Annotated in this window: 46 protein-coding genes, 1 tRNA gene and 1 pseudogene (1 of these 48 running past the window's edge); 36 read left to right on the forward strand and 12 right to left on the reverse strand. The window is 73.6% G+C overall.

The genetic code is table 11. The features are described from left to right. Positions 1-559 (forward strand): annotated as a pseudogene (locus ACIRRH_RS31440) (hypothetical protein); the annotation flags it as partial. Between the two features lie 84 nt (positions 560-643). Beyond that, entirely contained in the window at positions 644-1549 is a 906-nt protein-coding gene (locus ACIRRH_RS31445; RefSeq protein WP_403074354.1) for a tetratricopeptide repeat protein, read from the forward strand. 102 nt (positions 1550-1651) lie between these two features. Here the strand turns inward: ACIRRH_RS31445 and ACIRRH_RS31450 are convergent, their stop codons facing one another. Next, positions 1652-3022 (reverse strand): DUF1015 family protein, encoded by a 1371-nt coding sequence (locus tag ACIRRH_RS31450; RefSeq protein ID WP_403074131.1) that lies wholly within the window; start codon positions 3020-3022, stop codon positions 1652-1654. Positions 3023-3115: 93 nt separating this feature from the next. Here ACIRRH_RS31450 and ACIRRH_RS31455 point away from each other — a divergent pair, with 93 nt between their 5' ends. Next, positions 3116-3805 carry a tetratricopeptide repeat protein gene (locus ACIRRH_RS31455; RefSeq protein ID WP_403074133.1) on the forward strand — a complete coding sequence of 230 codons (690 nt, stop codon included), beginning with the start codon at positions 3116-3118 and terminating at the stop codon, positions 3803-3805. A gap of 165 nt (positions 3806-3970) precedes the next feature. Beyond that, complete coding sequence (locus ACIRRH_RS31460; RefSeq protein WP_403074135.1) at positions 3971-5008, forward strand: HAD-IIA family hydrolase; 1038 nt, start codon at positions 3971-3973, stop codon at positions 5006-5008. Positions 5009-5065: 57 nt separating this feature from the next. Here the strand turns inward: ACIRRH_RS31460 and ACIRRH_RS31465 are convergent, their stop codons facing one another. Next, a complete protein-coding gene (locus ACIRRH_RS31465; RefSeq protein ID WP_403074136.1) occupies positions 5066-5413 on the reverse strand; it encodes an SCP2 sterol-binding domain-containing protein in 348 nt (115 codons plus the stop codon). 177 nt (positions 5414-5590) lie between these two features. Here ACIRRH_RS31465 and ACIRRH_RS31470 point away from each other — a divergent pair, with 177 nt between their 5' ends. The 4 genes from ACIRRH_RS31470 (at position 5591) to ACIRRH_RS31485 (ending at position 8607) form a co-directional block, all read left to right on the forward strand. Continuing rightward, positions 5591-6484, forward strand: coding sequence for a hypothetical protein (locus tag ACIRRH_RS31470; RefSeq protein WP_403074138.1), 894 nt, complete (start codon positions 5591-5593; stop codon positions 6482-6484). 79 nt (positions 6485-6563) lie between these two features. Further along, on the forward strand, positions 6564-6764 hold the full coding sequence (locus tag ACIRRH_RS31475; protein WP_403074140.1) for a hypothetical protein: 201 nt from the start codon (positions 6564-6566) through the stop codon (positions 6762-6764). 37 nt (positions 6765-6801) lie between these two features. After that, the gene (locus ACIRRH_RS31480) at positions 6802-7608 is read left to right on the forward strand and encodes a TlyA family RNA methyltransferase (RefSeq protein WP_403074356.1); all 807 of its coding nucleotides are present in this window, start codon (positions 6802-6804) and stop codon (positions 7606-7608) included. A 93-nt stretch (positions 7609-7701) separates the two neighbouring features. Further along, positions 7702-8607, forward strand: coding sequence for an NAD kinase (locus tag ACIRRH_RS31485; protein WP_224280936.1), 906 nt, complete (start codon positions 7702-7704; stop codon positions 8605-8607). Positions 8608-8729: 122 nt separating this feature from the next. Here ACIRRH_RS31485 and ACIRRH_RS31490 read toward each other — a convergent pair whose 3' ends face one another. Then, entirely contained in the window at positions 8730-10229 is a 1500-nt protein-coding gene (locus ACIRRH_RS31490; protein ID WP_403074142.1) for a PLP-dependent aminotransferase family protein, read from the reverse strand. 218 nt (positions 10230-10447) lie between these two features. Here ACIRRH_RS31490 and ACIRRH_RS31495 point away from each other — a divergent pair, with 218 nt between their 5' ends. The 3 genes from ACIRRH_RS31495 (at position 10448) to ACIRRH_RS31505 (ending at position 14273) form a co-directional block, all read left to right on the forward strand. After that, positions 10448-11104, forward strand: a complete 657-nt coding sequence (locus tag ACIRRH_RS31495) for a YitT family protein (RefSeq protein ID WP_403074358.1) — start codon at positions 10448-10450, stop codon at positions 11102-11104. Between the two features lie 88 nt (positions 11105-11192). After that, positions 11193-12929, forward strand: a complete 1737-nt coding sequence (gene recN / locus ACIRRH_RS31500; protein WP_403074360.1) for a DNA repair protein RecN — start codon at positions 11193-11195, stop codon at positions 12927-12929. Positions 12930-13106: 177 nt separating this feature from the next. After that, positions 13107-14273 carry a glycosyltransferase family 4 protein gene (locus tag ACIRRH_RS31505; RefSeq protein WP_403074144.1) on the forward strand — a complete coding sequence of 389 codons (1167 nt, stop codon included), beginning with the start codon at positions 13107-13109 and terminating at the stop codon, positions 14271-14273. Positions 14274-14281: 8 nt separating this feature from the next. On the opposite strand, the gene ACIRRH_RS31510 is transcribed toward ACIRRH_RS31505, so the two are convergent. Further along, complete coding sequence (locus ACIRRH_RS31510; protein ID WP_403074146.1) at positions 14282-16288, reverse strand: glycoside hydrolase family 15 protein; 2007 nt, start codon at positions 16286-16288, stop codon at positions 14282-14284. 716 nt (positions 16289-17004) lie between these two features. On the opposite strand from ACIRRH_RS31510, the gene ACIRRH_RS31515 reads away from it, so the two are divergent. The 10 genes from ACIRRH_RS31515 to ACIRRH_RS31560 all read left to right on the forward strand — a co-directional run bounded on the left by ACIRRH_RS31515 (position 17005) and on the right by ACIRRH_RS31560 (position 30123). Further along, positions 17005-18684 (forward strand): CTP synthase, encoded by a 1680-nt coding sequence (locus tag ACIRRH_RS31515; RefSeq protein WP_403074148.1) that lies wholly within the window; start codon positions 17005-17007, stop codon positions 18682-18684. Positions 18685-18790: 106 nt separating this feature from the next. Then, on the forward strand, positions 18791-19438 hold the full coding sequence (locus ACIRRH_RS31520; protein ID WP_403074150.1) for an NUDIX domain-containing protein: 648 nt from the start codon (positions 18791-18793) through the stop codon (positions 19436-19438). 243 nt (positions 19439-19681) lie between these two features. Beyond that, positions 19682-21883, forward strand: coding sequence for an AAA family ATPase (locus ACIRRH_RS31525; RefSeq protein ID WP_403074152.1), 2202 nt, complete (start codon positions 19682-19684; stop codon positions 21881-21883). A gap of 261 nt (positions 21884-22144) precedes the next feature. Beyond that, the gene (gene ald, locus ACIRRH_RS31530) at positions 22145-23260 is read left to right on the forward strand and encodes an alanine dehydrogenase (protein WP_224284826.1); all 1116 of its coding nucleotides are present in this window, start codon (positions 22145-22147) and stop codon (positions 23258-23260) included. Positions 23261-23685: 425 nt separating this feature from the next. Next, positions 23686-24753 carry a ParA family protein gene (locus tag ACIRRH_RS31535; RefSeq protein WP_369808367.1) on the forward strand — a complete coding sequence of 356 codons (1068 nt, stop codon included), beginning with the start codon at positions 23686-23688 and terminating at the stop codon, positions 24751-24753. A 41-nt stretch (positions 24754-24794) separates the two neighbouring features. Then, on the forward strand, positions 24795-25364 hold the full coding sequence (locus ACIRRH_RS31540; RefSeq protein WP_403074154.1) for a hypothetical protein: 570 nt from the start codon (positions 24795-24797) through the stop codon (positions 25362-25364). A 424-nt stretch (positions 25365-25788) separates the two neighbouring features. Then, positions 25789-26655, forward strand: a complete 867-nt coding sequence (locus ACIRRH_RS31545) for a segregation and condensation protein A (protein WP_403074156.1) — start codon at positions 25789-25791, stop codon at positions 26653-26655. Between the two features lie 284 nt (positions 26656-26939). Continuing rightward, entirely contained in the window at positions 26940-27533 is a 594-nt protein-coding gene (locus ACIRRH_RS31550; protein WP_403074362.1) for an SMC-Scp complex subunit ScpB, read from the forward strand. 62 nt (positions 27534-27595) lie between these two features. After that, on the forward strand, positions 27596-28816 hold the full coding sequence (locus ACIRRH_RS31555) for a pseudouridine synthase (protein WP_403074158.1): 1221 nt from the start codon (positions 27596-27598) through the stop codon (positions 28814-28816). Positions 28817-29115: 299 nt separating this feature from the next. Continuing rightward, on the forward strand, positions 29116-30123 hold the full coding sequence (locus ACIRRH_RS31560; RefSeq protein WP_403074160.1) for a helix-turn-helix domain-containing protein: 1008 nt from the start codon (positions 29116-29118) through the stop codon (positions 30121-30123). Between the two features lie 198 nt (positions 30124-30321). Here ACIRRH_RS31560 and ACIRRH_RS31565 read toward each other — a convergent pair whose 3' ends face one another. The 3 genes from ACIRRH_RS31565 to ACIRRH_RS31575 all read right to left on the reverse strand — a co-directional run bounded on the left by ACIRRH_RS31565 (position 30322) and on the right by ACIRRH_RS31575 (position 34538). Then, positions 30322-30684, reverse strand: a complete 363-nt coding sequence (locus ACIRRH_RS31565) for a DUF952 domain-containing protein (RefSeq protein WP_224284232.1) — start codon at positions 30682-30684, stop codon at positions 30322-30324. 86 nt (positions 30685-30770) lie between these two features. Further along, positions 30771-32318: a mucoidy inhibitor MuiA family protein gene (locus ACIRRH_RS31570; protein WP_403074162.1), complete on the reverse strand. Its 1548-nt coding sequence runs from the start codon at positions 32316-32318 to the stop codon at positions 30771-30773. Positions 32319-32321: 3 nt separating this feature from the next. Further along, positions 32322-34538 carry a DUF4139 domain-containing protein gene (locus ACIRRH_RS31575; protein WP_403074164.1) on the reverse strand — a complete coding sequence of 739 codons (2217 nt, stop codon included), beginning with the start codon at positions 34536-34538 and terminating at the stop codon, positions 32322-32324. A 430-nt stretch (positions 34539-34968) separates the two neighbouring features. Between ACIRRH_RS31575 and ACIRRH_RS31580 the strand changes: the two genes are divergently transcribed. From ACIRRH_RS31580 to der, 4 genes are all read left to right on the forward strand, one after another. Continuing rightward, a complete protein-coding gene (locus tag ACIRRH_RS31580) occupies positions 34969-36054 on the forward strand; it encodes a prephenate dehydrogenase (protein WP_403074165.1) in 1086 nt (361 codons plus the stop codon). A gap of 100 nt (positions 36055-36154) precedes the next feature. Further along, on the forward strand, positions 36155-37252 hold the full coding sequence (locus ACIRRH_RS31585; RefSeq protein ID WP_403074167.1) for a DUF4419 domain-containing protein: 1098 nt from the start codon (positions 36155-36157) through the stop codon (positions 37250-37252). 231 nt (positions 37253-37483) lie between these two features. Next, the gene (cmk, locus tag ACIRRH_RS31590; RefSeq protein ID WP_403074169.1) at positions 37484-38197 is read left to right on the forward strand and encodes a (d)CMP kinase; all 714 of its coding nucleotides are present in this window, start codon (positions 37484-37486) and stop codon (positions 38195-38197) included. A 171-nt stretch (positions 38198-38368) separates the two neighbouring features. Further along, positions 38369-39823, forward strand: coding sequence for a ribosome biogenesis GTPase Der (der, locus tag ACIRRH_RS31595; protein WP_403074170.1), 1455 nt, complete (start codon positions 38369-38371; stop codon positions 39821-39823). A gap of 177 nt (positions 39824-40000) precedes the next feature. Here der and ACIRRH_RS31600 read toward each other — a convergent pair whose 3' ends face one another. Both ACIRRH_RS31600 and ACIRRH_RS31605 read right to left on the reverse strand, forming a co-directional pair. Beyond that, positions 40001-40849: a hypothetical protein gene (locus ACIRRH_RS31600; protein WP_403074172.1), complete on the reverse strand. Its 849-nt coding sequence runs from the start codon at positions 40847-40849 to the stop codon at positions 40001-40003. 220 nt (positions 40850-41069) lie between these two features. Next, positions 41070-41924, reverse strand: coding sequence for a hypothetical protein (locus ACIRRH_RS31605; RefSeq protein WP_403074174.1), 855 nt, complete (start codon positions 41922-41924; stop codon positions 41070-41072). A gap of 591 nt (positions 41925-42515) precedes the next feature. Between ACIRRH_RS31605 and ACIRRH_RS31610 the strand changes: the two genes are divergently transcribed. From ACIRRH_RS31610 to ACIRRH_RS31640, 7 genes are all read left to right on the forward strand, one after another. Beyond that, complete coding sequence (locus tag ACIRRH_RS31610; protein WP_403074176.1) at positions 42516-43283, forward strand: transglycosylase family protein; 768 nt, start codon at positions 42516-42518, stop codon at positions 43281-43283. Between the two features lie 407 nt (positions 43284-43690). After that, the gene (locus ACIRRH_RS31615) at positions 43691-44380 is read left to right on the forward strand and encodes an alpha-ketoglutarate-dependent dioxygenase AlkB family protein (RefSeq protein ID WP_403074364.1); all 690 of its coding nucleotides are present in this window, start codon (positions 43691-43693) and stop codon (positions 44378-44380) included. A 190-nt stretch (positions 44381-44570) separates the two neighbouring features. After that, positions 44571-45440, forward strand: coding sequence for an acyl-CoA thioesterase (locus ACIRRH_RS31620; RefSeq protein ID WP_403074178.1), 870 nt, complete (start codon positions 44571-44573; stop codon positions 45438-45440). A 194-nt stretch (positions 45441-45634) separates the two neighbouring features. Beyond that, positions 45635-46471 carry a DUF1684 domain-containing protein gene (locus ACIRRH_RS31625; RefSeq protein ID WP_403074180.1) on the forward strand — a complete coding sequence of 279 codons (837 nt, stop codon included), beginning with the start codon at positions 45635-45637 and terminating at the stop codon, positions 46469-46471. A 140-nt stretch (positions 46472-46611) separates the two neighbouring features. Then, positions 46612-47946 carry an MFS transporter gene (locus ACIRRH_RS31630; protein WP_403074182.1) on the forward strand — a complete coding sequence of 445 codons (1335 nt, stop codon included), beginning with the start codon at positions 46612-46614 and terminating at the stop codon, positions 47944-47946. A 134-nt stretch (positions 47947-48080) separates the two neighbouring features. Further along, positions 48081-48154 (forward strand) — tRNA-Pro (locus tag ACIRRH_RS31635). 875 nt (positions 48155-49029) lie between these two features. Continuing rightward, positions 49030-49560, forward strand: coding sequence for a hypothetical protein (locus tag ACIRRH_RS31640; RefSeq protein WP_403074184.1), 531 nt, complete (start codon positions 49030-49032; stop codon positions 49558-49560). Between the two features lie 111 nt (positions 49561-49671). On the opposite strand, the gene ACIRRH_RS31645 is transcribed toward ACIRRH_RS31640, so the two are convergent. Together ACIRRH_RS31645 and ACIRRH_RS31650 are read right to left on the reverse strand one after the other, a co-directional pair. Further along, positions 49672-50028: a hypothetical protein gene (locus ACIRRH_RS31645; RefSeq protein WP_403074186.1), complete on the reverse strand. Its 357-nt coding sequence runs from the start codon at positions 50026-50028 to the stop codon at positions 49672-49674. A 71-nt stretch (positions 50029-50099) separates the two neighbouring features. Further along, on the reverse strand, positions 50100-50654 hold the full coding sequence (locus ACIRRH_RS31650; RefSeq protein WP_403074188.1) for a hypothetical protein: 555 nt from the start codon (positions 50652-50654) through the stop codon (positions 50100-50102). Between the two features lie 986 nt (positions 50655-51640). On the opposite strand from ACIRRH_RS31650, the gene ACIRRH_RS31655 reads away from it, so the two are divergent. After that, on the forward strand, positions 51641-53344 hold the full coding sequence (locus tag ACIRRH_RS31655) for a hypothetical protein (protein WP_403074190.1): 1704 nt from the start codon (positions 51641-51643) through the stop codon (positions 53342-53344). Between the two features lie 186 nt (positions 53345-53530). Here ACIRRH_RS31655 and ACIRRH_RS31660 read toward each other — a convergent pair whose 3' ends face one another. Continuing rightward, positions 53531-54895, reverse strand: a complete 1365-nt coding sequence (locus ACIRRH_RS31660) for an HNH endonuclease (protein WP_403074192.1) — start codon at positions 54893-54895, stop codon at positions 53531-53533. A 232-nt stretch (positions 54896-55127) separates the two neighbouring features. On the opposite strand from ACIRRH_RS31660, the gene casA reads away from it, so the two are divergent. The 3 genes in view from casA to ACIRRH_RS31675 are tightly spaced (at most 6 nt apart) and all read left to right on the forward strand, a layout consistent with a single transcriptional unit that may run on beyond the window. Continuing rightward, positions 55128-56675 carry a type I-E CRISPR-associated protein Cse1/CasA gene (casA, locus tag ACIRRH_RS31665; protein ID WP_403074194.1) on the forward strand — a complete coding sequence of 516 codons (1548 nt, stop codon included), beginning with the start codon at positions 55128-55130 and terminating at the stop codon, positions 56673-56675. Then, the gene (gene casB, locus ACIRRH_RS31670) at positions 56672-57274 is read left to right on the forward strand and encodes a type I-E CRISPR-associated protein Cse2/CasB (protein WP_403074196.1); all 603 of its coding nucleotides are present in this window, start codon (positions 56672-56674) and stop codon (positions 57272-57274) included. Before casA ends, casB begins: the two co-directional genes overlap by 4 nt. 6 nt (positions 57275-57280) lie before the next feature. Further along, positions 57281-57671, forward strand: the 5' portion of a protein-coding gene (locus tag ACIRRH_RS31675; RefSeq protein ID WP_403074198.1) for a type I-E CRISPR-associated protein Cas7/Cse4/CasC. It continues 869 nt past the right edge of the window; only the first 391 of its 1260 coding nucleotides appear in the window; it begins with the start codon at positions 57281-57283; the stop codon falls past the right edge of the window.

Consider the following 57671-nt stretch of genomic DNA (forward strand, 5'->3'; position numbering starts at 1 on the left):
CGACCGTGGCGGTTTCCGTCGTGACGACCGCCCCTCGGGTGGTTTCCGTCGTGACGACCGCCCGGCCGGCGGTGGTTTCCGTCGCGACGACCGCCCGAGTGGCTTCCGTCGTGATGACCGTGATGACCGTCCGCGTCGTGACGACCGTCCGTCGGGCGGGTACGGCCGTGACCGTGACGACCGCGGTGGCGACCGTGGCGGTTTCCGTCGTGACGACCGCCCCTCGGGTGGTTTCCGTCGTGACGACCGCCCGGCCGGCGGTGGTTTCCGTCGCGACGACCGCCCGAGTGGCTTCCGTCGTGATGACCGTGATGACCGTCCGCGTCGTGACGACCGTCCGTCGGGCGGGTACGGCCGTGACCGCGACGAGCGCGGTGGCGCCCGCGGCGGCTTCCGTCGCGACGACCGCCAGGGCGGCGGCTTCAACCGCGACCGCGGTGACCGTGGCGGCTTCCGCCGCGACGACCGTGGCGGCGACCGCGGTGGCTTCCGCCGTGACGACCGCCAGGGCGGCGGCTACCGCCGTGACCGTGACGAGCGCGGCGGTGACCGTCGGGACTACGACGACCGCCGTGGCAACTACGAGCCCGTCAAGCGTCTGCCGATCCCGGAGGACGTCACCGGCTTCGAGCTGGACGCGGATGTGCGTCAGGAGCTCAAGAGCCTGCCCAAGACCCTCGCGGACGACGTCGCCCGCAACCTGGTGATGGTGGCCCGCCTGCTCGACAGCGAGCCGGAGGAGGCGTACCAGTTCTCGCGCGTCGCGCTCCGACTGGCTTCCCGCGTGGCGGCCGTCCGTGAGGCGGCCGGTTTCGCTTCGTACATGACGCAGCGTTACTCCGAGGCGCTGACCGAGTTCCGCGCCGCCCGTCGGATGACCGGCCGGGCGGACCTGTGGCCGGTCATGGCCGACTGCGAGCGCGGTCTGGGCCGTCCGGAGCGGGCGCTGGCGATGGCCGGTGAGCCCGAGGTGAAGCAGCTGGACAAGGCCGGCCAGGTCGAGATGCGCCTGGTCGCGGCCGGTGCCCGCAGCGACATGGAGCAGTTCGACGCCGCCGTGGTGACGCTGCAGAGCCCGGAGCTGGCCTCCAGCGCCGTGCACCCGTGGACCGCGCGCCTGCGCTACGCCTACGCCGAGGCCCTGATCGCGGCCGGCCGGGCCGACGAGGCCCGTGACTGGTTCGCCAAGGCCGCCGAGGCCGACACCGACGGCAGCACCAACGCCTCGGAGCGGCTGGCCGAGATCGACGGCGTCGAGTTCACCGACGCGCTCGACCCGGAGCTGGCCGAGGACGAGACCGAGTCGACCGACGCCCCGGCGAAGAAGCGCAGTGGCGGCGACAACGCCGACGACCGCGTGATCTTCGAGGACGAGGAGGACGTCGAGGAGTACTACGACGAGGACGACCTCGAGATCGACGAGGACTTCGACGGCGTCGTCCCCGCGCGGGCTCAGGACGCCCAGGACACCAAGGCCGAGAACACCAAGGTCGAGGAGTCCAACGCCGAGGAGGCCGAGGCTGCCAAGGCCGACGCAGACAAGGGCTGATCAGCACCCTGAGGCAACGCCGTGAGGCCCTGCCGTTCCCCGGGAACTCCGGGAACGGCAGGGCCTCACGGCGTCCGGGCCTGTGTCCGGCCGGCGGAGGTGTCAGCCCAGCGCGAGGTTGCGCAGCACCAGCCCGGTGGCCGGCTTCGGCCCGAAGGAGGTGGACTTGCGCGGCATGGTGACGCCCTGTTCGGCCAGCCGTCGCACCACGGACTCCCGGACCGGGTGCAGCAGGACGGCGGTGCCGCCGGTGCGGGCGGCCTCCCGTTCGGCGGCCACGGCGGTGTGCAGGTAGCCGATGTCGTCCGGACCGTCGGGGACGTGCCAGGTGCGGTCCAGCAGGGTGGCGTGCAGGACGGTGGCGTCCAGGTGGCGCCACTCCTCGGGCCGGCCGTGCGGCACGGTGGCGTCGAGCAGGGACTCCTCGGGCTCGCCGAGAAGCCAGTAGATGCCGTCGCCGCCGGTCACGACGAAGCCGTTGCCGCCGTGCCGTTTCTGCTCGGCGAGGGCCTGGAGCGCGGCGGACAGCGGTCCGGGGACCTCCTTGACCTTCCACTGGTCGCCGAGCCGCTCGAGTGCCTCGGCCACCGGCAGCCGGTACAGCACGCGGTGGATGGCGCGGACCCGCAGCGGGTAGCGGGCGGTGTCCACCAGGAGCACCATGCCGCGGTCCCAGGGGCTGCGCGGCAGGTGGCGGTGCTCGCGCTGGAGGCGCAGGTACATCTCCCAGCGATGGTGGCCGTCGGCGATCAGGGCCCGGCAGGTGGCGAGGTCGCGGCTGATCTCGGCGATCTCGGCCGGGTCGGTGACCGCCCACAGGCGGTGGTGGGTGCCGTCGCTGGTGGCCGTGGAGAGCAGCGGCTCGCCCTCGACCGTCCGCTCGATCACGCCGGAGGCGCCGCCGTTGCCCCGATAGGTGAGCAGCAGCGGTTCCAGGTTGGCCCGGGTGGTGCGCATCAGGCCGACCCGGTCGGCGACCGGCCGCGGCATCACGTCCTCGTGCGGGAGCACCACACCGCCCTCGCGGCCGCTCACCGCGAGGGCGCCGATCAGGCCGCGCTGGAGCAGCTCGGGGGAGTCGGCGGTGGCCGGCACCCGTTGCTCGTAGACGTAGATCGCGGGTTCGGGATCGGCGGCCAGGACGCCCTCGCGCTGCCAGGCGGCCAGCAGCCGGGCGGCGTGCCGGTAGCGGGTGTCGCGGTCGGGGCGGTCGCCGGCGTCCTCGGGTTCGGGCCTGGGCAGGATCAGCCGGACCACGTTGTGCGGGTCGGCGGTCTCCAGGTCGAGCCGGCGGCCCGGGTCGACGACGTCGTACGGCGGGGACATCACCGCGGCCAGGGCGCCGACCCGGTCGGGGACGTAGCGCAGGCCGCGGAAGGGGGACAGGGACAGGCCGGCGGTGGCAACGTGCCCGGGATCGCCGGGGCCGCCCTCGGGAGTCTCGACTCCGTCTTCTGCACTGGGTGTGCTCATTCTGGGCATCGTAACCGGGTACACGTTGTTGAGAGATCGGAATGCCCGCGCCGAGTTGGTGGGGCGGGTGTGTGACCGAGGGCGAGGTACGGCATGGACGACGGGCAGGAACGGGTGGACGGTGGCGGCCCGGCCGAGTCGGGCGGGCCGAGCGGTGCCACCCACGGGGGCGCTCCGGCCGACGGCGCGGCCGGCTGTGCACCGGCCGACGGCACGGCGGTCGGCGAGGTGCCGGTCGGCGGAGTGCCGCGGCAGAGCCGTTCCGGGGAGCCCACCGGGGACGTGTACGACTGGTTCCGCCGGGGCGCCCGGTTGCTGGCACAGGGGCATCCCGCGGCCGCCGAGCAGCTGCTCGCCCGGGCGGCGGCGGCCGAGCCGCACTCGCGCAGCATCCGGGAGGCGCTGGCACGGGCCCAGTTCGACGCGGGCTCGTACGCGGCGGCGCTGGAGAACTTCCGGGCCGTGGCGCTCGCGGACCCGGCGGACGACTACGCTCAGTTCGGGTGGGGCGTCGCGGCGGCCCGGCTGGGCGACTTCGAGGCCTCCGCCGAGCACTTGGCGCTGGCCGTGGCGATGCGGCCGGAGGCGGACCACTACCGGCAGGCGCTGCGACAGACCCGGGCGACCCTGGCGGCCCGTGCCGGGGCGTACGGACCGCTGCTGCCGGGAGCACCCGGGTACCTGGCGCCCCCGGCGGTCGCCGAGGACCCGGCCGGAGGGTCCGGAGGAGCGGCGGATGACACCGGTGCCGGGACCGGAGCCGGTGCCGACGACGGCGCCTGACCGGTGGGCGCGACGACCGGCCGGACGCCGTGACGGTCGGCGTGACGCACGACGCGGTGCGGCACGGACGGCGTGACGCACGAGGAAGTGCGGCACGGACGAGGCGACGGACGACGCAGTGAACGACGATGCAGTGAACGACGCAGTGAATGAGGTAGCGCAGCCATGACCGAGACGGCCACCCCCGTGCGACGGACCGCCCCCGGCGGCAGCGAGCGGCCGCTGACCGACGCGTACGACACCGCGCTGCTGGACCTGGACGGTGTGGTCTACGCGGGCGCACACGCGATCGAGCACGCGGTGGACGCGCTGGACGCCGCCCGGACGGCCGGGATGCGGCTCGCGTACGTGACCAACAACGCCTCCCGCCCGCCGCGCGTGGTGGCCGAGCACCTGACCGAGCTGGGAGTCCCGGCCGAGCCGACCGACGTGATCAACTCGGCCCAGGCCGCCGCCCGGCTGGTTGCCGAGAAGGTGCCGGCCGGGTCGAAGGTGCTGGTCGTGGGCGGTCTCGGGCTGGAGGAGGCGCTGGCCGAGCTGGGGCTGGTCGCGGTCCGCTCGCTGGCCGACGGGCCGCTTGCGGTGGTCCAGGGCTTCGACCCCTCGGTGGGCTGGGCGGATCTGGCGGAGGCCTCGTACGCGGTGCAGAGCGGCCTGCCGTGGGTGGCGTCCAACCTGGACCTGACGGTGCCGAGGGCCCGCGGCATCGCGCCCGGCAACGGCACCCTGGTGGCGGCGGTGCGGGCGGCGACCGGGGTGGAGCCGGAGGTGGCGGGCAAGCCGCTGCCGCCGATGCACCGCGAGACCGTGCTGCGTACCGGCGCGGAGCGGCCGCTGGTGGTCGGGGACCGGCTGGACACCGACATCGAGGGCGCGTTCAACGGCGGGGTGGACAGCCTGCTGGTGTTCACCGGGGTGACCACTCCGGAGCTGCTGCTGGCGGCCCCGGTCGAGCACCGGCCGACCTACCTTGCGGCCGACCTGCGCGGACTGCTCGTCCCGCACCCGGCGGTGACGGCCGTGGACGGCGGCTTCGCGTGCGGCGGCTGGGTCGCGGGGGTCGAGGCCGGGGTGCTGCGGCTGTCCGGGGCAGGGGACCGCTGGGACGGCCTGCGGGCGCTGTGTGCGGCGGCGTGGACGGTGCTGGACGCGGGTGGTGCGCCGGTGGACGGCCGGAAGGCGCTGGCCGACCTGGGGTTCTGAGGGCGGTCGGCGGTACCGGGGCCTGACTGCCTCCGGCGCTGCCTTCGGCGGCCGGGTTCAGAACAGGGTGCGCAGCCGCAGCAGGTCGCGGAAGCCCGCCTCCAGCTTGATCCGGCCGCTCGCCCACGCGGAGGCGAAGTTGAGCCGGCCGCCGACCAGCGCGACCAGGTCGTCGCTGCTCATGGTGAGCCGGATCTCCGCCTTCGCGGCCGGGGGGCCGGGGGCGGCCACCACGTCCTGGATCCGGCCGTCGCGCAGCTGCCCGGTGAAGGTCAGGTCGAGGTCGGTGATCCGGCAGCTGAGCGAGCGGTCGAGGGCCGCGGCCTTGCGGACGTCGCCGGTGGACTTCGTCATGTTCCGGCTGAGCTGCTCCAGTGCCTCCCGGCACTCCTCGGAATTCGCCACGGGGCGGCTCCCTCCCCCGGTCGCTACGGTGCTGACTGCGGGCCACGGTACCTCAGGAGGGTTTTGGCGGTAGCGTCGTCAGTGGGGTGCCCGGAACGGCCCGGGTGCCGAGGGCGACAGAGCGACACGTGTAGGCGATTGGGAGGCACCCGGATGCTGCCGAGGACGGTTCGGGGAGTGGTGGAGACCGCCGCCGGGGTGGTCGAGGAGGTCGGCAAGCTGGTCGTCGGGACGGCGACCTCGATCCTGGAGAAGGCGGGGGTCGACGTCGCCGAGGTCGAGCGTCGGATGGGTGGCCAGTTCCCGCCGTCGGTGGAGACCTTGCAGACCCTGGCCGGGGAAGCGGTCACCGCCGGGCGCGCCGGGGTGGACCTGGCGGTGGGCGTGGCGCGCAACGAGGCGGAGAAGGTCTTCGAGAAGGTCGGCGACCAGGTGACCAAGGTCGGTGTGGTGCTGGCGTACCTGGAGACCAAGCTGCGCGAGGTCGAGGAGGAGGCCCCGGCGGCCGAGTCCGGGCCGCGGTCGTACGAGGCCGAGCAGCCGGTGCCGGCGCCGCGGGCGGGCGACCTGTTCGGACACGGCTGGGAGTTCGAGGAGGAGCGGTCGGCCGCCCGGACGGCGGATGAGCCGATAGTCGCCGAGCGGGTGGAGGTGGACGAGCCGGTCGAGGTCGATCCGCCGATTGCGCCCGAGCCGGTGCCCGTGGTCTCCCCGACCCCGCAGGAGGAGCCCGCCGTCGGCGGCAAGGCGGGACCGGCCGGGGAGTCCGCGGTGAAGAAGAGCGCCGCAGGCGAGGGTGCTGCGAGCACGAGCCCCGCGAGCAAGAACGCCGCCAAGAAGAGCACGGCGAAGAAGACCGCGGCCGACAGGGCCACGCCGAAGAAGACGGCGGGCAAGAAGGCCGCCGCGAAGAAGACGACGACCGTCAAGAAGACCGCCACCGCCAAGCAGGCCGAAGCGCAGTCCGAGGCCGGCGCCCGGCCCGGAACTCCCGCCAAGCGTGCGGCGACCAGGAAGACCACCGTCCGCAAGGCCACCAGCACGAAGAAGCCCGATGCCCGAGACGAGTGAACCGCCCGGGTCCGCCCGCCCGTCCGGGTCCGCCCGCCTGCCCGAGACCGTTCGCCCACCCGATTCCGTTCGGCACGCCATGCCGCCGGCACCGCTCGACGCGGTCGTCCCCGCCGAGCCGCTCGGCGTCGAAATGGCTCCCACCGGCCACCCCGGGATCGACGCCGGGCTGGCTCTGCTGGAGGCCTTGGACGGGGTCCCGGCCGAGGCACACGTCGCGGTGTACGAAGATGTTCACCAGCGGCTCGTCGACACACTGGCCGCGCTCGACCAGGAATGACCCCGCAGGATCCGTAGGAGCTGAAACACCAGTGGCAGTGGCACGACGCCGACTCGACGCGGAACTGGTCCGCCGCAAGCTGGCCCGATCGCGTGAACACGCGTCCGAACTGATCGCGGCCGGACGGGTGACCGTCGGCGGCACCACCGCGACCAAGCCGGCCACCCAGGTGGAGACCTCGGCGGCGGTCGTGGTGGCCAAGGACGAGAACGACCCCGACTACGTCTCGCGCGGCGGCCACAAGCTCGCCGGCGCGTTCGCGGCCTTCGTGCCGCAGGGCCTGGTGGTCGAGGGCCGCCGGGCGCTGGACGCGGGCGCCTCCACCGGCGGGTTCACCGACGTGCTGCTGCGCGCCGGGGCCGCGCACGTGCTGGCGGTGGACGTCGGCTACGGGCAGCTCGCCTGGTCGCTGCAGAGCGACGACCGGGTCACCGTGATGGACCGCACCAATGTGCGCGAGCTGACCCCGGACCTGATCGGCGGCACCCCGGTGGACCTGGTGGTGGGCGACCTGTCGTTCATCTCGCTGGGCTTGGTGCTCCCGGCCCTCGCCTCCTGCGCGGCCGAGGACGCGGACCTGGTCCTGATGGTCAAGCCGCAGTTCGAGATCGGCAAGGAGCGTCTGGGCAGCGGCGGGGTGGTGCGCAGCCCGCAGCTGCGCGCCGAGATGGTGCGCCAGGTCGCCGGTCAGGCGTGGGAGCTCGGGCTGGGCGTGCGTGCGGTCACCGCGAGCCCCCTGCCGGGGCCGTCCGGAAACGTCGAGTACTTCCTCTGGCTGCGCCGGGACGCTCCGCAGCTGGACCCCGAGGCCGCGGACCGGGCCGTGGCGGAGGGGCCCCGGTAGGGTGCCTTGCGAGCGTCCGGCCCGTCATGTTGTATGGCGCGGCCGCACCGGGGCCAAGGGCGACCCGGCAGGCGTTAGGGAGAGGGCAGCGGCATGAGCGATGAAGAACGTACGGTCTTCCTGATCGCGCACACCGGCCGGGAGGCGGCGCTGCGCAGCGTCGAGGCTCTGGTGCACGGGCTGCTGAAGGCGGGGCTCCGGATCAGACTGCTGGAGGCCGAAGCGGTGGACCTGGATCTGCCGGAAGGCGTCGAGAAGGTGGCCGAGGGCCCCGGGGCGGCGGACGGCTGCGAGCTGATCCTGGTGGCCGGCGGGGACGGGACGCTGCTGCGCGGGGCGGAGCTGGCACGCTCGCACGGGCTGCCGATGCTCGGGATCAACCTGGGCCGGGTGGGTTTCCTCGCCGAGGCCGAGCGGGACGACCTGGCGGTGGTGGTCGAGCGGGTGGTGGACGCCGACTACGAGGTCGAGGAGCGGATGACGATCGATGTCATCGTCCGCACCAACGGCGATGTGGTGCACGAGGACTGGGCGCTGAACGAGGCCTCGATCGAGAAGGCGTCGCGGGAGCGGATGCTGGAGGTGGTGACCGAGGTGGACGGCCGTCCGGTCTCCAACTTCGGCTGTGACGGCGTGGTGTGCGCGACGCCGACCGGTTCCACCGCGTACGCGTTCTCCGGGGGCGGTCCGGTGGTGTGGCCGGAGGTGGAGGCGCTGCTGATGGTGCCGATCTCCGCGCACGCGCTGTTCGCCCGCCCGCTGGTGACCTCGCCGAAGTCGGTGCTGGCGGTCGAGGTGCAGCCCAAGACCCCGCACGGCGTGCTCTGGTGCGACGGGCGGCGCTCGGTCGAACTGCCCGCCGGGGCGCGGGTGGAGGTCCGTCGGGGCCGGACTCCGGTGCGGCTGGCCAGACTGCACCGGGCGCCGTTCACCGACCGGCTGGTGGCCAAGTTCGCGCTGCCGGTGACGGGTTGGCGCGGCCGGGCCGACCACCACTAGAGCGCCCCTGACGCCGGCCGGTACCGGGGCAGCCGGCCGCTGCGCGTCCGCGCGCATCAACGTCCGTGCGGGCCAGGGGATTTCATCTGCCACGAGGCCGTGGACCGGCCACCAGCGGTCCGTCAGACCGCCAGCGGCTGGGCCTCGTCGGCCGGTTCGAGCCGGCCGCCGGCCGCCGCGTGGGCGGCCAGGGCGGCGAGGCGTTCGACGGCGGCGGGGACGGTCGCGGCGGGCACGGTGACCGGGAGGCGGATGTGGTGCTCGAAGGCGCCGTCCGAACCGAAGCGGTTGCCCGAGGCGATCCGGACCCCGCCGAGCTCCCCGGCCCGGGCCAGTGCCGCGCCGGACAGGCCGTCGGTGGAGACCCACAGCGAGAGCCCGCCGGGCGGCATGGCGAAGCTCCATCCGGGCAGCCGTTCGGGCAGGGCGGTGGCGAAGGCCCGCGCGGTGGCCCGCAGCCGGGTCAGCTGGTGCTCCCGGACCTCGGGCAGTGGTTCGCCCAGCAGCTCGGCGGCGATCAGCTGGTCCAGCACCGGGGTGCCGACGTCGCTGTAGACCCGCTCGGTGGCCAGTCGGCGCACCAGCGCGGGCGCGGCCCGGACCCAGCCGATCCGCAGGCCGCCCCAGAGCAGCTTGCCCGCCGAGCCGACGGTGACCACCTGGGCGGAGCGGTCCAGCGCCGCCATCGGGCGCGGCAGCGGTGTGGACGGCGGGACGCCCCAGCCGAGTTCGGCGGTGGTCTCGTCGGCCAGCACGATGCTCCCGGCGGCCCGGGCGGCGGCGAGCAGTTCGCGGCGCTGCTCCTCGTCGATCAGCGCACCGGTCGGGTTGTGGAAGTCCGGGATCACGTAGGCGACCCTGGGGCCGGCGCCGCGCAGCACCCGCCGCCACTCGTCGAGGTCCCAGGCGGGCTGCGACGTCCAGGCGTACGGCACCGGCACCAGGCGCGCGCCGGTCAGCCGCAGTGCCTGCAGGGTGTGCGCGTAGCTGGGCGCCTCGACGGCGACCCGGTCGCCGCGGCCGATCAGCGCCCGCTGGACCAGGTGCAGGCCGCCCATCGCACCGGTGGTGATCAGGATCTGGTCGGCGGTGGTGGGCAGCCCGCGCTCGGTGAAGCGGCGGGCGACGGCCTCGCGCAGCACCGGGACGCCGGTGGGGTAGTGGCCGTGCCCGGCGGCGTAGTAGGGCAGCTGTTCGACGGCCCGGGCGGCGGCCCGGCCGACCCAGGGCTGCGGGGCGGGCGGGGCGGCGACGCCGAGGTCCAGGATGCGGCCCTGCTCGTCCGGCGGGACGGGGTGCAGGGCCTCGCCGGGCGGCGGGGCGCCCTCGGGCAGGGCGGTCCAGCTGCCCGCGCCGCGCCGGCTGTGCAGGTAGCCGTCGCCGCGCAGGGTCTCGTACGCGGTGGCGACGGTGGTGCGGCTCATCGACAGGGCGGTGGCCAGCTCGCGTTCGGCGGGCAGACGGGCGCCGACCGGCAGCCGGCCCTCGGTGACCAGCAGCCGGATCTGCCCGGCCAGGGTGCGGTAGGCGGGGCGGCGGGCGGCGGCCGGCTCGGGGAGCCGGGCGGTGGCGAGCAGCCGGGCCAGGGCGGGCGGGGTGACGGTGGTGTGCCAGTCGGCCATGGCAATCAGTCCACTCGATCGGTATTGGCCCTGGAGTGGGCCGTTTTGGCCTGGCCATCATGACAGGGCGGCCACACCGTCCGCCACCGCCGGGCCGGTCCCGGTGGTGCAGCACCACCGCAGGAGCAACATTGGCCACCACGACCACGCCGCCGGCCGTCCCGTCCACCGCCACCCCGGCCACGTGCACGCCCACCGGCACCCCGACCCCGACCTCCGTGCCCGCCGCCCGGGGAGCCGGCCTCGCCGTCCGGGTGCTCGGTGACACCCGCGCCCTGGGCCGCCGGATACCGCAGCTGTTCGTCGGCCTCGCCCTGTACGGGGTGAGCATGGCGCTGATGCTCCGCGCCGGCCTCGGCCTCGACCCCTGGGACGTCCTGCACCAGGGCCTCCAGCGCACCGTCGGCCTCTCGGTCGGCGCCTGGGTGACCATCTGCGGCGCGCTCGTCCTGCTGCTGTGGATCCCGATGCGCCAGCGCCCTGGCCTGGGCACCGTCGCCAACGTGCTGGTGATCGGCACGTCCATGGACCTCACCCTGCGGGTCGTCGACGGCCCCGGCGCCCTGGCCGCCCGGATCGCGCTGACGGCCGTGGCGATCGCCCTCAACGGCCTGGCCAGCGGCCTCTACATCGGTGCCCGGCTCGGCCCCGGCCCGCGCGACGGCCTGATGACCGGCCTGCACCGGCGCACCGGCCGATCGCTGCGGCTGATCCGCACCGGCATCGAGGTGACGGTGCTCACCGCCGGCCTGCTGCTCGGCGGTACCGCCGGGGTCGGCACCGTCGCGTACGCGCTCGCCATCGGCCCGCTGGTGCAGTTCCTCCTGCCCTGGTGCACCGTGCCGGCGCCCGCGGAGGACTCCCGGAAGGGATGAACTTCCGGGTGCGGAGTTGCCGCGCGCCGTTGTCGCTCGTCGCGCGCCGGGGGCGGAACCTCGTAAGGTCGTCTCCGTGTTGGACGAGATGCGGATACGGGATCTTGGGGTCATCGACGACGCGGTGGTCGAACTCGCCCCCGGCTTCACCGCCGTGACCGGTGAGACCGGCGCCGGCAAGACCATGGTCGTGACCAGCCTCGGCCTGCTGCTCGGCGGACGCGCCGATCCGGGCCTGGTGCGCAACGGCACCGGACGCGCCGTCGTGGAGGGCCGGCTGGAACTGCCTGCCGACTCCCCGGTGGCGGCCCGCGCGGTCGAGGCCGGGGCCGAACTGGACGACGACGGTGCGCTGCTGCTCAGCCGGACGGTCTCCGCGGAGGGCCGCTCCCGGGCGCACGTCGGCGGCCGGTCCGTCCCGGTCGGGCTGCTCGCCGAACTCGGCGAGGACCTGATCGCGGTGCACGGCCAGACCGACCAGCAGCGCCTGCTGCGCCCGGCCCGCCAGCGCGGCGCGCTGGACCGGTACGCGGGCGCCTCGGTGGCCGAGCCGCTGGCCCGCTACCGGGAGACCTACCGCGCCCTGCGCGAGGTCTCGGCGAGCCTGGAGGAGCTGACCACCCGGGCCCGCGAGCGCGCCCAAGAGGCCGACCTGCTGCGCTTCGGCCTGGACGAGATCGCCGCCGCCGAGCCGGTGGCCGGCGAGGACGTGGAGCTGGCCGCCGAGGCCGAGCGGCTCGGCCACGCCGATGCGCTGTCCTCCGCCGCGACCCTCGCCCACGCCGCCCTGGCCGGCGACCCGGTCGACCCGGAGGCGCTGGACGCGGGCACCCTGCTCGCCCAGTCCCGCCGGGCCCTGGACGCGGTGCGCCACCACGACGAGCGGCTGGCCGCCCTGGCCGACCGCCTCAACGAGGTCGGCTACCTGCTCGCCGACGTGGCCGGCGACCTGGCCGGCTACGCCGACGACCTGGACGCCGACCCGGTGCGGCTGTCCGCCGTCGAGGACCGCCGGGCCGTGCTGGCCCAGCTGCTGCGCAAGTACGGCGGCGAGGAGAACTCGCTCGCCGAGGTGATCGCCTGGGCCGAGGCCGGGGCGGTGCGGCTCGCCGAGCTCGACGGCGACGACGACCGGATCGACGAGCTCGGCGCCCGGGAGACCGAGCTGCGGGCCGAGCTGGCCGAGCTGGCCGCCGAGGTGTCGCAGGCCCGGCACGCCGCGGCCGGGCGGTTCGCCGAGGCGGTCTCCTCCGAACTCGCCGAACTGGCCATGCCGCACGCCCGGGTGACCTTCTCGATCAGCCAGGTGGACGACCTGGCCGGGATCGAGGTCGGCGGGCGCACCGTCGCGTACGGTCCGCACGGCGTGGACGAGGTCGAGGTGCTGCTCGCCCCGCACCCGGGCGCTCAGCCGCGCCCGATCGCCAAGGGCGCCTCCGGCGGTGAGCTGTCGCGCGTGATGCTCGCCGTCGAGGTGGTCTTCGCGGGGGCCGACCCCGTCCCCACCTACCTGTTCGACGAGGTGGACGCGGGCGTCGGCGGCAAGGCCGCGGTCGAGATCGGCCGCCGGCTGGCCAAGCTGGCCGAGTCCGCCCAGGTCGTGGTGGTCACCCACCTCCCGCAGGTCGCCGCGTTCGCCGACCGTCACCTGGTGGTGGAGAAGACCAACGACGGCACCGTGACCCGCAGTGGCGTCAAGGTGCTGAACGACGAGGAGCGGGTGCGCGAACTCTCCCGGATGCTGGCCGGCCTGGAGGACTCGGAGCTGGGCCGCGCCCACGCCGAGGAACTGCTGGCTGCAGCCCGGGCCCCGCGCCACCGGTAGCCGGCGCCGGCGGCCCCTTTGACGTCGGCGACGCGCCCCGGTGGCGCCGACTGTCCAAGAGGGCCGCCGACCTGGCATGGTGGCGGCTGGACACTGGCTTTCCAGCCCCGAGCGCCGCCCGGCGGGCAATCCTCGCGAAGCGGCGCGCGAACCTGATCGAGTCGGATGCGAGACGACGTGGACCATTCCGCCGCCCGGGCCACCGCGGCCGTCCCCGAACCGGGGCAGCTGCACGTGGTACTCGTCCTGGCCGCCAGCACCGGCGGCATCGGTGCGCACGTGCGCTCCCTGGCCCAGGGCCTGGTCGCGCACGGGGTGAACGTCACGGTCTGCGCGCCGGCCGGCACGGACGCGCTCTTCGGCTTCTCCCGTACGGGCGCCAGGTTCCACACCGTCGACATCACGCCCACGGCGGGCGCCCGCAGCGACGCCACCGCGATCGGCGAACTGCGCCGGGCCTTCACCGGCGCCGACGTGGTGCACGCCCACGGGCTGCGCGCCGGGCTGCTGTCCGACCTGGCGCTGCGCACCGCGGGCCGCTTCCCGGGACTGCGTCCGGAGACCCCGCTGGTGGTCACCTCGCACCACGCGCTGCTCGCCACCGGCATGGAGCGCCGGCTGCAGCGGCTGATGGAACGGCGGGTGGCGCGCGCCGCCGACCTGGTCCTCGGCGCCTCCTCCGACCTGGTCGCCCGGGCCCGTGAGCTGGGTGCCACCGACGCCCGGCTGGGCCCGGTGGCCGCCCCGCCGATGCCGGAGGGCCGGCTCGGCCGCACCGAGGCGCGTGCCGCGCTGCTCGGCGACGGCCCGGACCGCCCGCTGGTGCTGGCGGTCGGCCGACTCGTCCCGCAGAAGGCCTTCGGGCTGCTGCTGGACGCCACCTTGGAGCTGTCCGCGCCGGACCCGCAGCCGCTCGTGCTGATCGCCGGGGACGGCCCGGAGGCGGGCGCGCTGCGCGAGCGGGCGGCCGCGGAGAAGCTGCCGGTGCGGCTGCTCGGCTACCGCACCGACGTGCCCGACCTGCTGGCCGCCGCCGACGTGGTGGTGGTCCCCAGTCGCTGGGAGGCGCGCTCGCTGGTGGTGCAGGAGGCGATGCGGGCCGGGGTGCCGGTGGTCGCCACCGCTGTCGGCGGCGTCCCCGAACTGGTCGGCGACGCCGCCGTGCTGGTGCCCTCCGGGGACCCGGCAGCGCTCGGCCGCGCGGTGCGCGCCCTGCTGGCCGACCCGGCCCGCCGCGAGCAGCTGGTGGCGGCCGGCCGGCAGCAGGCCGAGACCTGGCCGGACGAGGCCGCCACCGTCGCCCAGGTGCTCAGCACCTACGACGAGCTGGTGCAGCGCGGGTAACGCGGGTCCTAGACGGTGGCCCGCTCGACCCGGTCGGCGGCCGGGCCGTCCGGCTGGGCGGACAGGTACGCGGCCCCGCAGGCGGTCAGCCGCAGGGCGGTGTCGATCAGCGGGACGTGGCTGAAGGCCTGGGGGAAGTTGCCGACCTGGCGCTTGAGCCGTGGGTCCCATTCCTCGGCGAGCAGGCCCAGGTCGTTGCGCAGTGCGAGCAGTCGGTCGAACAGTTCGCGGGCCTCCTGCACCCGGCCGATCATGGCGAGGTCGTCGGCCAGCCAGAACGAGCAGGCCAGGAAGGCGCCCTCGTGGCCGGAGAGGCCGTCCACGTTCTCGACGTGGTCGCCGGACGTGTCGTCGTGGGTGGGGTAGCGCAGCACGAAGCCGTCCTCGGTGGACAGTTCGCGCTGGATCGCCTCGATGGTGCCGATGACGCGCTTGTCGTCCGGGGGCAGGAAGCCGACCTGGGGGATCAGCAGCAGCGAGGCGTCCAGTTCCTTGCCGCCGTAGTACTGGGTGAAGGTGTTGCGTTCCGGGTCGTAGCCCTTCTCGCAGACGTCCGCGTGGATCTCGGCGCGCAGCGCGCGCCAGCGTTCCAGGTGGCCGCCGGGGGCGTCCTCGGGGGTCTGTTCCAGCAGTTTGATGGTCCGGTCGACGGCGACCCAGGCCATGACCTTGGAGTGGACGAAGTGCCGGCGCGGGCCGCGGACCTCCCAGATGCCCTCGTCCGGGTTCTGCCAGTGGTCCTCCAGGTACTCGATCAGGCGCAGCTGGAGGTGGTGGGCGTGGTCGTTGCGGACCAGGCCGGTCATGTGGCCCAGGTGCAGGGCTTCGACGACCTCGCCGTAGACGTCGAGCTGGAGCTGTCCGGCTGCGCCGTTGCCGACGCGGACGGGCTGGGAGTGTTCGTAGCCGGGCAGCCAGTCGAGGGAGGATTCGGTGAGTTCGCGCTCGCCGGCGATGCCGTACATGATCTGGAGGTTCTCGGGGTCGCCGGCCACCGCGCGCAGCAGCCACTCGCGCCAGGCCTTGGCCTCTTCGCGGTAGCCGGTGCGCAGCAGTGAGGAGAGGGTGATGGCGGCGTCGCGCAGCCAGGTGTAGCGGTAGTCCCAGTTGCGTTCGCCGCCGATGTCCTCGGGCAGGGAGGTGGTGGGGGCGGCGACGATGCCGCCGGTGGGGGCGTAGGTGAGGCCTTTGAGGGTGATGAGGGAGCGGATCACGGCCTCGCGGTAGGGGCCCTGGTAGGTGCACTGGTCGGCCCATTCGTGCCAGAAGTCGGCGGTGGCGTCCAGCAGCTGTTCGGCGTCGGGGGTCCTGGGCGGGTCGAGGTGGGAGGCCTGCCAGGTGAGGGCGAAGGCGATGCGTTCGCCGGCGTTGACGGTGAAGTCGGCGTAGGTGGTGAGGTCGCGGCCGTAGGTCTCGGCCTCGCCGTCCAGCCAGACGGAGTCGGGTCCGGCGACGGCGACGGTGCGGTGGCCGCCGTCGGCCTGCTCGACGCGGTGCACCCAGGGCACCACCCGGCCGTAGGAGAAGCGCATCCGCAGCGCCGAGCGCATCCGCACGGTGCCCGAGACGCCCTCGACGATCCGGATCACCTGGGGGACGGCGTCCTTGCCGGCCAGGGGACGCGGCGGCATGAAGTCGATCACCCGCACGGTGCCGCCCTGGGCGTCCCACTCCTGCTCCAGGATCAGCGAGTCGCCCCGGTAGTGGCGGCGGTCGGCGGGCAGGGCGGGGGCGGCGGCGGTGGGCGGGGGCACGCGCAGGTCGGCGGGGGTGGCGATGTGGGTCCGGCCGGTGGTGGGGGGCGTGGCGGCGGCCGGTGCGGGGACCTCGGTCGGGACGGCCTCGGCCGGGCCGATCCGCCAGAAGCCGTGTTCATCGGTGCCGAGCAGACCGGCGAACACGGCCGGCGAGTCGAAGCGGGGAAGGCAGAGCCAGTCCACCGCCCCGTCCCTGCTGACCAGGGCAGCGGTCTGCATGTCCCCGATGAGTGCGTAGTCCTCGATACGGCCGGCCACGTGGATCTCCAGTTCGCAATGTGGTCAGGGCATCGGCGAGCGGAGGGAGCGAGCGGTCTGCGGGGCCGGAGGTCCACCCCGGGACGTCCGGCCTGCCGGGGGTGGTGGCAGGCCTTGCTGGAGTGTCCGCGGGGCTCGGTCGAGCCCCTGGAGTGGGTGGGGGGAGCTGGAATACGGGGAGGTCCGGTCGCGCATCGGGGACCGGGAGTGTCCTGACCCTCCCACGCCCTCCGCGTGCTCGTGCTGTCGGCGATGCGTCCGAGCAGCTTACGACGGACGAAAGGGGCGAAGCACGCGGGCGCAGCCCGGTGTGGCGCCGCAATTCGGCGGAAATGCCGTGCATCGTGAGGGCGCGGCGCAGGATGGTCCGGAAGGATCACCTCCGCCTGGTCCGGCCGGAGGGGCCGGTATGGTCCGGATGGATGCTCCGCTCTGGCCCGGTCCGGCCGGTGGTGCGACCGGTGTGACACGTGCGGCGTGTGATGCGCCGGTGGTGCGCCCCGCGCGCGCTCCCGGTGCGGTGCGCGCGGCCCGAACGGCGTCCGGGTCGGGTCACTGATACCCTGGTATCCCGTGGACCGGCGGGATCAAACGCCCCGGACCAGCCGAACCGACGACCCTTCGAGCGCCGCGCACCGAGCCGGCCTCCGTCGCCCGGCGAACCCCGAGCCTCCCGCCCACGTCACTTTCGACACGCGACCCACGGGAGCCCCCTCTTGGCACAGCCCCATTCCGGCAAGGCAGCGAACGGCCGCGCCGTGACGACCAAGCACCTCTTCGTCACCGGGGGTGTCGCCTCTTCGCTCGGCAAGGGGCTCACCGCCTCCAGCCTCGGCGCGCTGCTCAAGGCCCGCGGCCTGCGCGTAACGATGCAGAAGCTCGACCCGTACCTCAACGTGGACCCGGGCACCATGAACCCGTTCCAGCACGGTGAGGTGTTCGTCACCGACGACGGCGCCGAGACCGACCTGGACATCGGCCACTACGAGCGGTTCCTGGACACCAACCTGCACGGCTCGGCGAACGTCACCACCGGCCAGGTGTACTCGACCGTCATCGCCAAGGAGCGCCGCGGCGAGTACCTGGGCGACACCGTCCAGGTCATCCCGCACATCACCAACGAGATCAAGTCCCGGATCCGCCGGATGGCGACCGAGGACGTCGACGTGGTGATCACCGAGGTCGGCGGCACCGTCGGCGACATCGAGTCGCTGCCGTTCCTGGAGGCCGTCCGCCAGGTCCGCCACGAGGTCGGCCGGGACAACGTGTTCTTCGTGCACGTCTCCCTGCTGCCGTACATCGGCCCCTCGGGCGAGCTGAAGACCAAGCCCACCCAGCACTCCGTCGCCGCGCTGCGCAACATCGGCATCCAGCCCGACGCGGTCGTGCTGCGCGCCGACCGCGAGGTCCCGCAGGCGATCAAGCGCAAGATCTCGATGATGTGCGACGTGGACGAGGAGGCCGTGGTCGCGGCCATCGACGCCAAGTCGATCTACGACATCCCCAAGGTGCTGCACGGCGAGGGCCTGGACGCCTACGTGGTGCGCCGCCTGGACCTGCCGTTCCGCGACGTCGACTGGACCACCTGGGACGACCTGCTGCGCCGCGTCCACGAGCCGCAGCACATCGTCAAGGTCGCCCTGGTCGGCAAGTACATCGACCTGCCGGACGCCTACCTGTCGGTGACCGAGGCGCTGCGCGCCGGCGGCTTCGCCAACAACGCCCGGGTCGAGATCAAGTGGGTCACCTCGGACGACTGCGAGACCCCCGAGGGCGCCCAGGCCCAGCTCGGCGACGTCGACGCGATCTGCATCCCCGGCGGCTTCGGCGACCGCGGCGTCAACGGCAAGGTCGGCGCGATCACCTACGCCCGCGAGAACAAGATCCCGCTGCTCGGCCTGTGCCTGGGCCTGCAGTGCGTGGTCATCGAGGCGGCCCGCAACCTGGCCGGCCTGCCGGAGGCCAACTCCACCGAGTTCGACGCCGCCGCCAAGCACCCGGTCATCTCCACGATGGCCGAGCAGCTGGCGATCGTCGACGGCAAGGGCGACCTGGGCGGCACCATGCGCCTGGGCCTGTACCCGGCCAAGCTCGCCGAGGGCTCGATCGTCCGCGAGGTCTACGGCGGCGAGCAGTACGTCGAGGAGCGCCACCGCCACCGCTACGAGGTCAACAACGCCTACCGCGCGGACCTGGAGAAGACCGGCCTGGTGTTCTCCGGCCTCTCGCCCAAGGGCGACCTGGTCGAGTACGTCGAGTACCCGCGCGAGGTGCACCCCTACCTGGTGGCCACCCAGGCCCACCCGGAGCTGAAGTCCCGTCCGACCCGCCCGCACCCGCTGTTCGCGGGCCTGGTCAAGGCGGCCATCGAGATCAAGACCGCGGCCTCCGAGTAGTCATAATCTGCTCGGCCTCGGTCGTTCACCGGACGGCGGCCCCGCGATTCCCGCGGGGCCGCCGTTCGGCGTTAGATTGTGTCGTACTGACGAAAAGGGGAGAGCGATGGACGAGCAGAGCCGCCAGGGGATCGCCGACGTGGCCGAGGAGTGGGAGGTCCGGGCGAGCGGGACGCCGTTCCAGGGCAAGGTCACCGGGGTGCGCAGCGAGGAGGTGCGGATGCCCGACGGCAGCTGGGCCCGCCGCGACTACCAGACCCACCCCGGCTCGGTCTCGGTGCTCGCCTTGGACGACGAGCAGCGGGTGCTGGTGCTGCGCCAGTACCGCCACCCGGTGCGCCAGCGGCTGTGGGAGCTGCCGGCCGGCCTGCTCGACGTGCCCGGCGAGAACCCGTGGCACGCCGCGCAGCGCGAACTGTACGAGGAGGCGTACTGCAAGGCCGGCACCTGGCGGATCCTCGCCGACTACTACACCTCCCCGGGCGGCACCGACGAGGCGCTGCGGATGTTCCTCGCCACCGACCTGGCACCGGCTGACGGTGAGCGCTACGCGGCCGAGGGCGAGGAGCAGGAGATCGAGGTCGCCTGGGTGCCGGTGCCGGAGCTGATCCGGCTGATCCAGGCCGGGAAGCTGCACAACCCGACCCTGGTCACCGGCACCCTCGCCGTGCACGCCGCACTCACCGGTCCGGACGGGCTGGACGCGCTGCGCCCGGCGGACTCGCCCTGGCCGGCCCGTCCCTTCGAGGCGTGAGGAGGCCTGCCTCCTCCGAGACCTGGGAGGGCCCCGCGGAGCGTGCGTGACTGCCGCGCGTTGAGTCGTTGGGGTGATTTGCCGATTCGTACGACCGGATGTCACCTCGGCTGAGCCGGACGGTCGAACTACGCTTCGCAGACAGGGGGCCCGTCCCGGGCCGCCTCCGCTGAGCTCCGGAGGCTGGGTACCGGAAGCCGAGCGTCGGATGCCGAGCGCGGGATGACGTCGGGAGTGGCACGGGTGGCGAGGAAGACGGCGACGATGGACCCCGGCCCCGGCGCGCCCGCCGGGGCCGTCCCGGGCCTGGAGCGGCTGCCGGCCGGTCCCGCGCTGTTCGTCGGGCGGCGTGCCGAACTGGCCGCGCTGCGGGCGGCCGCCGCCCGCCCGGCGAGCGGGCGCTGCCCGGTGCTGGTGCTGGCCGGTCGTCCCGGCTCCGGACGGACCACGCTGGCCGCCCGCTTCGCCCGTACCGTCGCCGCCGACTACCCGGACGGCGTGCTGTTCGTACGGTTGTCCGCCCCGGACGGCGGCCGGGTGCCGCCCGCCCGGGCCGCCAGGCTGCTGCTGGAACAGCTCGACCCGCAGAGCGCGGTGCCGCTGCCCGGGGCGGGCGAGGACGGACGGGACGAGCCGGGCTGCGTGGCGCTGCGCGAGGCGCTCGCGGGACTGCGGGTGCTGCTCGTGCTGGACGACGTCCGGGACGCCGGGCAGGTGTGGCCGCTGCTGGCCGACGAGCCCGGCTGCCTGGTGCTCGCCACCACGGCCGGGCCGCTCACCGGGATCGAGGACATCGACCCGGTGATCCTCGGCGGGCTGGACCGGCAGGCCTCCGGCGAACTGCTGGCCGACCTGGTCGGCGGCACCCGGATCTCCTGCGACCCGGTCGGCGGGGCCGACCTGGCCGAGGCCTGCGCCGCCCGGCCGGCCGCGCTGCGGCTGATGGCGGGGTGGCTGCGCGGCAGCCCGAAGACCGCGGTCACGGACGCGGCGCTAGAGCTCAACCGGGTGGTGGGGGAGGAGACGGCGGCCACGGGGGCTTCCGCGGAGCCTGTTGCGGCCGCTGTGGTGAAGGAGAAGAAGAAGGAGAAGGAACAGGGCGGGGCGCCGAGGAAGAAGAAGGAGGGGGAGCGGGCGGCGAAGTCTCCCCGCACTCCTCCGGCCGGCCCTGCCGGGGCCGCTGGGTCTGTCGGTCCCGTCGGGGCCGCCGGGGCCGTTGGGGCCGCGCGGGGTCCGTTGGGGAAGCCGGTACCGGGGAAGGCGTCGGAGGTCCGGGCCGGTGAGCCCGCTCCCGGTGCCGCTGCTCCGGTGACCGAGTCGGCCGGTGATCCGGCGGCCTGGGTGAAGCCAGGCCCGGAGCCGGCCGAGCCGGTGCCCGTCCCCGACAACGACCCGCTGCTCGGCGCGTTCACCCTGGTGTACCGCGGGCTGCCGGCGGCCCAGGCGCGGATGCTGCGCACCCTCACCCTGGCCCCGGCGCAGACCGCCGACCCGCGTACCGCCTCCGCCCTGGTCGGCTGCCCGGTGCCGGACGCGGCCGCGACACTGGCCGCGCTGGCCGAGCGGGAGCTGGTCGGGGAGGAGGCACCGGCCGCCGACGGCACCCCGCGCTACCGGGTGCCCGGGCGGCTCTACCCCCGGCTGGTCCGGCTGCGCGAGCAGGAGGACCGGCCCGCCGAGACCGAGCTGGCCCGGGCCCGGCTGCTGGAGCGGCTGGTCAGGCTCACCGAGTCCGCCCGAGCGCTGCTCGACCCGGCGGCCGGCCCCGGCCCGGACCCGCTGCCCGCCCCGCTGCGGCTGCGCTCGGCCGCGCACGCCCGGGAGTGGCTGCTCGGCGAGCGGGAACTGCTGCTCGGTGCGGTGGCCGACGCGATCGGCCAGGGCGACCTGGACGGCTCGGCCGGGCGGCTGGTCACCGCGCTGCTGCGGGCGCTCCCGCTGACCGGAGCCGCCGCCCCCACCGACCTCTACCGGCTGCACGAGCTGGTGCTGACCGTCGCCGAGCGCAACGGCCGGCCCCGCCGGGCCTCGGCCGCACTGCTCAACCTGGGTGACCTCCAGGCCTCGGCGGGCCGCTGGGAGCCGGCCGCCGCCCACTACCGGGCCGCCCTGGAGCACGCCCGGACGGCCGACGACGAACCGCTCTGCGCCCGGGCCCTGGAGAGCGCCGCCAACTGTCACCGGGCGCTCGGCGACGCGGTGCGGGCCGCCGACTGGTACGGGCGGGCACTCGGCCTGCGGCAGGCGCTCGGGGACCACGCGGCCGAGGCCCGGCTGCTCTCCCGGGTGGCCGAGGCGCACACCGCGCAGCGCCGCTTCGACGAGGCCGACCGGGAGTACCGGGCCGCGCTCGCGGTGCTGCGCCGACTGGGCGACGAACGGGGCCGGGAGGCCGTCGGGGCCGCACTCGCGGACCTGCGGGAACGCGTCGATGCCGGGTGGTGACGGGCGTTTCGGAGGTATTGTCGAAGATGCCCGGTTGCGAGGTCTTTGGTCGGTAAGTCGCAGGGGAAGCCTACGAACCTGCCAATGCGTGCGGGAAAATTATTCACTTTGGAAGGCTGACACGCCGACTGGGCTTCATTACACTCGAACTCAGTCGCGCAGCGATCCCCGCCCCGGGCTGTCCCGGAGGCTTCCCCACGTGCGCGTCGCCCACCGGTCTTCTCCGGTCGGGACCCCCATGGCAAGAGGACGTGTTTAGCCGTGAAGGTCGGCATCCCCCGCGAGGTCAAGAACCACGAGTACCGCGTGGCCATCACGCCCGCCGGCGTGCATGAGCTGGTCCGCAACGGACACGAGGTCTACATCGAGGACAACGCCGGTGTCGGCTCCTCGATCCCGAACGAGGAGTACGTGGCCGCCGGCGCCACCATCCTCGACACCGCCGACGAGGTGTGGGCCACCGCCGACCTGCTGCTGAAGGTCAAGGAGCCCATCGCCTCGGAGTACCACCGGCTGCGCAAGGGTCAGACCCTTTTCACGTACCTGCACCTGGCGGCCGACCGGGCCGGCACCGACGCGCTGATCGCCTCGGGCACCACCGCCATCGCGTACGAGACCGTGCAGCTGTCGAACGGCGCGCTGCCGCTGCTCGCCCCGATGTCCGAGGTCGCGGGCCGCCTGGCCCCGCAGGTCGGCTCGTACCACCTGATGCGTCCGGCCGGCGGCCGTGGCACCCTGCCGGGCGGCGTGCCCGGCACCCACCCGGCCAAGGCCGTCGTCATCGGCGGTGGCGTCTCCGGCTGGCACGCGGCCACCATCGCCGTCGGCATGGGTTACGAGGTGACCCTGCTGGACCGCGACATCAACAAGCTGCGCGAGGCCGACCGCATCTTCGGCACCAAGGTCAAGACCATCGTGTCGAACGCCTTCGAGCTGGAGAAGGCCGTCGTGGAGGCCGACCTGGTCGTCGGTGCCGTGCTGATCCCGGGCGCCAAGGCCCCGAAGCTGGTCACCAACGAGCTGGTCTCCCGCATGAAGCCGGGCTCCGTGCTGGTCGACATCGCCATCGACCAGGGCGGCTGCTTCGAGGACTCGCACGCCACCACGCACGACGACCCGACCTTCAAGGTCCACAACTCGGTCTTCTACTGCGTGGCCAACATGCCGGGCGCCGTCCCGAACACCTCCACCTACGCGCTGACCAACGCCACCCTGCCGTACGTGCTGGAGCTGGCCAACCGCGGGTGGAAGGAGGCGCTGCGCCGCGACGCCGCGCTCGCCAAGGGCCTGAACGTGCACGAGGGCCAGATCACCTTCCCGGCCGTGGCCGAGGCCTTCGGCCTGGAGTCGGTCTCCCTGGAGAACGTGCTCGCCTGAACCCCCTGACCGCCCGGCGGTCGTTCGCCCCCGACCCGATCCCTTCGGGCCGGGGGCTTCGCCATGCCCGTGAACAGCGGGTTGACCGGGTAGGTCGCTCTGTCGTCAATATTTGTCGGTCATGTCACCCGCCCGCAGAAACGTTGGGGCCGGTGACCCTCCCATCCCTTGACAGCAGCCCGCTCGATAGTCGACACATCCTGCCCACTACCGTGGATTGTGTTGCTGCGAACGCCTTGAACGGCCTAGAGTCGCAAACCGTCGGCATGCTGCCACGCTGACGAATCGACATAGAGTCCTGGATGCCCAAGGAGGTAAGACGACTTGTGAATGAGTCGACAATTGCTCCCGGGGGTGGTCAGCCAGGACTGGCGGAGCTCACCGCCGGCCAGCCGAGTGAGGAGCCCGGGGCCCGGCAGCCCTCCGTGGGCTCGGCCGAGGTCGGCTCGGTCGCACTCCGTACTTTCGAAGCACGCCAGAACACAGCACAGGTGACCACGGTGACCGATCACGACGCCGACTTGGCGGCCTACGGCCTGGCCTACGGCGAGTTCGCCTACGGCGCCTACGACGACCCGGACGCCGAGTACGAGCCGGACCCGGAGTACGCCGCCACGCTGGCCCCCGACGCCGCGCGCCAGCGCCGCGAGCGGGTCGGCCCGACCGGCCGTCCGCTGCCGTACTTCCCGATCCCCGCGCCGGTCGCCGAGCACGGCCCCGCCCAGATCATCGCCATGTGCAACCAGAAGGGCGGCGTCGGCAAGACCACGTCGACCATCAACCTGGGTGCGGCGCTGGCCGAGTACGGCCGCCGGGTGCTGCTCGTCGACTTCGACCCGCAGGGCGCGCTCTCGGTCGGCCTCGGCGTCAACCCGATGGAGCTCGACGTCACCGTCTACAACCTGCTCATGGAGCGGGGCCTGACGGCCGATGAAGTGCTGCTGAAGACCGCGGTCCCGGGGATGGACCTGCTGCCGTCCAACATCGACCTCTCCGCCGCCGAGGTGCAGCTGGTCAGCGAGGTGGCCCGGGAGTCCGCGCTGGCGCGCGCCCTGAAGCCGCTGCTGCCCGACTACGACTACGTCATCATCGACTGCCAGCCCTCGCTGGGCCTGCTGACGGTCAATGCGCTGACGGCCGCTCACAGCGTGATCGTCCCGCTCGAGTGCGAGTTCTTCGCGCTGCGCGGTGTGGCGCTGCTGACCGAGACCATCGAGAAGGTGTGTGAGCGGCTCAACCCCGACCTGCGCCTGGACGGCATCCTGGCCACCATGTACGACTCGCGCACCGTGCACAGCCGCGAGGTGCTGGCGCGCGTCGTCGAGGCGTTCGGCGAGCACGTCTTCCACACCGTCATCGGGCGGACCGTGCGCTTCCCGGAGACCACCGTCGCCGGCGAGCCCATCACGACGTACGCGACCAACTCGGTCGGTGCCGCCGCCTACCGCCAGCTCGCCAGGGAGGTGCTCGACCGGTGCCGCCCCGCCGAGTGAGTCTCCCGGGTGCCGACGAGCTGTTCCGGACCACGGGAGGGATGGCGCTGTCGCCCTCCCTCGCGCCGCGTCCGGCCGCCGAGGCATCCAGACCGGAGACCGCGCGGACCGTCAACGGCCAACCGGACGGCGCCGAGGGCGCCGAGTCCGCCCAGGGTGCCCAGGACGACCGGCAGGTGACGCCGGGGCAGCAGGCGGCCGCCACGGTGCCGGCGCCCGCGCAGCGGCCCGGCACGGCCCCCGGGCCCGCACCCGCCGCAGGCGCGGCCGGGAAGACCGTCTCGGGCGGCCGCGGTGCCGGTTCCGCCCCGGCGGCCCGGACGCACCAGGGTGCCGCCGAGGAGCAGCCCGGTGCCGCCGGCCGCGCCCGGCCGCGCGGCCGCGCGCCGCGCCGGCCCAGCGGGCGCGAGCGGCACGACGAGAAGATCACCGTCTACGTGTCCGCCGAGGAGCTCATGGACCTGGAGCACACCCGGCTGGTGCTGCGCGGTGAGCACGGCCTGGCCGTGGACCGCGGGCGGATCGTCCGGGAGGCCATCGCGGTCGTCCTGGCGGACCTGGAGCAGCGCGGCGAGGCCTCGATCCTGGTCCGGCGGCTGCGCGGCCGGTAGGCGGCGCGGAGGGCGGCCGACTGTTCCGCCGGGCGCCGAGGGCCGCAGGCCCGGCGTGGGGCGGCCGCCGGAGGGCGGCAGGGCGTGCCGGAAGGGCGGCAGGGCGCCGGGAGGGTGTGGGGGGCGAGGCCCCGGCGGCCCGAGGGCCGTGTCGGGCGCCGCACGGCCGCTCTCGGGGCCGCGCGACCCCCTGGTGGGACACCGTGGTCGGTCCGATGGGACGGGCGGAGGCTGCCGGCCGGATTCCGCGCGCACGGGCGGGGCGTCGGGTCGGTCGGCCGGCAGCCCGGGCCGGGGCGGGCGCCGAGGGCCTCGTACGGGCCCGTGGGCGCCGGGTGGACATCGGTCCGGGGCCCGGGTGGAACGGCGTGTCGGGAGACCCCGCGGCGGGGCAGCAGGCGGGGACGGGTGAAGATGGACCGTCATGCCCAGTACCGCCGAACCAGCCGACACCGCCGCGAGCGCGACCGAGGACCGGTCGCCGGGCGCCTTCCGGGTACGGCTGGACAACTTCGAGGGCCCCTTCGACCTGCTGCTCAGCCTGATCGCCAAGCACAAGATGGACGTCACCGAGGTGGCGCTGGCCACCGTGACGGACGAGTTCATGACGCACATCCGGGCGATGGGCCCGGACTGGGACCTGGACGCGGTGACCGAGTTCCTGGTGGTGGCCGCCACCCTGCTCGACCTCAAGGCCGCCCGGCTGCTGCCCGTGGCGGAGGTCGAGGACGAGGCGGACCTGGCCCTGCTGGAGGCGCGCGACCTGCTGTTCGCGCGGCTGCTCCAGTACCGGGCGTACAAGCGGGCGGCGGCGCTGTTCGGCGAACGCTGGGCGGCCGAGCTGCTGCGCCGGCCCCGGACCGCCGCCCTGGAGCCCCGGCACGCGGAGCTGCTGCCCGAGGTGGTCATCAGCATCGGGCCGCAACGGTTGGCCGAGCTTGCGGCCAAGGCGATGGAGCCCAGACCCGCGCCGGTCGTCTACGTGGACCACATCCACACCCCGCCGGTGAGCGTGCGCGAGCAGGCAGGGCTGGTGGTGGGGCTGCTCACCGAGCTGGGTGAGGCCTCGTTCCAGCAGCTGGTCGCGGACGCGCCGGACGACCTGGTGGTGGTCGCCCGCTTCCTGGCGCTGCTGGAGCTGTACCGGGAGCGGGTGCTCGCCTTCGAACAGCCGGAGGCGCTCGGAGAGCTGCTGGTGCGCTGGGTGGCCGAGGAGGGCCGGGTGGCGGTCGAGGTGACGGACGAGTTCGACCGGCCGGCCGGCGAGGTCAAGGAGGACGAGCGGCGATGAGCGGCGGGAACGAGGGCGGGCGGCCGGTGCGGCGTCCGCTGGGGCTGCCGGGGCGGCCGCGGGCCGAGGAGTGGCTGGAGCCGGCCTTCGAGCTGCTGCCGGACCCGGTGGACCCGGTGGATCCGGTGGGCCCGGTGGATCCGGTGGAGCCGGCCGGGTCCGAGGCGGGGGGCGGATTCGAGGCGGCGGAAGCGCGCGTCGTGCACAGGAAGTCGGCCCCGTCGACTTCCGGTGCCGAGGGGCCCGCCGACGCCGGGCTGCGGGCCGAGCTGGAGGCCGTCCTGATGGTCGTCGACGAGCCGGTGGCGGAGGAGCGGCTGGCCGGGGTGCTGGAGCGGCCCCGGGCCGAGGTGGCGGCCGCGCTGCGCGAGCTGTCCGCCGAGTACACGGCCCAGGGCCGCGGATTCGACCTGCGGCTGGTCGCGGGCGGCTGGCGGTTCTACAGCCGGGACACCCGCTCCGCGGTGGTCGACCGCTTCCTCCTGGACGGCCAGCAGGCCAGGCTCACCCAGGCCGCGCTGGAGACCCTGGCGGTGGTCGCCTACCGGCAGCCGGTGTCCAGATCGCGGGTTTCCGCCGTCCGCGGTGTGAACTGTGACGGCGTGATGCGTACCCTGGTACAGCGAGGACTGGTGGAAGAGGCCGGATCCGAGCCCGAAACAGGTGCGATCCTGTATCGGACGACGAACTACTTCCTGGAACGGATGGGGCTCCGCGGCCTGGACGAGCTGCCGGAGCTCGCTCCCTTCCTGCCCGAGGTCGACGACGTGGAAGCGGAGTCCCTGGAGGGCACGATGATCGCGGAGGCGGTCGCCGCCGCTGCCGCGCAGGCCGCGGACGGCAGTGGCGAGGCCGGTCGGGCCGGGCCCGATCGGTAGGGGGCGGTGAGGTCGGCCGAAACGACCGCACATCCCAGACGGAACGACGTACGGACACTTTGATGCGTAGCAGTGGCAACGGCAGGAACAGCAGCGGCGGCGGGAGCGGTCGCGGCGGACAGGGCGGGGGCCGGGGCGGCGGCTCCTACGGCGGCGGCAGCAGCCGCGGCGGCGGCTCGGGTGCGCGTGGAGGTTCGTACGGCGGCGGCAGCGGCCGCGGCGGCTCGGGTTCGGGTTCGCGCGGCGGCTCGTACGGCCGGGACGACCGCCGGGACGACCGGCGCGACGACCGCCGCTACCCGGACCGCCCGCTGCGGCCCGAGGAGCGCAAGTACGACCGCCCCGAGTACGGCGGCGGCCCCAACGCCACCCCGGCCCGCGGCGGCTACGCCGGCCGGCGCCCCGGCCCGGCCCCGCGCCCGCGCCGTGAGGGCCAGGGCGCCCCGGGCGACCCGCGCCGCCAGCCGCAGCGCTCCCGCGAGCTCCAGGCCAAGATCGAGGACGCCGTCCTCGCCCGGCACGACAAGCCGGCCGCCAAGCTGCCCAAGACCTTCGGGGAGCCCGAGGGCGAGCGCCTCCAGAAGGTGCTGGCCCGCGCGGGCGTCGGCAGCCGCCGCGCCTGCGAGGAGCTGATCGAGCAGGGCCGGGTCGAGGTCAACGGCAAGCGCGTCACCGAGCAGGGCAAGCGGGTCGACCCGCAGAAGGACGAGATCAAGGTGGACGGCCTGACCGTCGCCACCCAGTCCTACCTGTTCTTCGCGCTGAACAAGCCGGCCGGCGTGGTCTCCACCATGGAGGACCCGGACGGCCGCCAGTGCCTGGGCGACTACGTGACCAACCGGGAGACCCGGCTGTTCCACGTCGGCCGCCTGGACACCGAGACCGAGGGCATCATCCTGCTCACCAACCACGGTGAGCTGGCCCACCGCCTCACCCACCCGCGCTACGGCGTGACCAAGACCTACCTGGCCGCGATCCAGGGCCCGATCCCGCGCGACCTGGGCAAGCAGCTGGCCCAGGGCGTGGAGCTGGAGGACGGCTACGCGCGCGCCGACAGCTTCAAGGTGGTCTCCAACGTCGGCAAGAACTACCTGGTCGAGGTGACCCTGCACGAGGGCCGCAAGCACATCGTCCGCCGGATGCTGGCCGAGGTCGGCTTCCCGGTCGAGAAGCTGGTGCGCACCCACTTCGGCCCGATCGCCCTGGGCGACCAGAAGTCGGGCTGGCTGCGCCGCCTCACCAACCCGGAGGTCGGGCAGCTGATGCGCGAGGTCGGCCTGTAGGCCCGTCCGCTCCGCCGGAGCCCCGGCCGCACGTGCTGCGGCCGGGGCTCCGGCGTTCCCGGGGGCGGGGGCGACGGGCCGGGGCGGCGCGGGCGCCCCGCGTGGGGATGTCCACCTGCGGATGTCCACGTTTCGGACGAGTCGTGTGAGCCGGGACGCAACCGCTGGTCACGGCCTTGTCAGCGTCATGATCCGTGGCCGAGGATGGCCACCGGAGCACCACCCGCCGTGTGGCGGGACTGCGCCAGCACGGGCGCGCGGGTCGGGGCGGAAACGGGCGAACAGGGGGAGAGGGCGTCGTGTCCGATGCAGCACTGGGGCGGGCCGGCGGACAGGCCCTCGGCGCACTGGGACTGGCGGAGCCGGACGGGCAGGTCTACGCGGCACTGGTGGCCAACCCGCAGTCCACGGCGGAGGAGCTGGCGGAGAGCTGCGGGCTGACGTTCCAGCAGAGCGTGCGCGCACTGGACCGGTTGGCGCAGCAGGGCATGGCCACCCGGGCGCCGGTGGACCGGCACCGCTACCTGCCGGTCCCCCCGGACGTCGCGATCGGCACCCTGATCGGCCACCGGGAGTCGGAGCTGCGCTACGCCCGGGCCGAGATGCACCGGCTGATGGACGCCTTCCGGGAGGCCTCGCGGTACACCGACCCGGCGCACTCGGTGGAGGTGCTGACCGGCGGCGAGGCGATCGCCCAACGGCTGGAGCACATCACCGACACCAGTCAGTACCAGGTGCGCGGCTTCGACCGGCCGCCGTACATCCAGGACCCGGTAGCGCCGATGCCCCTGCAGCGGCGGCGGCTGCGCGAGGGCGTGAAGTTCCGGACGATCTACGACCGGGAGGCGGTGGCCTGGCCGGGGCGGCTGGAGAAGAACATCCTGGTCGGCGTCGCGGACGGTGAGGAGGCGCGGGTCCGGCCGACGCTGCCGATGAAGATGATCATCTCGGACGACCGGATGGCGATCATCCCGATCAGCGTCGGTGACAGCGTGCTGGACGCCGCGTACGTGATCCACCCCTCGGCGCTGCTCCAGGCGCTGGACACGCTGTTCGAGGCGGAGTGGGAGCGGGCCGTCCGCTTGCAGGCGGCGGTCGGCACCGGGGACGCCGCGCCGGAGCCGGAGGCCGACCACCGCAAGCTGCTGGGCCTGCTGGCGGCCGGGCTCACCGACGAGTCGATCGCCCGCTCGCTCGGCTGGAGCGCCCGGACCACCCAGCGCCGGCTCCAGAGCCTGATGCGCTCGCTGGGCGCCACCACCCGCTTCCAGGCCGGGATGGCGGCCCGGGAGCGGGGGTGGCTGTAGGGAATGTTGTGACAATTCACGACGTCGCGATGGTCTGCGGAGCCGTGAGCATCGGCGATGTTGTGACAATTCGCGAGGTCCGCGGGAATGGCAGGAAGCGCGGAAGCTGCCGGAACCGCGGAAACCGCGTGAACCGCGGAAACCGCGTGAACCGCGGAAACCTCGGGAATTGTCATAACTTTCCTTGGTCGCGCCCCGTCAGCTCCACGGGCTGAGTGAGGCCCAGCGGCCGTCCGGGCCCCGCTCGACCTTCTCCAGACCGACCACGGCGGTGCGGTTCAGCCGCCCGTAGATGTGCGGGAACAGCACGCCGGGCGTGGCCCCGGGCGGCGGGGCGCCGTGCGGGGCCTCCCACTTCACCATCGGCTCCACCAGCGACTCCTCGATCAGCAGCACCATCAGCGGGTCGGGGGTGTCGGCGAAGAAGGCGTTGGCCACCGCGAGCGCCGTCTGCTCGTCCGCGGAGCAGTGGATGAACCCGTCGGTGAGCAGCGATGCGGTGGCGTACGGGCGGCCGGGGTCGGCCAGCCAGTCGTCCAGGGGAGCGAGATGGAGGATCATGCTTCCTTTTCTACCCGTTGTCTCCGGTTTGGTCCTGAGCGGCCGTCACCGGTGCGGCGGTGTCCGCCGTCGGCCCGCCGCAGCGGTCAGAGCCCGGCCACCTTGGCGGAGGCGGACACCTCGTACACCAGGGTGAGGGTGCGCCGGGCGCCGGGGGCGAGCGGGACGTCCCAGCGGACGATGCCCTCGGCGTCGAAGGAGTCCGGTGCCGGGGAGCACTCGTCCTTGCGCAGCCGCACCTCGACCGCGGACACCTCGGAGACCGGCACCCGCTCGCGCACGGTGACGATCCGCTCGTCCCGTTCCTCCGGGCCGGAGAAGCGGGACAGGTGCAGCCGGACCGTCCGGGTGGTGCTCTGGCGGCCGGTGAGGCCGGCGGTGGCCTGGCGCTCCTCGGTCTCCCGGACCACCCGGTAGCCGTCCGAGCTGCCGAAGGACAGTTCGGCCTCGGCGCCGGCGGCGGTGAAGCGCAGCTCGCCGCGGCCGGTGAAGCCGCTGCCGCGGACCAGCTCGACCGGGCCGGACAGCAGCGGATGGCCGGCCGCGTTGCGGAACCGGACCACCTGGGTGACCAGCGGGGACAGCTCGGGGGCGCTGGCGTACTCGCTGCTCGCCGGGCCGGTGAAGGCGCCCAGCGGCACCCGGTGCGCGCGGCCGTCGGAGGGCACGGTCGCAGGGGCGGGGGCGGGTAGCACCCGGACCTCGCCGCCGTCGTCCACGCCCGGCACCCGGGAGGCCGGGCCCAGGGCGGTGACCGCCTCCTCACGCAGCTCGACCTCGACCGTGCGGCGCTCCTCGTCGGTGCGCTCGCGCAGCACCAGGACGTCCTCGGCGACCGCGGGCGGGGCGGTGGCGAGGGCGGAGCGGGCGGTGGAGAAGGTGAGCCGGGCGTTCGTCCAGTCCTCGCCGGTGCGCTGCCAGACCACCGCCTCCGACTCCAGGCACAGGTCGGTGCCGTCCAGGGTTGCCCGGTAGGAGGGGCGCCACAGTGCGCAGGGCACCAGGTGGGAGACGGTCAGCTCGGCGGGGCCGGGCTGCGCCGCCTCGACGGTGAGCTCCAGGTGGGCGGTCAGCTCGGCCGGGTCCTCCTCGGCCTGGTCCAGGGCGATCAGGGCCTGCGAGCGTTCCTGCTCCAGGCGGCGCAGCCGGGAGTGGGTGGCGCGCAGCTCCTCGCCGTAACGCTCGCGCTCGGCGTCCACCCGGCCGAGCTCCCGGGCCCAGCGGGTGGGTTCGAGCTCGCCGAGTCCGGCGCCCTCGCCGATCTCGCGCAGCAGGTCGGCGGAGAGCTGGGCGAGCAGGGCCAGCCGGGCCTCCAACCGGGCCCGGGTCTGGTCGGCCAGCCGGGTCTCGGCGTCCAGCCGGTGCAGCCGGTGCCGCAGCTCGGAGTCCTCCGGGCCGGGCGGCAGCGGGGCGCGCGGGGCCCAGCTGCGCACCAGTCGGGCGTCCAGCACGCGGATGCCGCCGGTGGCGGACTCGGCGCGCAGGGTGCGGTCGACGGCGAGGGCGGTGAGCGGGCCGAGGCGCAGCCGCTGCACGCCCGCGGCGAGCCCGACCGTCGTGGTGCGCTCGACCTGGCTGCGGTCCTCCAGGCAGGTCACGGCGGTGACGGGGAGGGGAAGGGTCTCGACGGTCATCGCTCAGTTCCTCCGGTTTCCGCCGACGATGGCCTTTCCGGCCGGGATCTTGATCAGGTAGCCGCCGTCCAGCTCGGTGCGTCCGCCGGGCGGCAGGTCGACCCGCCAGAGCCGGGTGCTGGGCGGGCAGTCCGGCGTGGAGACGGTCGGGGCGTGCCAGTCGGCCCGCTCCTCGATCCGGATCTCGGCGTCGGAGGTGACCGGCACCCGCTCGCGGACCTCCACCGTGACGGCGCGTCCGAGCCGGTTCGCCAGCTGGACGTGCACGCGGTGGTCGAGGACGGTGCTGTTGCCCTTCAGCATGCCGGTGGTGGACTCGTGCAGCTCGGTGCGGCGCGCCACCTCGATGCTCTCGGCGACGCCGACGCCCAGCCGGCGGGTGCCGCCGGGCGCGAGGGTGGGCAGCGCGGCGGTGAGCAGGAACTCGTCGTCCACGGTGACCTCGACCGGGCCGGCCAGGACGGCCTGGTCGGTTCGGTTGGCGAGCACCAGGGTCGCGTACACCTTCTCCTCGACGGCGGGGACGGTGACGTACTCGGGGCGGACGGCGAGCGGGATCTCGCCGACGGTGACGGCGTGCCAGGTGCCGTCGGACGGGATGTCGGCGGGGGCGGCGGCGTCGAATCGGTGGTCGAAGGAGCCGGCCGACTCGCGGGGCGGGACGGCGTGCCGGGGCAGGGTGAGGTTGCGGAGCTGGGTGGCGCCGCTGCCGCCGGGCAGCGCCCGGGCCGGCTCCTCGCGCTCGATCCGCTCGCGGCGGGGGTGCAGGGTCCCGCGCTGGGCGGCGGGCCCCTCGGGGCCGGCCAGGACGAGGTCGGGGTAGTCGAGCAGGGTGGCGTCCGGGGCGAGACCGGGCGGCGGGGGCGGGGCGGCGTGGCCGACGCGGCGGCGGGCCTCCGCCGGTGGGAGGCCGCCCGGGGCAGGCGGCGGTGGTGCCGCGGCGGCCACCGGGGTCGGGACCGGTGGCGGGGCGCCGTAGCCGGCGAAGCCGCGCGGTGCGCCCGGGGGCGCGGGCATCGGCTGGTCGGCGCTCAGCAGACCGCCGCCGGACGGGCCGGTGGCGGCGGGGGCGATCTGTTCGTCGGCCGCGAAGGCCTCGGCCCGGGGACCGCCCGGACGGGCGCCGCCGAGGCCGGCGGAGCGGGCGACGACGGGGGTGGGGGCCGGGGCGGGCGCCACGGCGGCGGCGATCGGGCGGTACTTGTCGTGGTGGGGAGCGTGGTGCGGGGCGGGGCGGTCTGCGCCGGCCGCGTCGTAGCCGGTGAAGAGGTCGGTCAGGCCGGCCGGGGGCTCGCGCCAGCCGGAGGGCGGCGGGGCGGGCTGGCTGCGGCCGATCCGCAGCGAGGCGAGCCGGGGCAGGTCGGTGCGGCGGTCGAGGTCCGCGGTGGACAGGGCGAGGCGCACGCCGGTCCAGTCCTCGCCGGTGCGCTGGGCGACGGCGGCGCGCAGGACCAGGTGGGCGGTGTCGGAGCCGGTCCGGTAGGACAGCCGGTAGGCGGGCACCCAGCGGGCGGCGGGGACGCCGTACTCCAGTTCCAGGTCGAGGTGGTCACTGCCGGGGGCGGTGCCGTCGGCGGTGCCTGCGGTGGTGAGCGTGAGCAGGACGGTGGTGCTGGTCCCGACCGGCTCGGCCCGGTCGGCGGTGGACGCCCTCTCCAGTCGGTCGGCGGCCACGTCGCGCTCGTGGTCGGCGAGTTCGAGCTCCTGGGTGAGCTCCTCGGCGTGCTTCTGGAGCCGGGCCAGTCGCTTGTCGACGAAGTCGGCGAGCTCCAGCCAGGCGTCGGCGGGCGTGCGGCGCAGCGGCTCGTCGCGGCGGCGCTGCGGCGGGACGGCGCGCAGTGCGGCGGTCTCGGCGATCGTGGCCAGGACCAGCCGGAGGCGTTCGGCGAGCGCGCTGCGGTGCTCGGTCGCCTCGTCCAACGCACGCTTCAGGTCCGGGAGTTCGTCCGGTTCGCGGAGTTCGGCGAGCAGCTCCAGCCGGGCCTCGGTGACGGCGGCTCCGGCCGGTCCGGCGAGCACCCGGGCGCGCAGCGAGCGGCCGTCCAGGGCGGCGGGCAGGCCGGTCAGCCGGAGCCGTCCGCCGGGCGGGATGGGGACGGTGGCCCGGCGGCGGCACACCGCGCCCTCGGCGTACACCACGACGGAGTCCAGGACCGACGGGTGGGCCGGTACGGCCGGCGGTTTCGACTGCCCGCTCCGGCCGCTGTGCTGATCGTCCATGCGCAACCCCTTCGTTCGCGTGTCGCCCGCTGTGCGACGCCCGTTGCGTGGCGCCCGTTGCGTGGCGTTCGTCGTGCCGCGCGGGTCTCCGGCTCGCCCGCGCGTCTGCTCGGTCCGCTGTCGTGCTGTCCTGCCGTGGTCCGGTTTCTCCGTGCAGCCCGCGCCTTGCCCCGGTCGGTCAGTCTGCCCGGCTCCGGGGCGGGCGTCGCAGGATTTCCGGGTGCGGCGTGTGCACTGTGTGGGACGGGGGCGGGCCCGTCGCGGTTGCCGGCGCCGGCAGCTGCCGGCGCCGGCAGCTGCCGGGGCTGCCGTTCCGGTTGCCGGGCGGCGGGTGGGGACTTCGCCGGGGTGGATGAGGGAGGATGGGGCGCGGGTGCTCCCGGACGGTCCCGGCACCTGTCGAGAATCGTGATGAGGAGAGCGACCCGCCATGCGCACTGCCGTCGTCGTCGGCACCGGACTGATCGGCACCTCCGCCGCGCTCGCCCTGACCGCTCGCGGACTGACCGTCTATCTGGAGGACGCCGACCCGGATGCGGCCCGCACCGCCGAGTCACTCGGCGCGGGCATCACCGACCCGGTCGACGGCCCGGTGGACCTGGCGATCATCGCCGTCCCGCCCGCGCTGGTCGGCAAGGTGCTCGCCGACTGCCAGCGCCGCAACCTGGCGCACTGGTACACCGACGTCGCCAGCGTGAAGGCCGGCCCGGGCAGTGAGATCGCCGAGCTCGGCTGCGACACCGTCCACTACATCGGTAGTCACCCGATGGCCGGCCGTGAGCGATCCGGCCCGCTGGCCGCCCGCGCGGACATCTTCGAGGGCCGCCCCTGGGTGCTCACCCCGACCGCCGACACCAATACCGAGACGCTCAACGCCGCGCTGGAGCTGGTCGCGCTCTGCGGCGCGGTGCCGATCGTGATGGACGCCGCCGAGCACGACCGGGCGGTCGCCCTGGTCTCGCACGCCCCGCAGCTGGTCTCCTCGCTGGTCGCGGCCCGGCTGGAGAACGCCGACGAGACCGCCATAAGGCTCTCAGGCCAGGGCGTGCGCGACGTCACCAGGATCGCCGCCTCCAACCCCGGCATGTGGGTCGACATCCTCTCCGCCAACGCGGGCGCCGTCGCCGACGTCCTGGAAGCGGTCGCCCGCGACCTCGGCGAGACCGTCACCGCGCTGCGCGCCATGGCGGCCGTCGAGGAGAACGAGCGCCGGGCCGGCGCGGCCGGGATCGAGGCGGTCATGCGGCGCGGCAACACCGGCCAGGCCCGCATCCCGGGCAAGCACGGCGCGCCGCCCACCCGGTACGAGACCGTGGCGGTCGTGCTGGGCGACCAGCCGGGCGAGCTGGGCCGGCTGTTCGGGGAGGTCGGCGACTCCGGGGTCAACATCGAGGACGTCGTCATCGAGCACTCGACCGGGCAGCAGGTCGGCTTCGTCCAGCTCTCGGTGGCGCCGACGGCGGTGAAGCGGCTGATCAAGGCGCTGCGGGCGAGCGGCTGGAGCGTCCGGGACTGAGGCCGCGGGCGGGCGGCCGGGGCGGGCGAGCGGCTGTCGGCGAGCGGGCGGTTTGTGGCGGGGCGTTCCGGGGCGGGGCGTTCCGGGGGAGGGGATTGGTGTGATCGTCGACGTGCCGTTGGGGGAGACCGGGCACGGGTTTGCCGGAGACCTGGTGGACCTCGGGAACGAGCGGTTCCTGCGGGCGGTGCTGGGCGGGCGGTACCTGATCCGCCACCGCAGCGTCGAGGCGATGTGCGAGCGGCCCCGGCCCGTACCGCCGTACCCGGAGTTCGCCGAGCCGGAGCCGACCTTCAGCCTGCTGCTGCGGGCCGCTCACGCCGCCTTCGCCGAGCACCTGCCGCTGAGCCTGTCCCCGGACGTGCTCTGGTACGCGGTGGTGTACGAGGTCGCGGTGCACGTACGGATGTACCCGCCGCGCTACCGGGCACTGTTCGGTGCGGCAGGCGAGGGCCGGGCCCCGATCGTGGTGCGGGACGACAGCCTGGCGGGGCCGTCGGCGGACCGGTCGGAGCCGGACTGGTCCCGCTCGGTCCGGCTGGTGCGGGAGCCGCTCGCGGCGGCCGTCGGCGCGGAGCTGGTGGACCTGTTCCGGCCGGACTTCTCCACCACGACGCCGGACGACGCCTCCTCGGCACTGGTGGCGCTGATGGACGTGGTCAGCCCGTACTACGACTTCCGCTGGGAGACCCGCTGCGGAATCCCGAGGGTGCGGCTGGAGGGCACGGTCGGGGACTGGGCGCGGCTGGCGGCCGGGGTGGGCGCGCTGGCGCGGCGCTTCGGCTGGCTGGCGCCGTGGTTCGCGCAGCTGCGGCCGGTGGTGGACGAGATCGCCGCGACGGCGGCCGGCGGGCCGGTGGACGAGGAGTTCTGGCGCTCGCTGTTCAAGTGGCGCTCGATGTCCGGCGGGCCCCGGGTGACCGGTTGGCTCACCGCCTTCCTCGCCCACACCCAGACGCCGGACGGGCCCAGGCTGCGGCGCTCCTTCGACTGGCGGGAGGCGGCGGGCCGCGAGTACCACCAGGAGGCGTTCGAGGTGAACGACTTCCCGTCGCACCTGTCGAGGGTGCCGTTCGTGTGGGAGGTGCTCGGGCGGGAGGTGCCGATGGTGCTGGTCGGCGGGGTGCTCGGGGTCGAACGGGACGGGGAGTACCTGCGGCCGCGGCTGGGGACGGCGGTGCTGGAGGCGGTGGAATAGCGGCGGGGCGGGGCGGGGCTGGGTGCTGGGCCGGGCCTGGTGGTCAGTGCCGACTGCTCGGAATCGGATGCTCAGGGTCGACTGGTTGGGATCGACTATTCTGGGGCGACCGGTCGGGCTCGGACGGCGGCGGAACGGGTGACGGCGGCGGTCCATTAACCTTGAGGGAGACAATCCCCGGCCGCCCGCCTGCCCAGGCTCCGGCTCCCATGCTCAGAGAGAGGTTCGCCCGTGGACACTGCCGACCGAGCGCACGCCCCGGTCGTCGTCGCCATCGACGGGCCCTCCGGCTCCGGCAAGTCGACCGTCTCGCGGGCGGTCGCCGCCCGGCTGGGCCTGAGCTTCCTGGACACCGGCGCCATGTACCGGGCGATGACCTGGTGGATGCTGGTCAACGAGGTCGATGTCGACGACCCCGAGGCGGTGACCGTCGCGTGCGGCAAGCCGGTGATCGTCTCGGGCACGGACGCCGGCGGCCCCACCATCACGGTGGACGGCCAGGACGTGTCCGGTTCGATCCGTGGCCCCGAGGTGACCGCCAAGGTCAGCGCGGTGTCCGCGGTGCCGGCCGTACGGTCCCGCCTGGTGGAGCTCCAGCGCGGCTGCGCCGAGGTCGCCGAGCGCGGCATCGTCGCCGAGGGCCGGGACATGGGGACGGTGGTGTTCCCGGACGCCACCGTCAAGGTCTTCCTGACCGCCTCCGAGGAGGCCCGGGCCGCGCGCCGTGCGGCCGAGCTGCGCGCCAAGGGCGTGGACGAGGCGACCATCACCGCGATGGCCGCCGACCTCGCCCGCCGCGACGCCGCCGACTCCTCCCGGAAGACGGCCCCGCTGACCCAGGCCGCGGACGCGGTCCTGGTGGACACCAGCGACCTCACCCTGGAGCAGGTGATCGACCGGATCACCGGGCTGGTGGAGGAGCGGGCCGGACTGTCCGCGGTCTGACCGGCTGCCGTCGGTCCGATCAGGACCGGCCCGACCACCCCCGGGCCGACCAACGAGTGAACCGCGGGCCGTCGAGGTGCCGCGGAGCCAACCATCGCGCTGCCCCGAGCGGGGCAGGTACGCACGGCACGCCCCTGGGAAGGGCCGTGCCGGGAAACGGAACAGACGAACATGACCACAGAGCACTCCGCCACCGGCCACGGTGAGCTGGACGCCGCCGACTACGCCGAGTTCATGGCACTTGCCGCCGAGGAGGGCTTCGACCTCGACGGCTTCGACGCCGTGGACGGCGCCGAGCACGTCCGACTGCCGGTGCTCGCCGTGGTCGGTCGCCCGAATGTCGGCAAGTCGACTCTGGTGAACCGCATCATCGGCCGCCGCGAGGCCGTCGTCGAGGACAAGCCGGGTGTCACCCGCGACCGGGTCACCTACGAGGCCAGCTGGAACGGCCGCCGCTTCAAGGTGGTCGACACCGGCGGCTGGGAGATCGACGTCCTCGGCATCGACGCCATGGTGGCGGCCCAGGCCGAGCTGGGCATCGAGCAGGCCGACGCGGTGCTGTTCGTGGTGGACGCCACTGTCGGCGCCACCGACACCGACGAGGCCCTGATCAAGATCATCCGCCGGGCGGGCAAACCGACCGTCCTGTGCGCCAACAAGGTCGACGGCCCGTCCACCGAGGCCGAGGCCGCCTACCTGTGGTCGCTCGGCCTCGGCGAGCCGTACCCGGTCTCCGCGCTGCACGGCCGCGGTTCGGGCGACCTGCTGGACGCCGTCATGGACGCGCTGCCCGAGGCCCCGCCGCAGACCTTCGGCGACGCCGCCCCCGGCGGCCCGCGCCGCATCGCGCTGATCGGCCGGCCCAACGTCGGCAAGTCCAGCCTGCTGAACAAGGTGGCCGGCGAGGAGCGCGTGGTCGTCAACGAGCTGGCCGGCACCACCCGCGACCCGGTCGACGAGATGATCGAGCTCGGCGGCAAGACCTGGAAGTTCGTGGACACCGCCGGTATCCGCCGCCGGGTCCACCTGACCGCCGGCGCCGACTTCTACGCCTCGCTGCGCACCGCCGCCGCGCTGGAGAAGGCCGAGGTCGCGGTCGTCCTGATCGACGCCAGCGAGACCCTCGCCGAGCAGGACACCCGGATCATCTCGATGGCCGTCGAGGCCGGGCGCGCCGTCGTCATCGCCTACAACAAGTGGGACCAGCTGGACGAGGAGCGCCGCTACTACCTGGAGCGCGAGATCGAGCGCGACCTCGTCCAGGTGCAGTGGGCCCCGCGGGTCAACGTCTCGGCCAAGACCGGCCGGCACATGGAGAAGCTCGTCCCGGCGATCGAGACCGCGCTGGAGGGCTGGGAGACCCGCATCCCGACCGCGCGCCTGAACGCCTTCCTCGGTGAGCTGGTCGCCGCCCACCCGCACCCGATCCGGGGCGGCAAGCAGCCGCGCATCCTGTTCGGCACCCAGGCGGGCATCCGCCCGCCGCGCTTCGTGCTGTTCGCCTCGGGCTTCCTGGAGGCCGGCTACCGGCGCTTCATCGAGCGCCGGCTGCGCGAGGAGTTCGGGTTCGTGGGGACGCCGATCTCGATCTCGGTGCGGGTCCGGGAGAAGCGCAAGAAGAAGTAGACAGGAGTGGTCGGTCCGCCGACCGACGGCCGGAGGGCCCCGCCATCATCATCGTGGCGGGGCCCTCCGGCGTCTTTGGGGCGTGGACCGGGTTTCCTGCTCGGCGGGGCGTGGGCCGGGTTTCGTGCTCGGGGGGGGCGTGGGCCGGGTTTCGTGCTCGGGGTGGTGGCCGTGGGGTCAGCGGTGGTCGCCGCTGGAGCCCGGGGGCAGGGAGAGCATCTGACGGTGGCGGCCGCCAGTGGACGGGGCGGCGGCGAGGCCGGTGGCCGTACCCATCACCGGGGAGGGCGCGGGCGGTGCCGGAGGTGCGGGCGTGGGGACCGGCATCGGGTGCGGGGCCGCACCCAGGTAGCCGGCCGCGACCCAGCCCTGACCGTTGGTGAACTGGGCGGCCGGGGCGGCGGGTTGGGCCGGGGCGGGGGCCGCGGTGGTGTGGCCGGGGCCGTCGTTGGTGGGGGCGGTGGGCTCGGGGTGGCCGGCGGAGTGGCCGCGGTGGTGACCGGTGGTGCGACCGGTGTGACCGCCGGCGTGGCTTCCGGCGGTGTGACTGCCGGTGGTGTGACTGCCGGTTGGGGTGGCGGCGCGAGTGCCGGCGTGAGTGTCGGCGGTCACGTGGGTGCCGGTGTGACCGCCGGCGTGGCTGTGTTGCTGAGCACCGGTGTGGCCGTGCTGCCGGCCACCGGTGGCGCCCGAGCCGTGGTGCTGGGGGCCCGGCACGAACTGGGGGAGGCCCGGCGCCTGGCCCGCGAGGGTGTGGAAGGCCTGCTGCTGGGGCGGGTACGCACGCTGCTCGCCGAGCAGTGGGTAGCCGTCGCGGACCGCGAAGCCCGTGAACTTCAGGTCCTCCTCGCCCGAGCGGTCGCCGGGCAGGGCGCGGAAGAGGCGTCGGAACTCGGAGTACAGCTCGTCGTAGATCGGCGTGGTGGAGTGCGGATGCTCGGCGTCGTACGACGGGCGCATGCCCGGGATCGAGCGCGAGGCGGTGGCGGACCGGCCGGGGGACGCGGAGACGTCGTAGCTGTACACGTAGGGGCCAACGAGTGAGAGGGGCGGGGGATGCGGGATTTGGGGGTGCGGGTGCGCCGACGCGCCGGAGCGCGGAGGGGCGGGTGCGCCGGGCGGTGTGCAGGTGCGCTGGGGTGTGGTCCGGGCTGCACGCCGGGGCGTGATGGGCGCACGCCGCCCGCCGGAAGGCGGCCGTGGGGGTGGGAGGCCGCCTTCCGGCGGGTCGGGGCGCGGAGGCGGATCAGGTGCCGGCGAGCGGGAGGGAGGCGGCCACCACCTGGCCCAGCGCCACCGCCCGTTCCAGCGCCTGGCGCAGCAGGTCCTCGCGGGGCTGGCGACCGACCATGCCGGCCGGTACGGCGTACATCGTCACCTCGGAGAGCTGGCTCGCGGCCATCCGCCAGGCATCGGTGACCTGGAGCGGCTGGTGCGCCTGCCACCAGCCGGTGCTGCCGCCGGCCGCGGCGGGCTGGAGGATCGCGTGCAGCTTGCCCATCGCGACCAGGACGGACCAGCCGGGCAGCTGATCCGGGGTCTCGTCCAGGTCGGTGACGGGCTGGAAGCCGGCGTCGTGGAGCAGGTCGAGGAACTCGTCCTCGCCCGAGGTGCTGCCGGGGCGGCCGACCGGCCCGGTCGGCTCGACCACCAGGGAGGCGTGCCCGACCCTGCCGTGCAGGACCAGCCCGCAGGTGATGCCGAGGATGGCGGCCTGGCCGGGGGCGGTCGGCTGGGTCGGGGCGGGGCCGACGTGCGCGGCCGGGGCCGGCGCGGGGGCGCTCGGCGCGGGGGTGGGGACGGCGAGGTCCGGGCCGCCGGGCTGGGACTGGCTGATGCTGCGGACGGCACCGGCCAGCTGCTCCTCGGAGACCGGTACGACCTGGGAGGGGATGCAGCGGGCGTGCGCGAAGGCGAGGACGGCGGTCTCCTCGCCGACGAACAGCACGGTGCTGGTGGGCTCCACGTGCGTGTCGCCGGGGGTCCGGCAGGAGGTGCACTCGTAGCCGTCGGGGGCGCGGTCGCCGCCTAGCAGGCGGTCGGCCTCGTCGTCGCCGATCTCGGACCGGACCTCGTCGCTGACGTCGAGCATGCGCGGCACAGGGTCTCCTCGGATGGAAGCGAATGGGGGTTCGGGGACGGACACGGGGAGGTCGCCATGCCCAACGGGCTCTTGTGTCAGGCGTCACGGGTGCCGGTCGAGGCTGACGGGAATTGCTTCCGATCCGACCGCGCGGCGTGTTCCGGTGGTCGCAATCTGTCGATGTCGGTGTCGGGACTGCCGGAATGAAACGGTGAGGTGAGTCACGCGGCCGAGATGTTTGATCTAGGAATCGGCGGTTAAAGCGGACATTTCGGTCAGGATTGCATGGTCGTTACCGGCGGTAACCCCACCCTGAGCTGGGCAGACCGCCGGAGTTTTGGTTTCCCCGCCGAACGGCTCGTAGCTTCTTGGTCGGCGCAACGAGCGCCACCCGGGTTCACCCCCGACGCACAGCCCCCCGGCCCGCCGGGCGCGGCAGGTGCCCGCCGACGAGATCGCTCGAACAGGTCGTCGGCGAGCGGCTGGGTGGCCGGGGCGGCAGCGGCACGTCCGACACGTGCACGGCCGCCCGACGGACGCGGCAAGCGATCGAGGCCCTTTCCGGGGCCTGGTTCCGCATGCCCGCCCGGGGCTGTCGAGAGGAACCCCATGACCTTCCGTAACGAGAACGCCGCTGCCACCACCTCCACCGTCACCAAGCGCAACCGCGTGCGGATGGCTGTCGTGGCGGGCGCCGCTGTCGCGGCCCTGCCGGTGGCCGGCCTCGTCACGGCCACCTCGGCCTCCGCCGCCTCCGTCTCCACCTGGGACGCCGTCGCCCAGTGCGAGAGCGGCGGCAACTGGGCCATCAACACCGGCAACGGTTTCTACGGCGGTCTCCAGTTCACCTCCAGCACCTGGGCCGCGTTCGGTGGCACCGCCTACGCCCCGCAGGCCAACCAGGCCACCAAGGCGCAGCAGATCGCCGTCGCCGAGAAGGTCCTCGCCTCGCAGGGCCCGGGCGCCTGGCCCGTCTGCTCCGTCAAGGCCGGTCTGACCAAGGGCGGCGCCCCGGCCGCCGTCGACACCTCGGCGGGCTCCACCTCCGGCTCGACGGCCGCCAAGCCGGCGCAGACCCCGAAGGCCGCCGCCAAGCCGGCCGAGGCCCCGAAGACCGCCCCCAAGGCTCAGGCCGCGCCGAAGGCTCAGGCCGCGCCGAAGAACGAGGCCGCGCCGAAGGCTGCCGCCCCGAAGGCAGACGCCCAGAAGGCCGCGCCGAAGGCCGCCAAGGGCAGCTACACCGTCAAGGCCGGTGACACCCTGAGCTCCATCGCCGCCGCGCAGGGCCTGGACTGGCACGACCTGTACCAGAACAACGCCAAGGTCATCGGCGGCAACCCGGACCTGATCTTCCCGGGCCAGACCCTCAGCATCTGAGGTCCCCGGGGCCCCGAGGCGGGGGCCCCGAGGCGCCGTGCGCAGCTGATCCCGGCTGCCCGGGCCTCACCCTGCCGGTGCCTGACCGGGCACCGACGTGCCGACCTACCGACGTAGCGACGTACCGATGTGCTCGGCTTCCACGGCCGCTCCTCCGCCGCGCGGGTTCTCCCGCCGGCCGGGGGAGCGGCCGTCTGTGTCTCACGGTGTCCGGCCCAGTGCCCGTGCGGTTGGCGCGCGGCGTGCCCGGGGTCGGCTGCCGTGCCGCATTCGTGCGATGAACGCATAGATGTGGGGCGGGTCGTGGTGGGCGTGGGCGCCGCCGTGGCGGTGCTGCCGGCCACCGGGTCGGGCGGCGGGTGCGGGGCTGGGTCCGGGTAGGCGCGGTGCGGGAGGATGGTGGGGTGATCCAGGGCGAGCTGTTCAGCGACCCGGGCGGGTCTCCGGGCGTGCGCGAGCGTTCCGAGCCGGCCCCCGGCGCCGTCCTGCTCCCCGGCTGGCTGGACCTCGACGCGCAGCGCCGCCTGGTCGCCGCCTGCCGGGAGTGGGCCCGCCCGCCGGCCGGCCTGCACGCCGTGCGGATGCCCACCGGCGGGATGATGTCCGTCCGGATGGTGAGCCTCGGCCTGTACTGGTACCCGTACGGGTACCGGCGGATCGCCGAGGACGGCGCGCCCGTCAAGCCGTTCCCGCCGCTGCTCGGGGACCTGGCCCGCAGCGCCGTCGCCGAGGCGTACGGCGCCGCGCTGGGGGAGGTCGCGGGTGCGGCCTCGTACGAGCCGGACATCGCGATCGTCAACCACTACGCGCACGGCGCGAAGATGGGCCTCCACCAGGACCGCGACGAGCGGGCGGACGCGCCGGTGGTCTCGCTCTCGCTGGGCGACGGCTGTGTCTTCCGGCTGGGGAACACCGAGACGAGGACCCGGCCGTGGACCGACCTGGAACTGCGCAGTGGCGACCTGCTGGTGTTCGGCGGTCCGGCCCGGTTCGCCTACCACGGGGTGGTGCGGACGCTGCCGGGGACGGCCGATCCGGAGCTGGGGCTGGTCGGGCGGCTCAACATCACGGTGCGGGAGTCGGGGCTGGGGGAGTGACCGGGAATCCTCCGAGGTCTCCCGGGGTCTCCTGGGTGACAGCGCCGTCTCGTTCGTTCACCTGTTCATTGACTCGTCTACTCGTTCGAGTGAAATGGGAGCTCCGGACCGCTGCACGGGAATGACCCGGGTCGCCGGAGAATTCGAGTGAGCTGGAGAATTCGTTCGGAGTCCGAGAGGAAGCGTGCGCATGGGTACCCCCGTCGACGACCTTGTCGATCTGCTCGACCTGGAGCAGATCGAACTCAACATCTTCCGTGGGCGCAGCCCCGAGGAGGCGCTGCAACGTACGTTCGGCGGCCAGGTCGCCGGGCAGGCGCTGGTCGCGGCGGGGCGCACGGTGGACGACGAGCGCCCGGTCCACTCGCTGCACGCCTACTTCCTGCGCCCCGGGGTCCCCGGCGTGCCGATCGTCTACCAGGTCGACCGGATCCGCGACGGCCGCTCCTTCACCACCCGCCGGGTGCTCGGTATCCAGGGCGGCCGGTCGATCTTCGCGCTCACCGCCGACTTCCACGTACCGGAGGAGGGCGGCATCGAGCACCAGTACCCGATGCCGGCCGTCGCCGCACCCGAGGAACTGCCCAGCGCCCTGGAGGAGGTCGGCTCCCGGCTCGGCGAGCTGCCCCCGTTCATCAGCCGCCGCCAGCCCTTCGACGTCCGCTACGTCGACCGGCTGCGCTGGACCAAGGAGGAGCTGGAGGGCGTCGAGGCGCGCAGCGGCGTCTGGCTGCGCACCAACGGCCCGCTGCCGGACGACCCGCTGATCCACGTCTGCGCCCTCACCTACGCCAGTGACATGACGCTGCTGGACGCCGTCCGCGCCCCGGTCGAGCCGCTGTGGGGCGATCGGAGCTTCGACATGGCGTCGCTCGACCACGCGATGTGGTTCCACCAGCCGTTCCGGACAGACGACTGGCTGCTGTACCAGCAGGAGTCCCCGATCGCGCACGGTGCGCGCGGCCTGGCGCGCGGGCAGATCTTCGACCGGCACGGCCAGCTGGTGGTGTCCGTGGTGCAGGAAGGGCTGTTCCGTCCGCTGAAGCGCCGCGACGGATAGGTACGACGGGTGGATACGGGTAGGTGATGTGTGTGGCCCGTGTGGTGCCCCGTGTCAGCGCGTTGCCGCCGTGTTGCAGTTTCGGCGGCTTCGCTCGGACGGGAATGATCCGTCCGAGCGGACGGTGTTGTGGATGACCGAGACGGGCGGCCCGAACGGCGGGCCGTCCGCGGACCGACCGGGAGGGTGGACCGATGACGGCGACGGCCGCGGAGGACTGGAAGCACTGGAGCGACGGCCGGGCGGCGTCGGTGAGCGCGACGCACGGCCAGCTCGCACTCACCGGCACGCACTGGCTGGAGCCCGAACCCGCCGAGATCCCCGGCCTGCCCGGGCGCTGGTGGGCCGAGGCCGAGGCCGGGGCCGGGGCCGGGGCCGAGGGCGTCCGGCTCCGGGCGGCGGCGTCCGACGGCATCACGGTCAACGGCGCGGGCGCGTCGGTGGACGGTGAGGGCGCGCCGGTGGACGGCGAGGTGCTGCTCCGCCCGGACAGTGACCCGGCCGCCGACACCGCCACCCTGGGCGACCTGCTGCTCGTCCCGATCGAGCGCGAGGGCGAGCTGGCGCTGCGGGTCTTCGACCCGGCCGCGCCACGCCGGACCGCCTTTGCCGGCATCTCCGCCTACCCGTACGCGCCCGAGTGGGCCGTGCCCGCCGTCTTCACCCCGTTCGAGGACGACGATGCGCGGTCGGTCGTGGTCCCGAACGCCGACGGCCGCGAGCGCCCGCTGGCCGTCTCCGGGCAGATCGCCTTCACCGTGGCGGGCGAGCACCGCACGCTGACCGTCAGCCGGTCGGGCGGGCGGCTCAGCGGCGTGATCGCGGACGCGACCAGTGGCATCGACACCTACCGCTTCCGTTTCATCACCCTGCCGGCACCGGACGCCGAGGGCCGCACCATCCTCGACCTGAACCGGGCCTACCTGCCGCCGTGCGCCTTCTCGGACCACTTCATCTGCCCGTTCCCGCCGCCGGGCAATCGGCTGGACTTCGCGGTGGAGGCGGGGGAGAAGCAGGTGCTGAGCCGGTAGCGCGCGCGGGCGGTGGCGGGCCCGGGCGCTTGGGCGGGCCCCGGTGCGAGGCCGCCCGGGGGCGGAGCGGAGCATGGGGGATTATGTCGAACAATCAACATTCCACGTCCTCCCCCTTGCCCGCGCCGTCCGGCTCCCCCGTGCCCTCCCCGCCCTCCTCGGCCCCCTCGCCCTCGTCCGCTGAGCCCGACCCCGATCCCGGGCCGCGGGACGGACCCGGACCGGAGGCGGCCGCCGACTCACCCTGGTACCGGCGGGCATTCGCCGACCTCAGCCCGCTGCGCGACCACGCCGACTACCGCCGGGTCTGGGCCGGGCAGGCCGTCTCCTCCATAGGCCAGCAGATGACGGCCGTCGCCGTCTCCGTCCAGGTCTACGACCTGACCGGCTCCGCCTTCGCGACCGGCCTGGTCGGCATCTTCTCCCTCGTTCCGCTGGTCGCCTTCGGCCTCTACGGCGGTGCGATCGCCGACACCGTCGACCGGCGCCGACTGGGCCTGATCGGCTCGGCGGGCCTGGCTGCCGTCTCCGCCGTCCTGGCCGCTCAGGCGCTGGCCGGCCTCAGCTTGGTCGCCGTCCTGTACGCCGCCGTCGCCGTCCAAGCCGGCTTCTTCGCGCTCAGCTCGCCCGCCCGCTCCGCGATGATCCCCCGCTTGGTGCCCAGCCACCAGCTCCCGGCGGCGAACGCCCTGAACACTGTCAGCATGAACCTCGGCCTCACCGTCGGCCCGATGCTCGGCGGCGTCCTCATCGGCGCGTACGGCGCCCAGGCCGCCTACCTGATCGACACCGTCGCCTTCACCGGCACCCTCTACGCGATGTGGCGCCTGCCCGCCATGCGGCCGCTCGGCGAGCGCAAGGGCCGCGCCTCCGTCCTCGACGGCCTCCGCTTCCTGCGCGAGCAGCCCAACCTGCGCACCAGCTTCCTCGCCGACCTGGCCGCGATGGTCTTCGGCATGCCGCGCGCCCTCTTCCCGGCCATCGCGGTCACCTTCTACGGCGGCGACGCCGGCACCGTCGGCCTGCTGGTCTCCGCCCCGGCCGTCGGTGCCCTGGTCGGCGCGCTCTTCTCCGGCTGGGTCGGCCGCGTGCACCGCCAGGGCGCCGCCATCCTCGCCGCCGTCGCCGCCTGGGGCCTGGCCATCGCGGCCTTCGGAGCCCTGCACAACCTCTGGCTCGGCCTCCTGCTGCTCGCGGTCGCGGGCTGTGCCGACACCGTCAGCATGATCTTCCGCAACACGATGATGCAGGTCGCGGCCCCGGACGAGATGCGCGGCCGACTCCAGGGCATCTTCATCGTGGTCGTGGCCGGCGGCCCCCGCCTCGGCGACTTCGAGTCCGGAACCGTCGCCGCCCTCACCAACCCCGCCACCTCCGTCATCACCGGCGGCCTCGCCTGCGTCGCCGCCGTCCTCCTCCTCGCCGCCCGCCGCCCCGCCTTCCTCACCTACGACGCCCGCCACCCGACCCCCTGACCCACCCACTCCCAGACCTGGCAGCGAGCACCCCCCGACGTGCTGTATTGTTTTCCACGTCGCCGGGACAACCGGAGACAAGGTCGAGAAGCCCACAGCAGAGCCCCCAGGCCCCGCTGCAGGCGCCGAGACCACGGGACGTGGCGCAGCTTGGTAGCGCACTTGACTGGGGGTCAAGGGGTCGCAGGTTCAAATCCTGTCGTCCCGACAGTGATGTCGGAAGGCCGTTGGCCGGGAGAAATTCCAGGTCAGCGGCCTTTTGCGTGATTGGGCATCAGATTCGGCGGGACACTCGTTCGCATACGGTTGGGGACCAGATGGGGACCAAGCGGCCCCGGAATGGTCGAATCCAGGGGTCGAGGCCCCCTCAAGGGGCGTTTCCGGCCTCGAAATTGACTACCCACGGTAACCGAGATTAAATCGTGACCAACGATTTTTCGACACCCTATGACGCAATCCGGCCATGTTTTCGGGCAGTTGGGCGACCGTCTTCGAATCTGTCAAGGTGTCAGCCGATTTCGTGACCTCGTGCTGGAGGCGTCTCGCGGCTCATCCGGGACGCCTCCGCATGCCCGTCGGGGATCTGTCTGCTACCCGTGATCATCTACGCACAGTGATCACCGCCGAGGCGGGCGGGCGGGCGAAGCGGCCGACGACCACGAGTGCGCGGAGGCCGCAGCATCAGACGAGGCCTGAGCCGCCCGCCCGGCCGCGCGATGGCTTGGTCCGCACATACCCGGGCCTCGGGCTTGCCGGTGAGGACCTGGTGCCTGCGCTGCATGCGGCCAAGGGCGAGGCGCGGCTGGTGACCTGAGTCAGAGGCTTGCCGTTGGTTGGGCACGAGTCGTCCTGGACCTTGTTCGCGACAGGCCCCGGGCTCCTGTGGTACCCAGGAGCCCGTCGATCATGGCCCGGAGCGGGCCGCAGAACGAGGGGGACTCTGTGACCGAGCCGTCCACGCCAAGCCGTCCTTCCGGGCCGCCGCCCGCACCCGGGACACCGTCGCGGCCGATCGCCCCTCCGGCGCCGACGGCCGCCCCGGTCCGCCGCAGCGGGATCGACCTCCAGGGGTGGAGCGCCGTGGTGACCGCCGCCGTCGCGGTCGTCACCCTGGGCGCCGGCTTCGCGGGCGGCTTCTACACCCAGGCTCGGGTGACCGACGACTCCCGGCCGCAGCCGGCCGTCACGGTCACCGTGCCCGGTCCGACCGTCACGGTGACAGGCTCCACCGTGACCGCGCCCCCGGCGGGCAGCCAGGGCTCCGCACCGGTCCTGAACCCGTTGCCCAGCGGGATGGCAGGCAGCCCGACACCGACCGCGGTGCGGGTCCTCAGCGCCTCCCCGGATGGCGGTCAGGGCGGAACGAAGTCGGTCCTCACCGGCCGGGGCTTCCCACCCAACGAGGTCGTCCGCGTGTCCTTCATCATCAAGGGCGACCTCGGCGAGGACTACAAGACGCGCGACCTGCGCGACACCACGACGGACGCCACCGGGGCGTTCTCCGTCGAGGTGGTGATCCCCTCCGACCTGAAGTACGACGCGAACCTGAACGCGTACCTGCGGGCCCGCACGACTGCCACGAAGACCGAGACGGTGTTCGACCTCATCGCCTGATCGGTGCCGGTGAGCCCGTCGCTCGGACCGCCGTTCGATCCGTGCGTGATCCTGCTCGGGGACGTGCTGTGGCCCGACACCGCGATGGTGTCGGGCCACAGCACGTAGCCGCTACGAGCGGCGGGTGCCGGGCCGCCTCCGGTTCACGGACCGACTCCTCTGGGCGTGCGTCCTGCGGGCCCGTACCGCGATGCGGACCTCGGCGTCCGGCGGGTTGGTGGTGTGGCGGGCGGCCAGGCGATGCAGCTCGCCGACCCGTCGCGACGGGTACCGTCGGGCCGACACGTGTACCGGGCGCGGCGTACCCACGACGGAGCCGACCCGGGGCAGGGTGCCCGCCGCGACGTCGGGGGAGGAGGGGGCGTTGCCGCGCAGTGCGCGGGCCAGGCGGCGAACGCTGTAGTCGGCCAGCACGAGGATGGCGGTAACGAACAGGCGCACACCGAGGGCGTGCAGGTACTCGTTCATGGAACGTCTCCGAAGAAGTAGGACATCCTGGTCTCGGAGACCCGTGCGTAGGCGTCGGCGCAGCCCTGGAGCTAAGCGACCAGGGCCAGAGCGAGCTGCCGCGACGGGCCGGAATCCGTCCTTGGCAGCCTGGGAACGATGGGGATCTCCAGCCGTCTGATGCCGCACGCCATGGTCAGTGTGATGACTTCGGGGCCCTCGGTCGTCGGCGAGACGGTGGGTGCCGTCGCCGGGATGACCGGCTGGAAGGATGCGACGAGGCCGGCCAGCTCGATCAGGCGGTCCACCCGACGTAGAACCGCGGCGCTCCACTCGGGGCCGCGGCGCTTCGCTCGCTCTGCGACCTTGAGGAAGGCCATGTCGAAGTTGGCGTGGTTCGGTCCTGTGCGGCGGTGGACATGGTGCGCGATGGCCAGGTGGTCGAGCACTGTCAGCTGGCGCTTGCGCCGGTCGACCACGGGTCGCTGGTAGACCTCCCCGGTGTACTGCACGACGACATCGAGGTCCCGTAGGGACGCCACCGTGGCGTGGTGAAGTGCGCCAGCGTCGAACTGGCCTGTCAGCTGGAGGAGCCAGTGGCGAGATGACCGGGAGGAGACGACGGTGATGTCCGCGTCGTCCACCACCGGGGAAACGGCAGTGTGGACCGCGTAGCTGCCACGCACGGACCGGGGGCCGGGGGGCCATCCAGTCTGATGGCCTGACAACTCGCTCTTCACACCAGGGAGTTTATGGGCTAACTCCTACCTCGCGGTGTCACCGGGCGTCGCTCGAATGGGTGAACTTGTGGCGCAACGCCGCGAACTGGGGCGGAAGTTGGAGCGAGTCGTTGTTGAACGCTCTCCGTGGGGACGGCATCCGCAGGGGCCGACGGGAGCATGCAGGCGGGCACTCGACGCCGGGGCGCCAGCAATACCCTCTCGTCGAGTGGCGCCAGCCGGCGCGAGGGGTCACGGTGCGGACAGATCCGCAGGGCCTACGGCCACTTCCCACGGCAGTACGACTTGCTGGGGCATCCTTGACAGGGTTCGGACCAGATCCGAACGGTGCAACGAGTATCCGGAGGCCAGAAGGACCCGGACGTAGGCGTCCAGCGCCCGCAACAGCTCGTCCGGCACCCCACGTTGAGCCGGTACGTCCCAGACGCCGTCGAGCAGCTTGTCTGCCTCATCGCCGGTCGTACGGAAATGCGGATGGCGATCCCAGGCGGGCAGGTGCTGCAGTGTGCCCCGGTCACGTCGACTCCGGCTCATCAGACGGTTGCCCCCAGCTCCAGGACCCGGACCACCGCCATCTCGGATACTGCGACAACCGCCGCCGTCGGCTGCTCCATCCCGCCTCCCTCATCAGCTGTGTCTCCCTGCGCCAGGCTACGTCCCCGGCTGGCCCGGCATCGCCGAAGTCGTCCGGTGGCCGCCTCTCTCGGCCTGCTTTTGCCACGGTGGAGTCTCGGTCCGTGGTACGCCAACCACCATGCCGGCTGGGAAAATTGTGGAGAGGAGGCCCGGCGGCAACCACTAGGCTGCACAGCAGATCCGATGGACCTGGATCAGGACGCCCATCCTGCCGTTCACGCCCATCCGGTTTTCAACAGGCGGCGGAGAGGGAGTTCATGGCCACGGCGGATGAAGCAACCTTGGCCGTCCTCGACGTGGCTTCGCAGGGCTTCGTGCACTATCCCGACATCTCCACCAGACTGGGCGATGCGCGGCTGGACGGCGCCGATGGGCGGGACGACGAGCACATCGAGGCACTCCGGGCGGGGTTCGTGTTCTTCCTGCGCCCCGATGGCACCTTCGTCGGCGGGTACGCAGGCGCCGGCCCGCAGCCGTGGCCGCAGGAGCTTTCCGGTGTCGCCGACCCCGTGCTCGACGTGTGGGACGCCTACGCCGAGGTCGCTGAGCATCCCGGTGTCCGTGCTCGCCTGCACGACCTCCTGCAGTCCGCCCGCGTCGGCCGTCTCAGGTTCGAACACCTCCGTGCGGCAGCGGACGCGTACGTCGAGGCGGCGGACTGGTTCGAAGCCGCTCCGCAGGCTTCGAGCGGCCGACTTCTTGCCGCGAAGTCCCTGGTGCGCGCGTTCGAACTCGCCGTGTCAGTGAACCTGCCCCTCTCCACAAGCATCGCGGCGACGATGGTCGCCCGGGCCGACGCGGAGATGGACAGGAGCGACGAAGGCCCGGGCGTCGTGGGCTACCTGATCGATCCGCTGGTGTCGCGCCCAAAGTGGCACGCCTACGCCCTTCCCGTTGCGGAGAGGGCAGCCGAGCACTACCGCCGAGACCCGCACGTTCGGATCTCCTTCCTGAACGACCTCGCGAAGGTGACCAAGAACGACCCTGCCGCTGTCGACCGGATCAACCGCGCCATCGTCGCCACCTACACCGACGCAGCCGACAAGTTCACCGGACTCGCGAAGCTGACGCTGCTCACCGAGGCTGCCGTTCACGCACGGGACAAGGGTCTCGCCGACCTGCACACGGACATCCGCATGCGGCAGCAGGCGCTGTCCCGCGACGATCTGGAACTGCAGTGGGTCGGTACCTCCGCCGAACTGCCGGAGCAACTGTTCGACGCCTGCCAGGCCTACATCGACGAGGCCAAGGATCTCGAGGACGCCCTGCAGCGTGTCGCCGGCCATCCGGCGCCCTCCCCGGGCGAGGCGACGGCCGACGACGTCGAGCAGGGGTCGGCTCCAACCTTCTTCCGCCTCGACACGAACCGGATCAACACCGCCGGCCCTGTACTCGTTCACAGTACGGGGCAGCAAGAAGGGCCCGAGCACTACCAGCGCATCATGCACCTGGAACTGACCGGCCTCCTGGTCAGCCGACAGCTCGATGCCGTCTGGCAGCGCTTCGAGCCCAGCACCGACGAGTTGGTGCTGGCCCTGACCCATCCGATCGTTCTTCCCGCCAAGCGGGCCGAACTTCTGGCCCGCGCCTTCCAGCTGCACTGGGAGTATGACGAGATCGCCTTGTACGTCGCCCTTCCCCTCGTCGAGGGCATTCTGCGCCGGTACCTCAAACAGCATGCACCAGTGATCAACCTGGCCAAGGGCGACTCCGCCGGCGGTGTCAGCCAACTCGGAGGTCTCCTGCGCAACCTGGCCGAGTTGCCGGACTTGGCAGGAAGCGAGTGGGCCAAGGGATTCCTGCTCCTCCTCGCCGACCCAGCAGTGGGGCCCAACCTTCGAAACAACATCGCACACGACCTCTGGGAGGCGGTCCCCTCGCGCCACCAAGCGGCGCTGGTGTTGCTGGCCGCTTTGGTTCTCCTCCGGGCGGCGTCCGCAGAGTCGGCGAACGGGGCCTGAGCACGCTCTGGCCCGGTTGCCGTTGACGCCGGTTGCTGATAGCGAGTTGGCTGATCTTCAGTTGGGCCCGGTCCTGGCGAGCGCCAGGATCGGGCCCCGCCGTGCTCGGCGGGCACCGGATGCGGCAGCAGCGCGGGCTCCGCTCCGGGGGCTTGGGAGGTCGGGGGCGCTGCTTCAGGGGACATCTCAGGCGTGCCCGAGGAACTGGCGGTGTCTGTCCAGCGCGGCCTTGCGGAAGGCCTCGCGCAACTGCTCACCGGCGGTGCCGCGCGTTTTGATGGTGTGGCAGTTGGGGCACAGGGCGATCATCGCCTCGGGTATGTCGGCGCCGCCGCGCGCGTGGTCGTCGACGTGGTCGACTTCGAGGAGGTAGTCGCCGTTGACGGAGCGGTCGGAGGTGAAGCGGGGATTGGGACAGGTGGGGTTCTCGCAGGCTCCGAGGCTGCGTTCGAGGACGGCCTGGCGGGCGGCGGCGCTGCGGGAGAGCCGGGTGCCGGTGAGCGGCCGGGGGCGGTGCGAGCGGCCGGCTGCGGTGGTCTCGCGTGCGGCGTGGTCGAGGTCTCGGTAGCGGGTGGGCGCGGCCATGGTGCGCAGGAGGTCGGCGACCGCCGTGCAGCGGGCGGGCCCGGACCGGCCCTCCGCCGGATCGGCCGGCAGGGCGTAGGCGCCGGTGGCCGCGTCCCATTGCCCGAAGAACGCGGCGGCGTTCAGCCGTGCGCACTCCCATCGCGAGTGGCCGAGCGGCGCGAGAACCTCCGGATGGTGGGGGATGAGGTCCCCGTCGGGAAGTCTGTCTCCGATGAGGGCGTATTCGAAGTCCCCGAAGAGGGAAGCGTATGCGCGGCTTCGGTCGAACAGGACAACGCGCTTGTCTCTGATCAGCTTGGTGAGAGCGGGGGACACTTCCTCGAACCGGGGAGCGTCGGCGACCTGGTCGGCGGACAACCCCCAGGGGGCGAGGCCGACCTGGGGCAGTACGCCCCATTGCGGGTTGACCAGCTGATGCCAGAGCAGGGAGCCAGACGTATCGGAGACGGTGAACTCGCACGACACGAGTGCCACGGCCGGATCGTCGGTTCGGCGTGGAGGTTCACCGATAGAGGAGACCGCCATGATCACCGTGTTCGGGTCGGCCAGGACCTCGGCCGCCCAGTGGGACGCCGAGCGCCGGTCCGCGGCGAGACGTGCCGTGCTCGGTTCGGCGCCCAGCGCCTCGGCCTCGTCGACGTTGTACAGCGGTTCCACGGGAGTGACCGTGACGGACTCCCGTTGGTTGCGCCAATTGGTGACCTCGACTTGGATGGGCGCGGCGAACTGGAAGGCGTCCGGCGCCAGCAGGTTGGCGGGACGTCGGCCCGTTGCGTGGAGCTCGGCGGCCGTCCGCCGGGTGGCCGGTGTCGTTCGCCAGTGCTGGCCGATTCCGTCAGGCCGAGCGAAGACGGTGCGCGCCGCGATCGACGCGAACAGAGGCACTCCGAAGCCGACGGGGATGCCGCCGCACAGCACGGGTTCGGTGATGGTCGGTGCGGGATTCGCGGAGTGGCTGGTCACCGCGTGATCGTATGGTCTGGAGGCGCGCGAGCGGAGCACTGGGTGCCCGGGCCGAGGGGTGTAGGGCCTGGTGGTTGTGCCCGCACACGGCACGACTGCCGGGTGATGCCGTTGTGCTTCCACCATGGTGACGCTCTTGAACGGTGGCCTTTGCAGACCTAGGCTGGATATATCCGATGGATAGTCCTATAGCGGGGCTAATCCGGCATCGTGAAGGGGGGCGCTATGCGCCATGGACCCCGACGACCTGTGCTCCGGTCCCTTCTTCCGACTACGGCTCAGCCGTACCGCTGATCCGACTGAGCTGGTACGGCTGTTCCCCAGGGCGGGGCCCGGCGAGGTCGTGACGGCAGGGCTGTCGGCCACCCTCAAGGGCGCGCACCTGGTTGAGGACCTCGTGGTGGCCAACCCTGCCTGCGAGACCATGCTGAGGCGCCTGCTGACCGCGATGACCGTCCGGATCGCCGGCCTCGACGCCGCAGCAGACCCGGGGGAGTGGTACCGGCACTTGGCCGCGCTCATCCGGCGCGGACGGCTCCCGGCCCGCGCCGTCGACGCGTACATCCGACCGCTGCGGGGACGCCTGCGCCTGTCCGTTCTGTTGCAGGACCCGCGGCTGCGCGAGGAGTGCTCGAAGAGCGCGGCGCCGGGCAAGCTCGCGATGGACCGGCCGTCGGGCCATAACCAGCCGTGGCGCCCGCACACCCCGGAGCACGAGCCGCTGGAGGCGGCCAATGCGCTGTTGTGGGTGCTGGCCTGGCAGGGCTTCGGCCCCTCGGGCATGGGGGCCCTGCGTGCTTACGACGGCGTGGTGAGCAAGCAGATGAGGGCCGGCGCCCTGCGCGGCTCCATCTCCTACCACCCGCTCGGCGACACGCTCTTCGCCGGCCTCGTGCTCGGCTGCCCGCCTCCGCACCTGTGGCCCGATCCCCCGGGCGACGACCGGGCACCGTGGGAGCGCGAGGACCTCCCGGACCCGCTGCACCCGGTCGTGCCGGGCGGACCGGCGACCCTGCTGATCGGCCGCTCCGCCCACGCCGTGCTGCTGGACCTGGACCCCGACCGGACGAAGGCTGTCGGCTGCTGGGTCGCCTGGGCCACACGGACCCCGGTCCCGCCCGCCGCCGACCCGTTCCTGATCCACTACCAGAAAGGCTTCCGGCACGCCGACGCCCGCCGCCACCTGCTGCGCGACTTCGACGCACTCGTCCACGCCGCAGTGCCCGGCGCCACGCCGGCCAAGGGCATCACGATGCCGGCCTGGCTCGGCACGCTCGCCGCTCTTCCCAAGGAGACCCTCGACGCCCTCGGGCCGGTGCGCGTACGCGCCCTCGGCTGCCAGCAGCAGTCCCAGGAACGGGGCGAGGTCCAGTGGGTGAGCGAGACCACCCCGGCCGGCATCGCCGCGTTCCTGCCCGGGCACGACCCGGCCCGCGAGGTGTGCCTCGGCCGGCTGCACACCGACACCGAGGAAGCCGCCGACACCCTGCGGTACTGCCTGAGAGGGGCCTGGCAGCAGATGGCCCCCGGCACGGCGGACCAGGCCCCGTGGCTCGACGATGCCCTCGGCCAGTACTGGGACACCGCCGACCGCCTCTTCTGGCCCGCTGCCGTGAACGGCGGAGACCTGCCGGACTTCGCGCACACCGCCCTCGGCCTCTACGACACCCACACCCTGCCCTACGCTGCGCGCCCGCCCGGGCTCGCCGCCATCGCACGCCACCGCAGACCCCTCGACCGGCTCGCACGACGAAGCGCACCACGAGGAACACCACCATGACCACCTCCCCACAAGCCCCCGCCCCACCCAAGGCCGACGCACGAGCGAACCGCTTCGACACCTACATGGCCGTCGTCCGCCAGGCCTGCTCCACCCCCGCCGGCCGCGCCGCCCTACGCGACGGCCTGGCCGACGACTTCCGACACCGGTGGCCGCTCTACCGGCACTTGCTGCGCCACGGCCAGATCCCCTCGGCCCCGGACCGCGACAACGAGCTTCCCTACCTGCTCGTGGCCTCCCTCTACGCGCTCCACGACGCCCCCAACCCGACCACGACCAACCGACCCGACAAGCAGCCGAGGCCGTCCAGGCCGTGGCGCAACCTCGGCTGGTCCTACCGCACCGCCGTCGACCGCCACCTGCTGGCGTCCGACCACGCCGAGTCCGACCTGAACAGCCTTGCCCAGCTCACCTTGACGAGCCTGTACCGCGCCCTGCCGGGCGTGGTCGGACAACTGCGCGCGCAGCACGTTCCCGTCGAATGGCCCGTCCTGCTGCGCGACCTGACGCGCTGGCAGCGCCACGGCGACGAGGTCCGCATCGCCTGGGCCCGCGCCTTCTACAACCAAGATCCACGACCCACCCCGACCAGGTGGTGAACCCGAATGACAGCCAGCCCCGTCCACGTGGACGTCCACATCCTGCAGAACTACCCCTACTCCAACCTCAACCGGGACCGCTGGGGCCGCCCCAAGCAGGCCCAGTACGGCGGCTCCACCCGCTCACGCACCTCCTCCCAGCACGAATCGCGCACCCGCCGCGGCGCCGTCGAAACGGCCACCGGCATCGTCGCCCTGCGCACCCGTCACGTCCCCGAGCTGGTCGCCGACACCCTGACGCGGCGTGGCTGGAACGAAGAAATCGCCCTGGCGGCAGGCCGGATGATGATCCCCGCAGCGCAGATCACCGGGCTTGGCCTGAACGACGCCGGCACGACCAACGCCCTGCTCTTCCTGCCCGACACCGCCATCGACGCGCTCGCCGACGTCGCCGACG

Origin of the sequence: Kitasatospora sp. NPDC101235 (assembly GCF_044767505.1) — a bacterium.
Classification (GTDB): Bacteria; Actinomycetota; Actinomycetes; order Streptomycetales; family Streptomycetaceae; genus Kitasatospora.

Coding starts and splice junctions, on each gene's coding strand:
- ACIRRH_RS31485 (WP_224280936.1), top strand. CDS start 7,702: ATGAGCGATGAAGAACGTACGGTCTTCCTGATCGCGCACACCGGCCGG.
- ACIRRH_RS31460 (WP_403074135.1), top strand. CDS start 3,971: ATGACCGAGACGGCCACCCCCGTGCGACGGACCGCCCCCGGCGGCAGC.
- ACIRRH_RS31580 (WP_403074165.1), top strand. CDS start 34,969: ATGCGCACTGCCGTCGTCGTCGGCACCGGACTGATCGGCACCTCCGCC.
- ACIRRH_RS31490 (WP_403074142.1), bottom strand. CDS start 10,229: ATGGCCGACTGGCACACCACCGTCACCCCGCCCGCCCTGGCCCGGCTG.
- ACIRRH_RS31555 (WP_403074158.1), top strand. CDS start 27,596: ATGCGTAGCAGTGGCAACGGCAGGAACAGCAGCGGCGGCGGGAGCGGT.
- ACIRRH_RS31565 (WP_224284232.1), bottom strand. CDS start 30,684: ATGATCCTCCATCTCGCTCCCCTGGACGACTGGCTGGCCGACCCCGGC.
- ACIRRH_RS31570 (WP_403074162.1), bottom strand. CDS start 32,318: ATGACCGTCGAGACCCTTCCCCTCCCCGTCACCGCCGTGACCTGCCTG.
- ACIRRH_RS31545 (WP_403074156.1), top strand. CDS start 25,789: ATGCCCAGTACCGCCGAACCAGCCGACACCGCCGCGAGCGCGACCGAG.
- ACIRRH_RS31540 (WP_403074154.1), top strand. CDS start 24,795: ATGGCGCTGTCGCCCTCCCTCGCGCCGCGTCCGGCCGCCGAGGCATCC.
- der (WP_403074170.1), top strand. CDS start 38,369: ATGACCACAGAGCACTCCGCCACCGGCCACGGTGAGCTGGACGCCGCC.
- ACIRRH_RS31655 (WP_403074190.1), top strand. CDS start 51,641: ATGGCCACGGCGGATGAAGCAACCTTGGCCGTCCTCGACGTGGCTTCG.
- ACIRRH_RS31610 (WP_403074176.1), top strand. CDS start 42,516: ATGACCTTCCGTAACGAGAACGCCGCTGCCACCACCTCCACCGTCACC.
- recN (WP_403074360.1), top strand. CDS start 11,193: ATGCGGATACGGGATCTTGGGGTCATCGACGACGCGGTGGTCGAACTC.
- ACIRRH_RS31645 (WP_403074186.1), bottom strand. CDS start 50,028: ATGAACGAGTACCTGCACGCCCTCGGTGTGCGCCTGTTCGTTACCGCC.
- casB (WP_403074196.1), top strand. CDS start 56,672: ATGACCACCTCCCCACAAGCCCCCGCCCCACCCAAGGCCGACGCACGA.
- ACIRRH_RS31475 (WP_403074140.1), top strand. CDS start 6,564: ATGCCGCCGGCACCGCTCGACGCGGTCGTCCCCGCCGAGCCGCTCGGC.
- ACIRRH_RS31620 (WP_403074178.1), top strand. CDS start 44,571: ATGGGTACCCCCGTCGACGACCTTGTCGATCTGCTCGACCTGGAGCAG.
- ACIRRH_RS31625 (WP_403074180.1), top strand. CDS start 45,635: ATGACGGCGACGGCCGCGGAGGACTGGAAGCACTGGAGCGACGGCCGG.
- casA (WP_403074194.1), top strand. CDS start 55,128: ATGGACCCCGACGACCTGTGCTCCGGTCCCTTCTTCCGACTACGGCTC.
- ACIRRH_RS31455 (WP_403074133.1), top strand. CDS start 3,116: ATGGACGACGGGCAGGAACGGGTGGACGGTGGCGGCCCGGCCGAGTCG.
- ACIRRH_RS31520 (WP_403074150.1), top strand. CDS start 18,791: ATGGACGAGCAGAGCCGCCAGGGGATCGCCGACGTGGCCGAGGAGTGG.
- ACIRRH_RS31550 (WP_403074362.1), top strand. CDS start 26,940: ATGGTCGTCGACGAGCCGGTGGCGGAGGAGCGGCTGGCCGGGGTGCTG.
- ACIRRH_RS31575 (WP_403074164.1), bottom strand. CDS start 34,538: ATGGACGATCAGCACAGCGGCCGGAGCGGGCAGTCGAAACCGCCGGCC.
- ACIRRH_RS31450 (WP_403074131.1), bottom strand. CDS start 3,022: ATGAGCACACCCAGTGCAGAAGACGGAGTCGAGACTCCCGAGGGCGGC.